The sequence below is a fragment of the Paenibacillus sp. SZ31 genome (assembly GCF_012912005.1).
GTDB lineage: Bacteria > Bacillota > Bacilli > Paenibacillales > Paenibacillaceae > Paenibacillus.
Map to the genome: position 1 here is coordinate 1 of NZ_JABBEA010000017.1, position 57144 is coordinate 57144.

Genomic DNA, 57144 nt, shown 5'->3' on the forward strand with positions numbered 1-57144 from the left:
GGAGTTACGGGAGCTACGGGGGTTAGCGTAACAGGTAGTACGGGAACAACAGGGATAACTGGTGAAACCGGAGCAACGGGCGTCACAGGATTGACTGGGGCGAGTGGGGCTACGGGAGCTACGGGGGTTAGCGTAACAGGTAGTACCGGAACAACAGGGATAACTGGTGAAACCGGAGCAACGGGCGTCACAGGAATAACTGGGGCTACTGGGGTTACGGGAGCTACGGGGGTCAACGTCACAGGTAGTACGGGATCGACAGGAGTAGCAGGTGCTACTGGGGTAACAGGATTGACCGGAGCAACAGGCATTACAGGAGCCACTGGAATCGGCGTCACCGGAAGTACAGGATCAACAGGTGAAACAGGAGTAACAGGAGTAACAGGCATTACAGGGTTAACAGGGGCGACAGGTATAACGGGAGCAACCGGAGTCGGCGTAACGGGAAGTACGGGAGTTACTGGCGCAACTGGAGGAACAGGGGCGACAGGTATAACGGGAGCAACCGGAGTCGGCGTAACGGGAAGTACCGGAGCAACTGGTACAACTGGAGGAACAGGGGCAACAGGTATAACGGGAGCGACCGGAGTCGGCGTAACGGGGAGTACCGGAGCAACTGGCGCAACTGGAGGAACAGGAGCCACAGGTATAACGGGAGCGACCGGAGTCGGCGTAACGGGAAGTACGGGAGTTACTGGCGCAACTGGAGGAACAGGAGCGACAGGTATAACTGGGGCAACCGGTGTTGGCGTAACGGGAAGTACCGGAGCAACCGGCGCAACGGGCGTGACAGGAACCTCGGTCACGGCAGCTTCTTCGTACGCAGAGAATACGAATGGTACCATCCTTGTTATTTTGGGCGGAACAGTCGTTGCTCTTCCTGCAAACCAGAACATTGGAACAGGTATTACGGTAAATGGAGGGAATGATACCTTCACGCTGGCTACAGCAGGCAGATACTATATCAGTTACAAAGTTAATCTGACAGCAGCAATCGCCGTACAATCACGGATTTTGCTTAATGGGGCTGTAGTACCGGCGAGTGTAATCTCACCAGTGCTCTCTCTAAGCCAATTGGCAACCGATTTTATTATCACTGCCACAGCGGGTTCGACCATTCAGCTTCAATTGTTCGGGCTGATAGCCACAGCTGTTCTAGCACCACCAGGTGCCACGCTTAACATTATCCGCTTGAGCTAACTACAAAAAAAGAGACGGACCCTTTGGGGTTCGTCTCTTTTGATTCCTACTGAATGATAAGTAACTATTCCAGCACGATTTCAACAGCTGTATTAATTTCTGGAAGGGCAGCAAGCTGAACAAGAACATCTTTTGGAACGGCTTTATCCACGGTCAGGATCATGATGGCAGCACCACCAATGATTTTCCGTCCCACTTGCATGGATGCGATGTTGACCTCATTTTGTCCAAGCAGAGTTCCTACACGTCCGATAATACCTGGTTTATCGTTATGGGAGATCAAGATTTGATGACTTTCCGGAGCGATATCTACTGGGAATTTGTCCAGGCGAACAATACGTTCTCCATAACCTGCAAGCAAAGTCCCTGCTACACGACGTTCCTCAGCATCCTGAGTCGTAACCAAGGTTACGGTAATCAGGTTAGTAAATCCTTTGGTTGCAGAGGTTTGGCTTACAACCACATTCAGATCACGGATTTTGGCCAAATGCATGGAGTTGACGATGTTGGCTTCCCCACCCAAATGTCTTGCCAGGATACCCTTCACGATGTAACGAGTGAGAGGAGATGTATCTACTTCAGAAAGCTCACCAGCGTAGTCGATCCGAATCTCCTGCACTGCATTTTGTGTAATCTGTGCTGCAAAGCTACCCAGTGTTTCACCCAGTTTGAAATAAGGCTGCAATTTGTTCATAACCGTTGGTGCAACAGCCGGCATGTTAACTGCGTTCTTGAACGGTTCATTGCGCAGAATGTGAAGAACTTGTTCAGAAACGTCAATCGCTACGTTTTCTTGTGCCTCAACAGTGGATGCACCAAGGTGAGGTGTGACAATAATGCTAGGATGATTCAGGAATGGGTGGTCCTGAGCAGGTGGTTCACTTTCAAATACGTCAAATGCTGCTCCGGCAACAATTCCTTCGTCAATAGCTTCCACAAGTGCCATCTCGTCAACTACACCACCACGGGCACAGTTAATGATACGCATTCCTTTTTTCATAACTTCGAATTGTGGACGGGAAATCATGTGCCGTGTTTCCGGTGTTAATGGCGTGTGAACGGTCATGAAGTCCGCATTGCGAATGATATCATCTACACTAGCAAGCTTCACTTGCAGCTTCTCGGCACGCTCCTCCGTGAGGAACGGGTCGTAAGCAAGAATGTCCATTCCGAATGCTTTGGCGCGCTTGGCAACCTCACTACCGATCCGTCCCATGCCCAGTACACCCAGCGTTTTATTTCTTAATTCCACACCCAGGAAGGTTTTACGATCCCACGTACCTTGAATGGTTTTGGCGTATGCCTGAGGAATGTGTCGTGCCAGTGCCATCATCATGGCAAACGTGTGCTCACAGGTTGTGATGGTATTGCCGTCAGGTGCGTTAATAACGATGATACCACGTTGTGTAGCAGCTTCCAGATCAATATTATCTACACCAACGCCTGCACGTCCGATCACCTTAAGGTTGGTACCAGCCGTCATAATACGATCTGTAACACGAGTCTGGCTGCGAACCAAGAGGGCATCATAGTCACCAATAATGGCAACAAGTTCATCTTCACTAAGACCGGTTTTCTTTTCAACAACAACATCATTTGCATCCACCAGTTGCTGGATCCCCAGATCACTGATTGGGTCCGACACTAACACTTTGTACATGGTTTCTTCCTCCTTAGGTATGTGTATCTATATCGTCAAGGTCTGACCTCAGCGAAGAGGTATTCCTTAAAACCAGGTTGATTCTTCCGCCCAACAACGCGGTGTCGCAACAGAGGGGGAAGGTGAAGCAAATAGAGTGATCCCACAGATATCCTTTAAAATAATCAAAAAACTCTCAATCCACATACTGCTTGCGCAATAAGGGACGAGAGTTGTCGTGGTACCACCCTAATTCACCGCCGTTTCGCAACGACAGTCTTAGCGGTCAATGAAGACCGAAGAGGATAACGGGTCTAAACCGATTGCACCTACTCCAATTTCAATGCAATAACTCAGGAGCGCTCAAGACCATTTGCCTGCCACCGATTCACACCTACCATCGGCTCTCTGGAAGACGAAGCAACGTCTTTTTTCCATCATCGTGTTTAACGTGACTAATTTTTTTCATAATGTATCATGGCTGACATGAGCATGTCAATAGGCTTAAATGTTTTAAATTGGATTGCAGATGTCTTTCGATTCAGACTTAAACCAAGTCACCATAAGCCATGAAACAGTTACTATACATACCCTAACGAGATGGAATATATGCTGTTTGACGAACCGGATTTTACTGCTTTAATGAAGTAATGACATTGACTCAAAACCGGGACTTCGGGCAGGCCTTGAACCTATTTGGTTTTTTGGCTATCATTTAGTATACTATCCGATTGGACAACGTAATTGTTATCCATCAAATTTAACTCAAGAGGACAGACGCATCCGATGAAAAAATTCAAGATTCCCAAGTTCAAGATTCAGAAGGCTGAGCCACAGCAGCTTACCGAGCGTTTGCTTTTAATCAATCTATACTTTACACAAGGTCTAACACTGATAATCGGGGTTGTATGGATTTTATTGCAGAAACGAAACTTGTTAGATGTACTCGCATGGCCCGACAATTACCAATTTATATGGTGGGGTCTTGGTCTTGCTGGCGTAATGCTTGTTATGGACTTGGTACTGTCGTATGTTATACCTCAGGAAAGCATGGATGACGGTGGAATTAACGAGATGTTGTTTCGTGGGCGTCCGATCTGGCACATTGTATGTATAGCAGCCATTGTTGCTGTGTGTGAGGAATTATTATTCCGTGGAGCCATTCAACATGCCATCGGTCCTTACTGGACAAGTATTTTATTTGCAGTTATCCACATTCGTTATTTGCGGCACTGGATTCCAACAGGATGGGTGTTTGTCTCAAGTTATGGATTGGGTTGGATTTACATGCAATCCGGCACATTATGGGCGCCTATATTATGTCACTTTATAATTGATTTGGTGTCCGGATTAGCGATACGTTTTCGGAGGGGATCATGAATCAGCCATTAAGCAGAATGAAGACATATGGCAGTCAGCGCCATCGTCAATCGGATAAAAAAGAGACATCCGAGCGTAAGGTGGCTTCTCAAGTAAGCCTGGTTGCTGAAACGTCAGCCGCTGCTGAAGTTGGAGTTATCACACCAATAACTTCCGTTTCCATACCTAGATCACAGCGCAAGCCCTATACAGAAAAGCTGGAAAGTCCAGTACTACCACAAAGAGCACCATCACGCTCCAAAAAAACGCCAACATCAACGGAAGAATCGATCCCCGAAGCGGGTTCGCTTCCTACGCGGACAGAATTACATCCTTCACGTCGACTAAAATTGAGCAAGAGGTTTGTCAATTCACTCATTTTTATTTTTGTCATGTTAACGATTAGTCTAGTTTGGTGGGGGGTAAAAGGGGCACCTGCTCTGAATACGTTCCTTCCCTTGCCGTGGTAATGCTATTCATCGCAGGTTTAATCATTTTGATGGGAGTTGTACTACTCTTTCATATGTGGCGTGAAGCCCATGTTCATCAAATGATTGAAGAAGAGGTTGAAGTTCCTCATCTGCCACCATCCTTTGACGGGGCTATGATTTTGTATGTATCCGACACGCACAAACGTAAGCTGAAGCAGAAGGATTTGGAAAACTTTAAAAACAAGGTGGACTGGCTTCTGATCGGTGGGGACGTTGCGGAAAAAGGAATCTCATGGTCCATAGTTAGACATAATATGAAACTCTTATCGAACATTGCTCCTTCGTTTACGGTGTATGGCAACCATGACAAGAGGGCGGGTACCGCTCAACTTGCTCGAATCCTTCGGGAATCTGGTGTTCAGCTCTTGCAGGATACCATCGTATATTTGCGGAGGGGCAAAGACAGAGTGAGCTTGATCGGTATAGACTATCGTTCCAAACAGGGAGATGTATTACTAGAGCAGGTCGGCGACCGTTTTTGCAAAATTGCCATCGTGCATGATCCTTTGCAGGCTCTTCGCTTGGAGCAAAATGCAGATCTAATCTTGAGCGGCCATACACATGGCGGACAATTGGTATTACCTTTTTTCGGACCTGTGTTCCTGAGCAAAGCGTATCGTCCCATATCGAATGGGTGGTATTCCCTTAAGCGCAGTCCGGATGACGTTCATCAAGAAGGCAAAATGCTTGTTAGCAGAGGATACGGTACCAATCATCTTCCTCTCCGACTAGGTTGTCCTGCGGAGATGCACATCATTACGTTAAGAGTGCCTGCGAAAAAAGCACTCATAGAAAAACAGCCTTGATCCATTGGATCAAGGCTGTTTCATTTTGATGCGCAAAATTAAGAATTAACGAGCTTCCAATTCAATTGCACGCGGATCGACAAAGGAATAGCCTTTCTTTTCGAGCTTGGTTAGCAACTCATCCAATGCTTCAACCGTCCATGGCAACTCGTGCATCAAAATATTGCTACCGGGATTTAACTGGTCCAGTACATTTTGAATAACTTTTTCTGGTTTGTTTTTGGTGCTTTTATCCCAATCAAGCGAACCATTAGACCACGTCATGTATAACATGTCATTTTTTTTCACAGTAGTCTTTAGTGCATCATTACCCGATCCAAAAGGGGGGCGGAAGAATTGCGGTTCCTCACCGATGGTGTCCTTCACTATTTTTTGGACATCTGTAACCTGTTTTGCCGCCTCAGCGATAGACATTTTTTTGAGATCCTCATGATCCCAGGCATGATTGCCTACAATCTGACCCCGTTCATGGATGAGTTTGAGCAATTCCGGATGGCTTTTCACCCGATATCCATTGACGAAAAATATCGCTTTAGCGTTATGTTTATCTAAAGTGTCGATTAGTGAAGTAATCATTTTTTCTTCTTTGGGTCCATCATCAAAAGTTAACAAGACCACTTTGCTTGGGCTCGTCTCATCATTCGGTTTAATATAATAATTTTCATTCATATGATACGTCTGTTCCACTTTCTCTTCTGCAGAACCCTGCTCTGCAGGTTCAGGTTCTTCTTCTGGCGCAGTTGATTCGCCCGTTGAAGGCTGAGTCACTTCAGTTCCGGGTTCTCCGGTTTCACTTGGGTTAGAATCACGTTGCTCTTCTTGAATTGTGGTAGTGGGTTCGCTCGCTGGTGCCGAATTTTCTGATGTTTTTTCTTCCGCTGCCCCACAGGCTGATAGCAGCAAACTTGCAGCTATAATCAATGCGGCGGTATGTCTGAACATGATTTCAACTCGCTTTCCTGTATTTATACGGAATGAGATCGCTCGCTCCCGCAAACACTACATGTGATTTTAACACTTAAAGGAGGTTGGTGTAATGAAGGCGTCATCCTTTTTTTGGGGCATTGTAATTGGCGTAGCAGCCAGCTCGTGGCTGTCTAAAGGCAAGTTGCCCATGCTGTCTTCGGGTTCATCACGAAACATGATGGATCAGGCAAAACATAAGATGATGGAGATGACTTTCCCGGGTATGGATGGGTTCACCAGCAAGCAAAATCAACATGGCGAATCACACAAAAGCCCAGCAGCAAAAAACGTAAGCACAATCACTCCGCAGGAAAAAGAAGCGAATATGAGCATGCTCAAAGATTTTATTCGCACCAATCCGGATGTGAAGCATGAAGTTGAGCAGATTTTAACTCAAACAAACACAACAGTACCGGGTTTATAAACCAAAACCTCCAATTAGAATCATCCACAGTATTGATTTGCTGTGGTATGATTCTTTTTTTGTCGATTTTACTTCGTGCATTTAGAGGTATAAAATGATAACATAACTACATAGATTTATTTTCAGCACATATTGTTTTGTGCTTCATAATCTGTTATAAGACTTGCTTATAAAGGGGAGATCCTGTATGAAAATAGAACGACTAAGTCACGATAAGATACGGATTTTCCTGACCTTTGACGATCTGAGCGAGCGCGGAATACAAAAAGAAGATATGTGGCAGGAAATACCTAAGGTTCATGAACTGTTCACTGAAATGATGGATCAGGCCTATTCCGAACTTGGATTTGATGCCACTGGTCCACTTGCTGTCGAAGTATTCGCACTTCCCGCTCAAGGGATGGTTGTCATTGTCACCCGTGGAAAATATGATCCGCAACAATATGGTTCAGGTCATGAAGATGATCTTCCTGAAGAAGTATATGAAATGGAAGTTACACTCGAGCAAAGCGATTCCATCGTTTATGCGTTCAAGGACTTTGAAGTGCTCATTGAAGCTGCACATATGTTGCGTCAGCATGTTACGGATGCTGGGAGACTTTATTCTTATAAAGACAAGTGGTTCCTGCATTTGGAACCAGATGAGGTGGATTCAACCAAACATGCGGCATTGATTGCCTTGCTTGCTGAATTTGGTGAAGGTTCTTCGGTTACTCCAGCAGTTATGGAAGAGTATGGTAAGGTTATTATTTCTGAGCAAGCGATTGATGTTATCTGCACCCACTTCAAACGCCAGGATTAATCTCTAGTTGTAATCGCGTCTTTAGTCAGAGGAGGGAATTTCGGTGCTTTTGTTTTCGGTCTTAGCGGCAGCAGTTGCCCCGGGTCTCGCCTTGTTAACATACTTTTACCTGAAAGACCGTTATGATTATGAGCCACTTCATATGGTATTACGAGTTTTCCTCATGGGAATTCTGATGGTACTGCCTGTGATGATTATTCAGCGTGGTATGATGATGTGGCTCGGGGATAATCCTTATCTTGAGGCCATTTTGATCTCAGGTGGTGTGGAAGAATTCGTCAAATGGTTCGTGCTTTATCATATCATCTACAATCACACCGAATTTGATGAGCCGTATGACGGGATCTTATATGCAGTTGCTGTTTCACTTGGATTTGCGACAGTTGAGAATGTGTTGTACGCCTTTGCGGGGAATGCATCCGTCTCAGCCATGTTCCTCCGGGCACTGCTCCCTGTTTCAGGGCATGCCATGTTTGCGGTAATCATGGGGTATTACATGGGCAAGGCCAAGTTTATCGGTGGCAAGAAAAAGCGGTGGTACCTGGTTCTTTCTCTCGTGTTACCTTTTTTCTGGCATGCACTGTACGATGTCATCATGAACACTATGGTTAATCATTGGTTGTGGTTTATAGCGCCACTAATGGCGGGCCTGTGGTATGGGGCAATGGGCAAAATCACACGCGCCAATAACCGTTCTCCTTTTCGTTTTGTGAAGCGGGAGGAAGAGGTTAAATTATAAAAATACGGACACACTGGTGGACATAAAGCGCATATTGCGCCTGCGGCCCTGGTGTGTTTTTATTTTTTTGCGATAAAACTCCCGGGAAATGACCAACAGAAACGGGGATCGTTGTGATGAGAATCAAAATTAAAATCAGATGCAAACAATGTGGTGAACGTTTTACATTACGAGGCAAGAAAGAACGTGGCCGGATTGAGACAGGATTCAAGCAGTGCCTCTGTGATAACAGGGACCAATTCGAAATCGAAGAGGAAGGCATGGCAACCGGGGTTCAGTTGAATTAAAAGGAGGACCCAAACGGGACTTTAGCAGCCTGCTTGTGTAAGGACTGGAAATCGCATGCATAAGAGATCTTTCTTCGATCCACAATAGAGGTAGTGGTTTAGAAGAAAGGAGACTCTACCGATGTATAAACGATTAAGTTCAGTTATGTTTCCGATATTTGCGGTCCTGCTGGTCGGTGCGCTCGTATGGGGCTATCAGGAGAATCAGGAGAAGAATGCAATACTGATCAAGGCAGAGAATCAATATCAGCGTGCCTTTCACGATTTATCTTTTCATATGGACAAATTACATTCGGAGATTGGTAACACCTTGGCAGTTCACTCCACATCACAGGGGATGCATCGCAAAGGTTTGATGAATGTATGGCGACTCACCAGTGAAGCGCAGAATGAGATCAACCAACTGCCACTCACCATGCTGCCCTTTAACGAGACAGAGGAGTTTCTCTCCCGTATTTCCAACTTTGCTTATCGGGCGTCGATGCGTGACTTGACGAACGAACCGCTAAGTGAGAAGGAAATGGGCAACCTGAAAAAGTTGTATCAGAATTCATCCGAGATTACCAAGAATCTGCAGGATGTACAGCAGAAAGTTCTCACGGACCGTTTACGCTGGATGGATGCGGAGACTGCGATGGCAACGCAAGAGCAAACGATGGACAACACGATCGTCGATGGTTTTCGTACCGTAAACAAAAAGGTACAGGAGTACCCGGAGCTTGATTGGGGCCCTTCCGTATCCAGTATTTATGCCAAACGCACGGTGAAGAAACTGGATGGTTTGCCGCTGACCAAAGAACAGATTCAGAGCAAGGCTGCGAAATTCTCTGAAGCGGATAGTAACAAAATTCAAGTGCAGGAGAACGGCAAAGGGACAGACTGGGAATCCTACACGGCGACGATTGATCACGCTAAGAATGGAAAACTGATGATGGATTTCACTCGCAATGGCGGAATGCTCATCTCTTATAGTGATACACGTCCAATTGGAACCAAAAAAGTATCTCGTCAGAATGCCATGGCTAAAGCAGATCAGTTCCTAATGAATAAAGGCTATAAGGATATGAAAGCTGTCAACTACGATGAATATGGTAATCTGGGTAACCTTACTTATGTGCACAAGCAAGGGGACACGTTGATTTATCCTGAAAAAATGTCAGTTCGTGTTGGGTTGGATACAGGCGAAGTAACCGGCTTCCAAGCGAGTGACTTTGTCTACGAACATAATGACAAGCGCAAAGTTCCGAAAGCAACTCTTACGGAGCAACAGGCGCGTCAGAAGCTTAATTCGGAATTCAAAGAAAATTATGTTCGCAAATCTCTGATTGAAAATGATTACAGCAAAGAGGTACTGTGTTATGAATTCGGAGGGAAAATAAACGGTTCTCGTTACCGGATATACATTAATGCGAATACAGGTATTGAAGAAGCGGTGGAGGAGATCAAACCGGTCAACGCAACCTCATAAACAGCTAGCGTTCTCTGAACTTCAATCGCACAAAAAATTACGGCAGACCACGATGTGGTCTGTTTTTTCTTGTTCAATGTGAGAAAGGTCATGGTATAATAGTCCTTGTACATACGAAGATAAATACATAAAGTGGCGGTGAACCAATTGTTTCCTAATATAAATGAAATTTTATACATCCAGATTGCTTCGGCAGATGAAAAAGAGGAAAACAAAGAGTACAAATCACGCATTGCAGACATGGATGACAGTAGTTTTCTGATTGAGGTCCCGATGCAACAGGGAAGCAGTCGTCTGAAAAGGCTCTTTTTTGGCGAGGAATTGTCCATTTCATATGTTACAGAGGATGGAGTTCGGCATTATTTTAATACCTATGTCACCGGATTTGAAGAGGATGTGGTCCGTCTTGTCCGTATCCGAAAGCCGCTTCCAAACGAGATATCCAAAATTCAACGCCGCAGCTTTCTTCGTGTTCATGCAAACCTTGAAATGGCCATTCAGAGTGAGGATCTGACCCGTGCCGTGGGATTGACAGAAGATATTGGTGGCGGTGGATTGTCCATCTATGGCGAAGCAGGATTTTCGATAGCTGAAGGTCAAAAGCTGAAATGCTGGTTACTTGTTCCATATCGCAATTCAACAATTGAGCATGTGAACTTTGAGGCTGAAGTCGTACGGATCAAAACACTGGAAACCGGTAGATTGCTGTGCATGCTGAAATTTGTGCAGATTTCAGATTCGGAACGCCAGAAGATCATCAAATTTTGTTTTGAACGACAATTGGACTACCGTACGAAATAGGAATGTTGTGGCATAAAAAGAGGAATCTGCGGGTACCGTAATGAAAAAAATGGAGGATCTGTCATGAATCATCGTCATGCAACCCGCAGATATGAACGGCTCTACTATGTTTTCTCCAGGCGAATGGAACGGAGGGTTATGATTCTGATTACAGCCCTTCTAATCCTGCTTGTGGTGTATCAATTGCTGTTGTTAGTACCTGGCTTCAAAAAGAATATGACCACTATTGATCGCCTGGAAGGAACGCCAATTCAAGTGCAAACGATGAATGATCCCGAACGTCGTTGATTTGTCTGTTTTTGCATCCATGTGTAGAGTGTGGTATAATTTTCACGATGCAGGCAATGCCTGTTTTTTTATTGAGGTTTATCGTTTGAGGAGGAATGCCCCGTTGGCAAGCCAGAACACATCAGAGAACGGGAAAATGAACGTTGCAATTGACGGACCTGCCGGTGCCGGGAAAAGCACGGTGGCCCGATTGGTTGCAGAGGCGCTCGCGTATGTCTACGTCGACACAGGCGCAATGTACCGTGCGGTAACCTTGCATATGCTTCGGAAAGGTATTACACCGGAAGATGTGACACAGGTACTTCAGGAAGCCCAAGAGCTGGTCATTGATTTACAACCGGATCCCGACGGACAGAAAGTGTTCTGTAATGGGGAAGAAGTAACCTCGGAAATCCGCTCCCGTGAAGTGACGGGAATCGTGTCCCGATATGCGCAAATCGAGGGGCTGCGTACGCAATTAGTGGATACTCAGCGGCAAATGGCTTTGCGCAAGGGCGTCGTCATGGATGGACGCGATATCGGAACGACAGTACTGCCCGATGCGGAAGTGAAAATCTTCATGACTGCCAGTGTGGAAGAGCGTGCGCTTCGCCGCTTCAAAGAACTGGACCCCTCTGAAGGACTGACGTTGCAACAACTGGAGCGAGACATTGCCACCCGTGACAAATTGGATGAGAATCGGGAAATTTCCCCGCTTCGTTGTGCTGAGGATGCTATCGTTCTTGATACAACTGAGATGAACATCCATGAAGTGGTTGACAAAATCGTATCTTATTGCACAATGGTCAGAGGAGAGATCGGTCTATGATTTACACATTTTGCAGCACATTACTGCGGATCATTTACACCATTCTTTTCCGCTTGGAGGCCGTTGGACGGGAGAATATTCCGAAAGAAGGCGGCGTACTTTTATGTTCCAATCATATAAGTAACTTCGATCCTCCAACTGTTGGTATCAAAATTCGCCGTCAGGTGCGCTTCATGGCCAAAAGCGAATTGTTTGAAATTCCGGTACTCGGCCGAATTATTAAAGCCGTGGGCGCTTTCCCCGTTAAACGTGGAGGTGTCAGCAAGGAATCCATCAAGACCTCACTCAATATTTTGCGTGATGGTGAAGTGCTCGGAATCTTCCCCTCGGGAAGCCGTCATAATGATGGAGGTATCGGCAAAAAAGGAGCAGCGAGTTTTGCTCTCCGCAGTGGCGCTACAGTTATTCCTACTGCTATTATCGGTAACTACAAGGTTTTTCGTAAGATGAAAGTTGTATACGGAGCACCGGTAAGTTTGGACGAGTTCAAGGAAGACCCATCCGGAGAAACTCTGGAGAAAGCGACTGAGAAGATTATGTCCAAGATTAACGAAATGGTGCAAACGGGCGTGCCAAGCAAGTAATGGCTTCGTCAGTAGCTGAGTGCATGTTTCCATATTTTTGAGGGAGACTAAGTTGTAGTACTCAGTGATGAAAGTGTTTTGAACTCTGCTACAGGCAGGTTTGAATATAATGGGGTTTTTGAATTGAGGAGGGTATTTGACATGTCGGAAGAAATGAAAAATCAAGAAGCAACCCAAGATGAGTTGGATCAATTCGTTTCCTTGAAAAAAGGAGATACCGTAAAAGGAACCATCGTCAAATTGGAAGATAACCAAGCCTATGTGAGCATTGGATATAAATATGACGGTGTCATTCCAATTCGTGAACTGTCTTCATTGCATGTTGACAGCGCGTCTGATGCAGTAGAAGTTGGACAAGAAGTTGAAGCTAAAGTTCTTAGCATCGACGACGAGAAAGAAAAACTCGTTCTGTCCAAACGTGCAATCGACAGCGAAAACGCATGGGATCAATTGCAAAAGCATTTTGAAGACCAAGACGTATTCGAAGTTGTTGTAGGTGACGTTGTTAAAGGCGGTCTGGTAGCAGACGTGGGCGTACGTGGATTTATCCCGGCTTCCATGGTTGAGCGCCATTTCGTTGAAGACTTCAGCGACTACAAAGGACGCACACTGCGTGTTAAAGTGAAAGAGATCGACCGTGAGAACAACAAAGTGATCCTTTCCCAAAAAGACGTACTGGAGCAAGAATTCGAAGCAAACAAAGCGACTGTTATGGCTGGTTTGCAAGAAGGTCAAGTCATCGAAGGTACAGTACAACGTTTGACTCAATTCGGCGCATTTGTTGATGTGGGCGGAGTTGACGGTTTGGTTCACGTATCCGAGCTGGCTTGGACTCACGTTGAAAAACCATCCGACGTTCTGTCTGAAGGTGATAAAGTTAGTGTGAAAGTGCTGAAAGTTGACCCTGAAAAAGGCAAAATCAGCCTGAGCATGAAAGCTGTTCAACCAGGTCCTTGGGAAACAGCTAGCGAAAAATTCAATTCCAGCGATATCGTAACAGGTGTTGTAAAACGTCTGGTAGACTTCGGTGCATTTGTTGAAATCGCTCCTGGTGTTGAGGGACTTGTGCATATCTCGCAAATCTCCCACAAACACATCGGCACTCCTCATGAAGTGCTGAAAGAAGGACAAGAAGTTCAAGTTAAAATCTTGGACATGAATCCTTCTGAGCAACGTGTAAGCTTGAGCATCAAAGAAACAGAAGAAGCTCCAGCTCAACCACAAAAATCAGAAAGACCTGCAAGAAACAACGCTCCACGTGAAGAAATCAACAATCCAAACGTTTCCTTGAACAATCAAGGTATGAGCACTACGCTCGGCGAACTGTTTGGTGACAAACTCAGCAAATTCAAATAAGTTAACAATGCATGGTTCTTAGTTATATACTGCATATTTTGCTGAATAATAAAAGCAAGATCGGCGAGCCCCAGGCGGGTTCGCCGATTGTTTTTATTGCGAGTATTTTGGCATGAAACGTTAGCCAAGACATATCTTTTTTGCTATGATGAGTATCGTAAGTATGGACAGGAGGAGTGGAATGTATGGCAAGACCCGTTGTGGCAATTGTCGGACGACCGAACGTGGGTAAATCCACCATTTTCAATCGGATCATCGGCGACAGACTGGCCATTGTGGAAGACAAGCCGGGCATTACCCGTGACCGAATCTACGGAATCGGCGAATGGAACGGTAAACCATTCAGTATTATTGATACAGGTGGTATCGAAATTGATGGTGAGGATGTCATCTTAAAATCCATCCGGATGCAAGCAGAGCTCGCTATTGAAGAAGCGGATGTTATTGTATTCATGTGTGATGCAAAAGCTGGAATCACGCAATCGGATGAAGAGGTCGCAGAGATGTTGTACCGCTCAGGCAAGCCTATTGTTGTAGCCGTTAACAAAGTGGATAATATCGGACGAAGTGAGCTCATTTATGAGTTTTATGGGTTCGGTTTCGGTGAGCCCATCGGCGTATCCGGAAGTCACGGTACAGGTGTAGGTGATTTGCTTGATGCGATTGTGGAGAAGTTGCCTGAACTTGAGGAAGAGGTTTACGATGAGGATGTCATTCGTGTAGCTCTGATCGGACGTCCTAATGTGGGTAAATCTTCACTGGTTAACGCGATTCTGGGTGAAGAGCGTGTCATTGTAAGTGACGTGGCTGGAACGACCCGGGATGCGATTGATACACCTTTTGAAAAAGACGGCCAACGTTACGTGCTGATTGATACAGCAGGTATGCGTAAGCGTGGTAAAGTATATGAAACAACCGAGAAATACAGTGTAATGCGTGCCATGCGTGCGATTGAGCGTGCAGATGTTGTTCTGATTGTCATTAATGGTGAAGAAGGCATTATTGAACAGGACAAGCATATTGCAGGTTATGCATTTGAAGCGGGTAAAGCGTCTTTGTTTGTCGTAAACAAATGGGACGTGGTAGAGAAGCATGACAAGACGATGAAAGAGTTTGAGAAGAAAATTCGGGATCACTTCCTGTTTATGACTTATGCTCCGGTCGTATTTTTGTCAGCCCTCACAAAACAACGCTTACAAAAACTGTTGCCAGTTGTAAAACGTGTAGCGGACCAACACTCGTTACGTGTACAAACGCATCTGCTTAACGATGTTGTATCGGATGCAGTAGCTATTAACCCTCCGCCAACGGATAAAGGACGGAGAATGAGAATTAACTATGTGACTCAGGTTGCCGTTAAGCCTCCGACCATGGTTGTTTTTGTGAACGATCCGGAATTGATGCACTTCTCATATGAGCGCTATCTGGAGAATAAAATCCGTGCAGCGTTTGATTTCGAAGGAACACCAATTCGCATATTTACTCGGAGGAAGTCCGACGAAAGTTAGGGGAGAAGTGTGTGATTTTACAAATCGCAGCGATTGTACTGAGTTATCTGCTCGGTTCAATCAGCTTTAGTGTCCTCCTTGCAAAAGCGATACGGGGGATCGATATTCGTCAGCACGGAAGCGGAAATGCAGGAGCTACCAATACGTTGCGTATTTTGGGTAAAGGACCAGCAATTGCTGTTCTGCTGCTTGATGTACTTAAGGGTGTTGCAGCTGTATGGATTGGAATCTGGCTGGGCGATGGTTCTGCCTGGATTCCTGCACTCAGTGGTATAGCAGCCATTGCAGGACATAACTGGCCGCTTTACTTCCATTTCCGTGGAGGAAAAGGGATCGCGACTGCCATTGGTGTTCTGGTAAGCCTTGCTTTCCTGCCTGCGTTATGTGCTGGGGTGATCGCCATTCTGTCTATTGTATTGACACGATATGTTTCATTGGGGTCTCTAATTTTTGTAGCATTTACACCCATCTTTATTTTGGTATTACCCGGATATTCAATGAATATCTTCTGGGGGAGTCTGATTATTTGTCTGTTTGCGTTCTGGAGACATCGTACCAATATTGCGAAGCTCGCCAAAGGACAGGAAAATAAATTGGGATCGAAAAACCCTGGAGGGGGTAAACGAGTTGTCTAAAAAAGTTGCTGTCCTGGTCGCTGGGAGCTGGGGAACGGCTCTGGCCAGTGTACTTGCCGCCAATCAGTTGGACGTGATGATGTGGACGCGTGGTGAAGACCAAGCTACAGAAATCAATAACAAGCACACCAATACTCGCTATCTTCCGGATGCAGAACTTTCACCACGGATTCAGGCAACCAATGATATGGAAGCTGCAGTGGAAGGCGCGATAGCTGTGTTAATTGTTGCGCCTTCTTCAGCCATGCGTGCAGTTACGAATCAGCTTAAGGCTTATTATAAGCCTGAGATGTTAATCATTCATGCCACCAAAGGTTTTGAGACAGAAAGCCTGAAACGGATGTCCACAGTCATTTCAGAAGAGCTGGAATGTGAAGAAGGACGTGTTGTTGTGCTTTCTGGCCCAAGCCATGCGGAAGAAGTGGTGAAGCGTTGCCCAACGACAGTTGTTGTGGCCTCATTGGATAAGGCATCTGCCGAGGCGGCCCAAGCTTTGTTTATGAATGCCTATTTCCGTGTTTATACGAATCGGGACATGCTTGGTGTTGAACTGGCAGGCGCATTCAAAAACATCATTGCTCTTGGTGCAGGCATGTCCGATGGTCTTCAATTCGGTGATAATGCCAAAGCAGCGTTGTTAACTCGCGGTCTGGCAGAGATTACACGTATTGGTGTAGAGATGGGCGCAAATCCGTTAACGTTTTCGGGACTTGCCGGAATCGGGGATCTGGTTGTAACAGCTACAAGTCAGCACAGCCGGAACTGGAGAGCGGGTTCCATGTTGGGCCAAGGACAGAAGCTGGATGATGTCCTGAAGTCCATGGGCATGGTGGTGGAGGGCATTCGAACCACACAAGCTGCCTATTTCATCTCGCAAAAATACGGTGTGCAAATGCCGATTGCAGATCAGTTGTATCACGTTTTATTCCAGGAGAGACAGCCGCGTGATGCGGTTGAAGCCTTGATGGGACGTGACCCGAAGACTGAAATGGAAGTCATGAAGCTTGAAACCTGGGAGCAATGGCATTCCTGATTGTAATTACCTAAACGTACCTTGTGAAATAAGAAGCTTATTCACCTTTTCTATGGCGGACTCATACTATACACATGAGTATTGCCGGAGGAGGGGAGACGAATGGGTAACAACATTTCGAAAGATGCGCTGAATGCAATCAACAAGAAAACGGGTAAAACGATAACAGAAGGTGCAGTCAAGAAATTGGCAAGCACGGTGAAACCAACGACGATTCAGAATGAAGCTCAGTTGCGCCAATTGATCAAACAAGTATCCGCCATGGCGAAAGTTCCGGTATCTGAGGATACGGTTAAGGATATTGTGAGTGCGGTCAAGAAAAGCGGATTGAATCCGAGCAGTATGGAATCGTTAATGAAAATGATGATGAAAAAATAATAGATCACGCCTGCTTGTGCAGGTGATCCAGTAAGACAAAAAGACGAGTCGGCTCCTGCCGGCTTGCTTTTTTGTCTTTTTTTTGGAAAGTTGAGCTGAATTTCGTGTTATAATGGTTGCAATTGTCACAGTGTCAGTGATGAATATCGGACTGAAGGGGAGACTGCTGGATTATGAGCGCAATGGACAAGATGTGGCTGTCATTGGTCGCCATCCTCATTATGGGACTATCTGTATTCCTGATTACGTTTGCTCGTGCCAAAACAAAAGGCATTGTACGGGGGATTCTTTCCTTAATTGCATTTTTGATTATGCTGATTGGCTTTTTCGGTGGAATCGCTTCTCTGACCTGATTTCCTATGCCTGAAGGATAACATCCGCATAAGCACATCATAAGAACTGACACAATGAACACGGATGAGGGGAGTGTGAGCCTATGGGGCCGCATGATACGGAGGGTCGGACAGAGTGTTATCCGGAATTACACGCGGCTTTGCTGGAAACGGCCAAAGCCTGGAACACACAGCCACAGACATGGTTGCTTGGAGGAAGCTGTGGGTTGCTGCTTCAGGGGGTGGAGTTGCAACAGGCTCCCAGAGATATTGATATCTATGCGGATGTCGCTGCTGCTAAGGAACTTCACCGAATCGCTCCGGGGGAAATGCTCGACGAGCCTACAGTGGATAAGACTGGACCTTATGCTTCGCTGCTAAGCCACTATCAGGTTGGTGCATGTGCGCTGGAACTGGTTGGTGGTTTCGAAATATGGGCTCGCAAAAGTTGGTACCGTATCGAGATTGAACATGTACTTGCTCCGCATGCACCAGTAGCACAAGTGGGTTCGCATACCCTGCGACTGATGCCTCTTGCGCATGAGCTGTTGTTTAATCTGCTGCGAGGTCGTGAAGATCGTTATGTACCCATTGCGACAAAGATGCGTCAGCAACCACTTGTACATCAACCTATAATGACAAGGTTAAGTCAACAGAATGTATGGACAAGCCGCTTCAGAGCAGAAGTGGAAGAACTTGTTGGCTTTGCATGGGTATAGTTGGTTGAGGGAGGAAAATGATGGACTATAAAGTTACTTTTTTACCCATGAACAAATCGATAGCGCTCAAACCAGGGGCAACACTTCTGCATGCAGCACGACGTGCAGGAGTCAAGATTACGACCAGATGTGATGGTAAAGCGGCTTGCCTGATGTGCAAAGTGAACGTGGACGGAGAACATCGGACGGAACTGTATCCACCAACAGACGCAGAAAAGCGTAAGCTGGGTTCACTGTTGGAATCAGGTACACGACTGTCCTGTCAGGCCAAGGTGTGTGGATCTCTATCGGTTCATGTTCCTGAGGACCCGCTGAAGGCAGCCATCCGGAAACAACTGGAACGTCAGCAACAGGAAGACGACTGGTTCTGAGCATTATGAAATTGATTCTCTAATGAGTTATTCAAGGAGGATGCGGATGATTAGGAACAAGCCAAACTGTGTTAAAGGGAGCGGACCGCGGCGTCCGATGCATCAGATGGGCGGTCTGCTGTTATTCCTGTTGTTTGCTTTTACAGCAAGTGGTTGTATGTATCCATCCCAGAGCAATTCGGACCCTAAGATAGCCTATCGGGAAAGTGTGAGTCGTATTCAGAGTGCGGTAGAGACATTCCAGCAGGATGAGGGGATTTTGCCAATCATCAATGCAGATATGGCTACACCAAAATATGAAAAGTTCAGAGTGGATCTGCCCAAGTTGAAACAACTGGGGTATCTGGATGAAATACCGGGAACTGCTTTTGAAAGTGGTGGTAGCGCTTACTTCCTTATTCAGGACGAAGAAGTGAATCCCAACGTGAAAGTGATGGATCTACTGACCGTACAGAAAGTAAACGATGTGCAACGAATGGTTAATCAATATAAGTCCGTACATAACAATAAGCTGCCAAGCGGGGAAGAACTGTATCCGGGGTTATACGCTGTGGATATGGAGCAGGCGGCTCAGGCAGGTACTCCTTCCATTACGCTGAATAGTGTATATTCAGGTCAGGCGTTACCTTTTATGATGGATGACGAAGGCAAGGTCTATGTGGATTATGCTTTTGACATTATGCAGGCGGTGGAAAAGTCTGATGTGTCTCCATTCGAGAGTGAAGATGTGCGGGATTTTCTATTGGAACACTCCTACTTCGTACCTGTAAAATCGGTTCCCTATGCTTGGCAAAATAATGCACCAGTTGCACAGCCAATAAAATAAGCATGATTGCAATTTAAATAATATAACTGTATGACCACCATGGCTCCAATGGTTCAAAAAGAGATATTCCAAATAAGGGATATCTCTTTTTTTGTTCTGAAATGATGAGCAGTAACCGTCATAAAAGCTTCATGGATCACATAAAGTAGATTGAAATAAAGACGCGCAGTCCGAGATCGGGGGATTCTCCTAATGTCATCACCATAAGATAAAAAAACAAAAATACGCGTCATATTGCCGCATACGGATACATAAGATGATACTAGTCCAATTGCATGTACGAGTTAACGCCGCTCTCGCCGGTTTCATCAGAATGCAACGTTCGGCGGCGGACGACTTCCGGGCACTCACAAAGGCGGCTCTACCGTTGCAGGGATTTCAGTCTTCTGATTGAAAAAACGAAGCGGATGCTCTTTAGCATTTTTCCTTCGGAGTAATTTAGGGAGGGGATTTCATTGGAGAAAGTGGATATTTTTAAGGACATAGCTGAGCGGACCGGAGGGGATATTTATCTCGGGGTTGTCGGCGCAGTCCGGACGGGAAAATCAACATTTATCAAACGATTCATGGAAACCATTGTATTGCCAAACATCACAAACGAGGCAGATCGTGGTCGGGCGGTGGATGAACTTCCACAGAGTGCAGCGGGTAAGACCATCATGACCACGGAACCGAAATTCGTACCGAATAACGCAGTCCAAATCAAGGTGGCCGAAGGACTCGATGTCAATGTGCGCCTTGTGGATTGTGTAGGTTACGCGGTGGAAGGAGCCAAGGGATACGAGGATGAGAATGGTCCGCGTATGATCTCCACGCCTTGGTTCGAGGAGCCAATTCCATTCCAGGAAGCCGCAGAGATTGGTACTCGCAAAGTCATTCAGGAGCATTCCACACTGGGTGTTGTGGTAACAACAGACGGCACGATCGCCGAAATTGCCCGCAGTTCCTATGTGGAATCCGAAGAACGGGTTATTGCGGAATTAAAAGAAGTGGGCAAACCGTTTGTACTGGTCATCAACTCCACTCGTCCTCGCAGTGAAGAAGCCCTGCAATTGCGCAGTGAGCTTGCTGCCAAATACGACATTCCAGTGATGACACTCAGTGCAGCGACCATGACGGAAGATGATGTGACGGGTGTACTTCGTGAAGTGCTCTATGAGTTCCCTGTGCATGAAGTGAATGTAAACTTGCCGAGCTGGGTTATGGTGCTGAACGAGACTCACTGGTTGCGCAGCAACTACGAAAATTCCGTACGGGATACCGTTAAGGATATTCGCAGACTTCGTGACGTGGATCGGGTTGTTGCTCAGTTCATGGAATATGAATTCATTGATCGCGCAGGCCTGAGTGGCATGAATATGGGTCAGGGTGTAGCCGAAATTGACCTGTATGCACCAGATGAACTGTATGATCAGATTCTCGTGGAAGTGGTCGGGATCGAAATTCGAGGCAAGGATCATCTGCTGCAATTGATGCAGGAATTCTCGCATGCGAAGAGAGAATATGACCGCTTCGCAGAAGCGCTGGAGATGGTCAAAACGACCGGATACGGCATCGCTGCTCCGTCTCTTGCCGAGATGGCTCTGGATGAACCTGAGCTCATTCGTCAGGGCACCAAATTTGGCGTACGTTTGAAAGCAACGGCACCGTCCATTCACATGATTCGGGTCGATGTGGAATCGGAGTTCGCTCCAATCATTGGCACGGAGAAACAGAGTGAGGAACTGGTGAGATACCTGATGCAGGACTTCGAGAACGATCCGATCAAGGTATGGGATTCAGACATGTTCGGTCGTTCGCTGCACTCCATCGTGCGAGAAGGTATTCAAGGCAAGATTGCCATGATGCCGGATAATGCAAGATACAAATTGCAAGAGACGCTGGGAAGAATCATTAACGAAGGTTCAGGTGGCTTGATCGCTATCATTCTGTAAGACATCAAAAGACCGCAAGGGGGCATCCCCTCGCGGTCTTTTTTAGTGTGATTTCTTGATTTTGGATGAAATGGATAGGAAGAATGATTCTTTCGAAAAAACTTAGCGATTTTTAGCTTTAAATTACTAAAACCCATTTACATACTAGGGATTAGCCGTTATATTAATATTCAACTATTGTGATCGAGATCACAGAGAGTGGAACAGGGGGAAACAGAGATGAAAAGAAAAGAGACAAAATGGGTATGGTTGAGTGTGTTATTAGTATTCACATTGGCGTTATCTGCTTGCGGAATCAAAAAAGAACCGGCATCTACTCTGGCTTCGGGTGCATCAGATGATACACCGAAAACGGAAGCAGTCACAGGCCCTCTAAGTGGCAAACGGATCGCACTTATTATGGAATTCAATACAGGTACTTTCTCGCAGCAATATGTACAAGGTGTCAAAGAAGAAATCGAAAAATTCGGTGGAGAACTGACTACATTTGTTGCCGATAATGATAAAGCGAAGATGGTATCCTTGCTAGATAGCGCAATTAATCAGAAATTCGATGCCATTCTCACGGATCACGGGGATTCCCTTTTAGAGCCAGGTGTGAAGAAGGCAGTAGAACAGAACATTCCAGTGGTTGTGTTCGATGCAGCTATTAGTGTTCCAGGAGCAACAGTCCTGTCGCAGGATGATCAGAAGATGGCTGAGCTGACGCTGGAGCAAATGAAAAAAGATATTAATGGACAAGGCAACATCGTAAAAGTATGGGTAGCTGGTTTCGCACCGATGGAACGCCGTCAGATCGCATACGGTGAATTCCTGAAAGCCAATCCGGACATCAAGGAAATAGCGACATTTGGTTCTGCACAGAACCCGGCGCTGGATACTCAAGCCAAAATGGAGGCTATTCTCAAACAATATCCAAAAGGTGAGATTACAGCAGTATGGGCTGCATGGGATGAGTTCGCCAAAGGTGCAGCGCGTGCCATTCAACAAGCTGGACGCGATGAGATCAAAGTGTATGGTATCGATATGAGTGACGAGGACCTGCAAATGATTCAGGACCCGAAAAACCCTTGGGTAGCTTCTGCTGCGGTTGATCCAACAGATATCGGTCGCGTACAAGTTCGTTATGCTTATCAGAAACTGAATGGGGACGAGACGGAAGATGCAGTTGTGCTTAACCCGGTCTATGTTCAACGTGAAGCTTTGCCAGATAAACAAATCTCCACTTCAGAGCTGTCAGAGTTCGTTGAAGGTTGGGGAGGCAGTACACAAGGGATCAAGGATTGGATGAGCGAATACGGAATTACTGCTAAATAAGCAGCGTAAGGGAAGCGCGCCGCTAGGCGCGCTTTTTCCACCATAATGAAGATACGCGAGATAAGGACGAGAAAAGGGAGACTCCCGGATGGGAACGATTGGAGGTTAACATCATGAGCACTGCACCGATTCTGCTTCAAATGGAACATATCCACAAACAGTTTTCAGGCATACCTGCACTGAAGGATGTAGATTTCTCTGTGAAAGGCGGGGAGATTCACGCGCTACTCGGTGCCAATGGTGCCGGTAAGAGCACGTTAATGAAAATTCTGTCTGGTGCCTATCAATTGGATCAGGGTACGATTCAGCTGAGTGGACAAGCACTTCACTTGAGTTCTCCGGGAGACGCGAAGGCAAGTGGGATTCACTGTGTCTATCAAGAAGTGGATGCAGCACTGGTGCCACAGCTGACGGCTGCGGAGAACATTATGATGGATCAGTTGGCTTCATCTGCTGGTGGTTGGTGGAAAAGTCCGCGGAAGCTGCAACATCGTGCGGTAGAAGCGTTGAAGCAATTAGGAGCAGACATTTCCGTTCACCAAAAAGTGGCTGATCTGACGCTTGCAGAGAAACAGATGATATTGCTGGCACGGATTTTGATTCAGGATGCCAAGGTCATCATTTTTGACGAACCGACTGCACCGCTGAGTCAGGAAGAAACGGATGCATTTTTCCGAATTGTTCATCTGCTGAAGGAGCGGGGTGTAGCCTGTATTTTCATTACCCATCGTCTTGCTGAAGTGACGGGTCATTGTGATCGCGTTACGGTCATGAGAGATGGGCAACATGTATTTACGGGTGAAGCGAAAGGGCTGACAATCAACGACCTGGTCACACAGATGTTGGGCAAACCGTTTGAAGAAGAGTTTCCGAAGACAGAAGCACCTGTGGGAGAGCTGTTACTAGAAGCACGTGGGCTACGTCGTGGAGTGAAGGTCAAAGGTGTTGATCTCTCAGTACGCCGAGGTGAAGTCCTCGCTGTCGTGGGTCTGGTAGGCGCTGGTAAAACGGAAAGCTCTCGTTTGCTGATTGGCGCAGATCGACTGGAGGGTGGTGAGATTCGGCTTAACAACCGTAGCCTCCGCCTGTCTCAGCCTGCAGATGCGGCGGCTCTGGGGATTGTTTCTGTACCGGAGGAGCGCCGCAAACAGGGAATTCTGATTCAGGAGAACGTCGAACGGAATTTAAGCCTGCCGTTGCTTAGTCGCCTTAGTACATTAGGTTTCGTAAGCCGCAAGCGGGAGCGTCAGAATGCGGAGTCATTGGTGAAACAGCTTGGAATCAAGACATCGTCCGTGAAACAGGAAGTAAAATATCTAAGTGGTGGTAACCAGCAGAAGGTAGCCATTGGTAAATGGCTTAATGCGGATGCGGATGTATTTATATTTGATGAACCAACCAAGGGTGTGGATATTGGGGCGAAAAGTGACATTTTCCGCATCATCAATGAACTGGCTTTGGCGGGCAAGGGCGTAATCTATTTCACCTGTGAACTGGATGAGGGAATGGGGATTGGTGACCGGATTGCTGTCATGTGCGAAGGTGTTATTGTTAAAGAGTTCAAACGGGGCGAGACTAACCAAGAACAGCTGCTATACTATGCAAGCGGTGGACAAGAGGTGCAATCATGAAGGATAAATCACTGGATTTTGCGTTCCGTTACGGGGCGATTATTGTCATCATAGGTGTTATCGCATTTTTCGGCATTAAATTGCCTTATTTCTTTACGTACAGTAACTTGACCGATATTTTGGGCTCGATCTCTATCGTTACCTTTGTCGCGATTGGTGTTACGTTATCTCTCATTGTTGATGGATTTGATCTCTCGGTGGGGGCGACCGTCTCATTGACCACTGTCGTTACTGCTTCGTTAATGATTTGGTATCAACAGCCACTAGCGATCGTCATTATCGTGCCGCTGATTATCGGGGCTGTTATTGGTTTGCTGAACGCTTTACTGATCGTAAAACTGCGTATTCCGGATCTGCTGGCAACTCTTGCCACGATGTACATCATCGGGGGCATTCATAAAACATATGCACAAGGATATACCATTTACAATCACATGCAGTTCCCTGATGGAAGCAAAGCTGCGGGAGAGATGGACCCGACATTCCTGCTTATAGGGCAGGGTAAATGGCTAGGTATGCCGATATCAGTCATCCTGCTGCTTATTGCGGTCATCGGTGTGCATATCTTTTTAACTTATACGAAATATGGGCGCCAGATGTATATCACAGGCGGTAATGAGGAAGCAGCGCGTCTATCCGGAATCAAGGTGAAAAAGGTGCGTACTCTCGCCTATGTAGCCGCTGGAGTATTTGCCGCAATCGGTGGGATCATCTATGCTTCAAAAGTAGGATCTGGACAGATTGATGCCGGGTCACCGTTGTTAATGGAATCCGTTGCTGCGGTATTTGTCGGTTTCTCTGTGTTTGGCGCGGGTAAACCGAATGTCATCGGAACCTTCATTGGTTCGGTTCTGATTGGTGTACTTGTCAACGGTTTGACGATGATGAACGTACAGTATTTCACACATGATATTGTAAAAGGTGGGGTTCTTGTGCTCGCCCTGGCGGTTACGTTTTACGTCTTAAACCGCAACCGGACTTGAAATTGTGGGCTGTCTGTATTAGTATGAAATTTGTTCGGCGTCTGAAATCCCCGTGTTTTCAGGCGACATTCTGCCGAAAATGACTGTTGACCGCAGGCGGAGATTTGTGTTCATCGCTCAAGATGTACGTAGATTTTTTGCGTATGAACGTATATTTCGCTATAAAACGGAAACACAGTATAACATTCAGGACATTGATACAGGAGGTGAAAAACAAATGAACAAATCAGACTTGATTACACACGTATCCGAAGCGACTGAATTGTCCAAGAAAGATGTAACGAAAGCGGTTGATGCCGTATTCGAAGCAATCTCTGAGGCTCTTCAAAGCGGAGATAAAGTACAATTGGTTGGTTTTGGGAACTTCGAAGTTCGCGAGCGCTCTGCACGTAAAGGACGCAACCCGCAAACAGGTGAAGAAATCGAAATTCCTGCGAGCAAAATTCCTGCATTCAAACCAGGTAAAGCGCTCAAAGACGGAATTAAATAAGATTTCTACATATTCCATATGTCGACAAAAAGACCGTGACTTGTTCACGGCCTTTTCTTTTGCCCTTTAACGATGATTCTTGCGGTTCATTCGTATAAGGCGCTGGTTGACAAATGAAACAATCTTAATCATCATTAACGCTATCGAACTAAAGAAGGGGACATGCGTGATGGATCATCCAACCGGCAATGATTATATTGTAATTAAGGCAGAGGAAAATGGTGTCCAGGTGATCGGATTAACCCGAGGTCAGGATACACGTTTTCACCACACCGAGAAATTGGACAAGGGTGAAGTGATGTTTGCCCAATTTACCACCCATACTTCAGCTATTAAAATCCGGGGCAAAGCCACGCTGATTACCAAGCATGGACAGATTGAATCGGAGTAATGCACAGGTTGAATACGCTCAAATGAAGATTGCAGGCATAGCCTGCTTTTTTTCATTGTACAATGAGGTATGAGCCTTTACCGGACAGACTACACTAACAGGTAAAGGCAGGGAGGCGTATATGAAACCGCGGATGATTGTTACTGCTTCAATGCTGGCAACGGTTGCGGCGGTCTTTCTGCTTGTTGCGATACAAACCTTACATATGCGTACATGGGGCGGGGAAAACGTACAACCTGTCTCTGCATCACATCATCCAGTCCAGCTAACGGATGACAATCTGGTTGATGTGCTAAGCTCCATGCAACTATCTACACCCATTGCAAGAGTGGAATGGAAACAGTCTATTTTGAGACTGGACCTCAAGGTTAAAGGCACGGCTACGAGTTACACTGAAATCTATGAGAACATGGCAGCTGTGGCGGATCTGGGCTTTCGGAGTCTGGACAACGTGGATCAGGTGTTGCTGCGTGTGATGGCAGAAGATGAATGGATGCATAAACGACATCTTTTGCTTGCTGCTGATATTCGGCGTGGAGAGTGGCCCCTGTATGCGATTGAAACATTACGGAACTGGAAAAGTGCAGCCTTTTCGGATGAATTGAAGGACTGGTTTCATTTGATGGAGACCGAACTCTGGAAGAAGCAATTCGAAATGACAAGTCAGGGGTAATAGAATAGCAGGATTCAGTGCGTGCCCGTTCAACATATGCTATAATATATAAGATTGTAGTGCAGAAATGGTTTAACAATGTTAAGGCTCGGAGGCTGAGAATGAATTCATATCGCGTACCCCAACTAGCAAAGAAATATACGGAATACGACATGATTCGACAACATACGGAAATCCCATCATTTCCGGATAGCCGGGCACGTCTGTTGCAGGTATTTGTGGGCCGCACAGACGAAAAGGTGCATCAAGAGCTATATGCTCTCGCAACTTCGCTCGTTCAGTTGGCCATGGATACGCATGATCGAATCGATACCATTTCCGGCGAGCGAAGAGAGCAGGAGATGCGTTCACGCCAGCTGAATGTGCTCGCCGGGGATTATTTAAGTAGCCGTTTCTATCAATTGCTTGCCCATGCGGGCAAAATTGAAATGATTGGCAAACTCAGTGCTGCTGTATCCGAAGTGAACGCACGCAAGATGACGCTGTATGAACGGATGATGAAGCTTCTCGTTTCGGCTGATGAATACTTGCGTGAAACGGTACAGCTGAGGATGCAGCTGTTTCTTTCATTTACAGGCATGATTCAAGATAAGGAAGAGTCCTTATGGAACAGCCTGTTGACCGAATTCAGCTCCTGCGAAACGATCGTGGAAGAACTGAAGCGGATGAATGACGAACAACAATTTCTTCACAGCTATGCATACTGGCACATATACGAGTATGGTAAGGACGATGAGCGCAGTGTGCTGCGTCAGTCTGAACCAGATGCACGTGAATGGAACGCTATGGTGCTGAAGCATAGGGTTGGCGAGGTTTTGTTGGACAAGCTTCGCGAGTGTACACACCGCATTCAACTGTTGTTGCAAGACGAGGAAGGGCTGATGGGCTTGCATGAGATACATGCAATTCTTGAGCCGTACTTAACATATTTGCAGCCTTCACATGCGGCAGTAAGGGAAGATTGAGGGGGAGACAGACGAATGGGGAGCGGAGAGACCAAACCGAAAGAAGAATATGTCCATTCGGTTTTTCAGAGTATAGCCGGAAAATATGATGTCATGAATGATATTCTAAGTTTCCGTAGGCATAAGGCTTGGCGCAAATTCACCATGAAAAAGATGAATATGTCCAAGGGCGACACCGGTCTTGATTTGTGCTGCGGCACATGTGACTGGACGCTTGCCATGGCAGAGGCAAGTGAAACGGGGCACATGCATGGGCTTGATTTCAGTAGCAACATGCTCGAAGTTGGCCAAACGAAGATCAATGCCGTGCAGCGTCAGAAGCAGATTACCCTTACACAGGGAAATGCCATGTCACTTCCTTTTGAAGACAATTCATTTGATTATGCGACGATTGGCTTCGGACTGCGCAATGTACCTGATCTCAGACAAGTGTTGTCTGAAATGAAACGTGTGGTAAAACCGGGCGGTATGGTTGTGTGTTTGGAATTGTCCAAACCAACATGGCAACCGTTCAAAGGTATTTATTATTTTTATTTTGAGAAGGTTTTACCGAATCTTGCCAAAGTGTTCGCTAAAAGTTTTGAGCAGTACAAATGGCTGCCGGACTCACTGGCCATTTTTCCGGGAAGAAAGGAACTGGCAGACATTTTTGCAGAAACTGGATTGCAACAAGTGCAGGCCTACCCTCTGACCGGAGGTATCGCGGCATTGCATATTGGAACCAAGGAGAATCAGCATGTTTAGGAAAATTCGCATCTTTTTAGAAATGATCAAGATTGAACACACGCTTTTTGCTTTACCTTTTGCATTTATGGGGGCCATTCTAGGCTCCATGGTAGTGAATGATACCTTCCCAAGCTGGATGCAGATTATGTGGGTATTGCTTGCGATGGTCGGCGCACGTAGTGCGGCTTTCGGTTTGAACCGAATTATTGACCAAGCGATTGATGGCAAAAATCCGCGTACCGCGATGAGAGCGATCCCGGCAGGACTGTTGAAAAATGGGGAAGTTGTTATATTCGTCATTATCTCTTTTATATTGTTATTTTGGGCCTCATCCAATCTTAATGTATTATCCATGCAGCTGTTGCCTATTGCTGTGTTTATGCTGGTACTGTATTCGTACACCAAACGTTTCACATGGTTATGCCACGTCGTTCTCGGAATGACGATTGGTTTGGCGCCACTTGGTGGCTGGGTAGCTGTAACAGGTACGATGGATTGGACAGCGATTGTGCTGTACGTTACGATTGTGTTCTGGACAGCTGGTTTTGATATTATCTATGCATGTCAGGATCTTGAATTTGACCAGGGAGAAGGCCTTCATTCCATACCTTCCCGTTTTGGCTTGGTTAAATCATTGCAGATCGCCAAGTTCTTCCATGTGATTACTGCAATTGGTTTTCTTGCGTTATTGTTGATGACAGATCTGAGCTGGTGGTATGGCGCAGGCATGTTGGTAACGTATGGTATTCTTTTCTATCAACACTATATTGTATCGCCTAATGATATGAGTCGTGTTCAAACGGCATTCTTTACCATGAACAGCTTGCTTAGTTTAATCGTATTTACGTTCACTTTGATTGATCTGGCGGTGAAATAAATGGTACAGCAGCCGGACAATAAACGACTGGTTGTCGGAATTACCGGAGCGAGTGGCAGCATATATGGCATTCGATTGATTGAAACGCTGCTTGATCTGGAATATAACGTTCATCTGGTCATATCCAATGCAGGGTGGCGTGTACTGAAAGAAGAAATGGACTGGGATGTGACGAATCGGGACGCGGTGCTTGAAGAAAAATTTGGCAACCGTGCCGGTTCTCTGATCTATCATCCTGTGAGTGATATAGGGGCCTCCATTGCAAGTGGTTCTTATCTGGCCGATGGCATGATTATCATGCCATGTTCTATGGGAACTCTTTCATCCATCGCGCAGGGATCGTCGGATAATCTGATGTCCCGCGCAGCCGATGTCATGATGAAAGAGGGAAGAACATTGATCCTCGTACCACGTGAGACGCCACTTCATGCAATCCATCTGGAGAACATGCTGAAGCTCTCCCGTCTTGGTGTACGAATGATACCGGCTATGCCTGCTTTTTATTACAAACCTCAGACTATGGATGAGTTGATTATGTTTTTGGTGGGGAAAGTGTTGGATAGCTTGCGCATCCCACATCAACTGTTTACAAGATGGGGAGAACCGGATGAACGGGGATAACAACTGAGTCCGATACAAGGCTGTTTTTTGCCAAAGTGTTGCTCGGTTTATTTGTCCCCCGAATCCCGGGGTATTGGTGAGTGCTGATGGTGAGTCTTCATGAACCACAGTCTTGACCCATGCTCCGGCAACTTCTGTATTTTGTTTCAGAACAAGTCGCAGAGTTTAATTCCCGGGTGTCGGCCATGACATTCGGAGAAGAAGAATACGTTAGATTACCTTATAGAAAACACAAGCAAGAACGGTAAGCCGGGTTTTTCGTATTGCCTGCAGGCCCGACTTGCTGGAGGGGAAGGTAAGCATGGATTTATGGACTGACAATACGCTGATACGGGTGAACGAATGAAACTATTGGATATTTTCGGGTTGTTAAAAAAGGACATGGATTACATTGAGAAAGAGTTGTATCGCAGTGTTCGAGGAGAACAGAAGCTGCTGAGTGAAACGTCGCTTCATTTGCTCAAAGCAGGAGGAAAACGGTTGCGGCCCGTTTTTGTATTACTTGGCGGGAAATTTGGTACATATGACATTGAACGTCTGAAGCTGGTTGCAGTTCCGCTGGAACTCATTCATTCCGCATCTCTCGTTCATGATGATGTTATTGATAATGCGGAGACACGCCGAGGCAAACCCACGGTGAAGTCAAAGTGGGATAATCGTATTGCCATGTACACTGGAGACTATATCTACGGTAAGGCACTTGAAATGACTGCCGGATTATCCGATCCAGCGATTCATCGTATACTTGCCAAAGCTATGGTACAGATGTCCATCGGTGAAATGGAGCAAATTCGAGACTTTTTCAATACGGGACAAAGTGTTCGTAATTATCTGCTGCGGATTCGTCGTAAAACAGCACTTCTGATTGCGGTTAGCTGTCAGTTGGGGGCTTTGGCCACACGTGCGCCTGAGCATGTATCTTCCCTGCTGTATACGTACGGATACAATGTGGGTATGGCTTTCCAGATTCAAGATGATGTACTTGATCTGGTAGGTACCGAGAAACAACTTGGCAAGCCACCTGGCAGTGATATGAAGCAGGGAAATATCACTCTTCCTGTGCTGTATGCGCTGCAAGAGTCCGATCTGCGTGAACCTCTGTTGAAGGAGATTTCCCGTGTCCAACATGAAGAAGGACGGGCAAGTGCATCGGATGCAATTGGAATGATTCGCCAAAGTCAAGGAATTGCTAAAGCAGAAGCCCTTGCTGACCGATATATGAAGAAAGCGCTCGATGCTCTCGATCAGCTACCTAACATCAAGACGACCAAAAACCTGCGTGATATCGCTCATTTTGTGGTTAAACGTACACATTAAACTTTGTATGACCTTCGACTCACATGTTGGACTGGACAACGCATAGTTGATTGGATCTGACACAGGTACTCACACCTGAAGATGGATAGACGTGTGAAATTCCTCATTGGGAGGATTTGGACATGTATGTTACAATCAGAGGGATTGCGTTTACATAGTGATTAACTTTGAACCGTGAGTGAGGAGTGAGCTGATGGATCGTACATTTTTGATGGTGAAGCCGGATGGTGTGCAGCGTGGATTGATCGGTCGGATTATTAGCCGTCTGGAAGACAAAGGATTTAAGTTGGTGGCAGGCAAATTGGTGCAGATGTCTGAGGATCAGGCAAAACGCCATTATGCTGAACATGAGGGCAAACCTTTTTTCGATGATTTGGTTCGTTTTATCACATCTGGGCCTGTATTTGCCATGGTGTGGGAAGGGGACGATATTGTGGCACTTGCGCGCATTGTCATCGGAAAAACCAATGTGAAGGAAGCCGCTCCGGGCACCATTCGTGGAGACTTCGCCAGCCACACACCACATAATCTGATTCATGGGGCAGATTCACCGGAAAGTGCTACCCGTGAAGCAGCAAATTTCTTTGCTTCAGATGAACTGGTGGTATACGACAAGAGCATCGCAGCCTGGTTGTAATTATTAGCCAAAAGGGTGATACACGATGCTGGAGCAAGAACAACTACTAGACCCGGATTACACCGGATTCATTCGTAAAATCAAAGAGAGCACAGGCATTGATCTTGCTCAATACAAGGAAGGCCAGATGAAAAGAAGGCTGACCACACTTCGCAACAAAAACGGGTTTCATACATTTTCTAACTTTTTTGATGCTATGCAGAAAGATAAATCATTGTTCTACGAGTTCCTTGATCGTATGACGATTAACGTTTCTGAATTCTGGCGTAATCCCAATCGTTGGGAAGTACTGCGGGACGAGATCTTGCCTGAGCTGCTGGGCTCCAAGCGACGTGTCAAAGTCTGGAGTGCAGCCTGTTCAACAGGTGAAGAACCTTATACACTCGCCATGATTCTGGATACGATGGGAATTTTGAAGGATAGCTCCATTACGGCAAGTGATCTGGATGAAGGTGCATTGGCTAAAGCTAAGGAAGGGCGTTATATGGAACGCTCACTTAAGGATGTGCCAAAGGAAACGGCGAACCGTTACTTCAAGCAGGATGGCTTGGTATACCGTATTGATGAGCAACTCAAAAATTCGATCAAGTTCATGAAACAAAATTTGCTCGTGGACCGTTTTGACGATGGGTACGACCTGATTGTGTGTCGGAATGTCATGATCTATTTTACCGAGGAAGCCAAAAACCTGTTGTATCACAAATTTGCAGCAAGTTTGCGTCCAGGCGGTATTTTGTTCGTGGGCAGCACGGAGCAGATCTTCTCCCCGGGACAATATGGTCTGGAGACAGCAGAGACATTCTTCTATCGGAAGAAATAATCATATTGGTTGTTGAGCCGTCTGAAGCACATGTTACATGTGTTCAGGCGGTTATTTGTATATCAAGTACAAGAAAGAGCCGACTTTCTTGTCAAAGCCGGTCAGCTATACTATAATAAGCAAAGAAATTATGGGATTTTAGCAATGTGAAGTTTAACAGTTTAAAGGGGGAACGTATTATGAGTTTACGCTATTTAACCGCAGGGGAGACGCACGGACCCCAATTGACCGCTATTATTGAAGGATTGCCAAGTAATTTGACGATTAACTTTGAAGAACTGAATTTCCAGCTTCACCGCCGCCAAAAGGGATATGGCCGTGGACGCCGGATGCAGATCGAGAAGGATCAGGCCAATTTCGTTGGTGGTATCCGTCACGGATATACAACAGGTGCTCCAGTAGCCCTGGTTGTTCAAAATAACGACTGGAAACATTGGCAGAACATTATGAATATTGAGCCAATTGAAGGCAGTGACGAAGAGAAACGTCGCGTTCATCGTCCGCGTCCCGGACACGCCGATCTGAACGGTGGACTCAAGTATAATCTCAAAGACTTGCGTAACGTACTGGAGCGCTCCAGTGCGCGTGAGACAACGGTACGCGTGGCATGTGGCGCCATTGCACGTCAGTTCCTAGCTGAATTCGGAATCAAGGTAGCTGGACGTGTACTTCGGATTGGAGAGATCGAAGCTCCTTATCAGGACCTTCCGATTGATGAACTGATTGCAGTGACAGAAGCTTCCTCAGTACGTGTCACGGATGCTGAGACAGAGAAGAAGATGGAAGCCTACATCGACCAGATCAAACAGGAAGGCGATTCCATCGGAGGAATAGTGGAATGTATCGTTGAAGGCGTGCCTGTTGGTTTGGGAAGTTATGTTCAATACGATCGCAAGCTGGACGCACGAATCGCTCAAGGCGTAATGTCTATTAATGCATTCAAAGGTGTAGAGATTGGTATCGGATTCGAAGCCGGAGTCATTCGTGGATCACAGGTACATGATGAAATCATGCATACGGATGAGCGCGGCTACCACCGGGCAACCAACCGTCTGGGTGGATTCGAAGGTGGTATGACGAACGGTATGCCAGTGGTTGTGCGTGGTGTGATGAAGCCGATCCCAACGTTGTATAAGCCACTGCAAAGTGTCGATATTGATACGAAAGAAGCATTCACGGCTCAGGTTGAGCGCTCAGACGCTTGTGCTGTACCCGCAGCGAGTGTGGTTATGGAGCATGTCGTAGCATGGGAAATTGCCAAAGCATTCCTGGAGAAATTCGGCGGGGATTCCATGGAAGAGATCCGTGCGAACGTTGCCAGCTATAACGCTCAACTGGAGAATTACTAATATGCGTCAGCTGACGGTACAGTTGGAGGAACGCTCATATCCGATTCTGATCGGTAGCGGCCTATTGGCGCAAGCCCCTCAATATTTTGAACAATATGGTTTGACGAAGAAAAGCCCATTACTTATCATTACAGACGAAAATGTGGCTCCCAAATACTTGTCAGGTTTGGAGCAAACGCTGCGTACGGCTGGTTATACAGTCGTATCGGCGGTTGTCCCCTCTGGTGAAACATCGAAATCCCTTTCGGTATATCAGGATATGATGACTGTTGCTATCGAAGGCAAACTGGATCGGAGTTCTGCGATTCTGGCACTAGGTGGGGGTGTCGTAGGTGATCTGGCTGGCTTTGTTGCCGCTACATATATGCGTGGAATCAAGTTTGTTCAAGTACCTACAACAATTTTGGCGCATGACAGCAGTGTGGGCGGTAAAGTAGCTGTCAATCATCCGCTGGCCAAAAATATGATCGGTGCGTTCCACCAGCCCGAACTTGTACTCTACGATGTGGATACACTTCAATCCTTGCCGCCACGAGATGTTTCGGCAGGTTTGTCGGAGATGCTGAAGCACGGACTGATCCGTGATGAGGCTTTTGCACATTGGTGTGAGGAGCATGCAGAGGAGTTGCTTGCGCTTAATCCGGAAGCACTGGGATACGGTTTGGAGCGTGGATGTGGTATTAAGGCAGAGATTGTATCCAGAGACGAACGTGAAAATGGAGAACGTGCGTTGTTGAACCTGGGACATACGATTGGTCATGCCATTGAAGCGATTGCCGGTTATGGAGAATTCCTGCACGGAGAAGCGATCTCGATCGGTATGGCTGGATCAGCATTGCTTGGTGAGAAGCTTGGTGCGCCAGCAGGGCTCTATGAAGATACAGTCCGTATGTTGCGCTCACTTCGCCTTCCGACAACGATGCCTGCGCATCTGGACACGGATGCACTAATGGAAGCGATGATGCACGACAAAAAGTTCCGTGAAGGTCATATGGTGTTCATCATTCCTGATCGGATTGGAGCTGCAAGAATTGTGAAGGACGTACCTGTGTCGGCAGTTCGGGACGTCATTGAAATGCTCAGGAAGGGAGAATAACAGCGATGGTCACACGGGGAATTCGCGGGGCTACAACAGTCACGCAGAACAACGAAGAACAGATTTTGAAAGAAACAGCTGTATTGTTGCAAGAGATCGTGGATCGCAATGAGATCCAACCGGAAGATATCTGTAGTGTATGGATTACGTTAACCGGGGATCTGGATGCTGCTTTCCCGGCAAAAGCTATTCGCCAACTGGACGGCTGGGAGCTTGTACCACTGATGTGTGCACTTGAAGTTCCAGTTAAAGGTGCCTTGGCACAGTGCATCCGTTTCATGGTACATGTGAATACGAACAAAAGTCAGAATGAAATCAACCATGTGTACCTGAATGGTGCACAGGCATTACGTCCGGATCTGGCAGCACCTTCTGGTTCTTAAGCAAGTGGGTTGTCAAACCGATCATAATGATGTATAGTGAGAACCAGTTGAGTAGAGTAGAGATTGAGCTGAGAGCAGCTGAGCTAGTGGAGTATATAGCAGAGTCCAGTGGGTGGTAACCGGGGCAACAGAAACCGGTCAACTGATTCACGGTACGTCGTGCTACGGAATAGGTAACAGGAACAGGGAAAACAAACGTGTCATAGGACATTTTTTGTTTTGATATATTTTGGTACAACACGATCAATGTACTCTCCCATATTTGATGAAAATTTGGAATGAGTAGTTGAAGTGTTAAACTGATTTATTTTCCCAATTGAATGATGTGAGATGCATCGTTTCAGCGACCTGTGAATAATCCGACAGCGAAGTATAGGGACTTGTTATTTATGAAGCATCACCCTGTTAAATACAGCTTATAACCAAACCTCTACCTGATGGTAGAGGTTTTTTTCGTATATATAACTTTTCTTCTACCTAAATCTGAAAGGACGTGATCTAATGATAACGCCAAACGTTAATCAAGTACTGAAAATGTCGAATGAGTATAATCTGATTCCGGTAGTCAAACGGATTCTGGCAGACATGGAGACCCCGATTCGAATATTCCGCCGTTATGCTGACAACGACCGTGCATTCCTGCTGGAAAGTGTAGAGGGTGGTATCCAATGGGCGAGATACTCGTTCATCGGTACAGATCCGTTCCTGATGATTTCGGCCAAGAAGGGCCGGATCGTTGTAGAAGAAGCAGGGAAAACCCGTGAATTGCCAGGCAAACCGATTGAAGAACTGAAAGCATTGCTGCGTAAGTACCGTAGTCCGAAAGATGATGAACTGCCGCCATTCACAGGTGGGGCAATTGGGTTCTTCGGATATGATCTGCTGTCCTATTATGAGAAGCTTCCAGCTCACGCGCTAGATGACCTGAATATGGATGACATTCGCTTTATGTTCTGTGACCAAATTATCGTGTTTGACCATGTGAAGCAGCAGATGCTGCTCGTCGGTAATGTACATGTCAAGGACGGTGCAACGGATGATGAGATACGGCAAGCGTATGCAGTGACTTCGGAGAAGCTGGAGCAGGCCGCAGAACGTTTGCAGCAGCAAGGACCAGGGGAAAACCTGAATCCGCGTTCCATTCCGGGAGACGTAGAGCTTGGGGATATCCGCTCCAATCTCACGAAGGAGCAGTTTATCGGCAATGTGGAGCAAGCCAAAGAATACATTCGCGCAGGTGATATTTTTCAAGTGGTACTATCCCAGCGTTTCCACATTGATACGGAGGTTTCTCCACTTCACGTGTATCGCGTGCTTCGAACGCTGAATCCATCCCCTTACATGTACTATCTTAAGATGGATGATGAGATTATCGTTGGCACCTCACCGGAGGCACTGGTCAAGGTGGACGGAAATCGTGTCGAGACACGACCGATTGCAGGCACACGCCCAAGGGGCGCAACAGAAGCGGAAGATCGTGCACTCGCTGCTGACTTGCTCCAGGATGAGAAGGAACGTGCGGAGCATCTGATGCTGGTTGATCTGGGTCGTAACGATCTGGGCCGGGTATCCAGCTTCGGCAGTGTGAAGTGTGACATGTTCATGGAGATTGAGCGTTATTCTCATGTTATGCACATGGTGTCCAACGTTACGGGAGAGCTCAGAGAAGACAAGGATTTCTTCGACGCATTCCTCTCATGCTTGCCAGCAGGAACCGTATCCGGGGCACCGAAACTGCGTGCAATGGAAATTATCGCGGAACTGGAGAAAGAGGCTCGTGGTGCCTATGCAGGAGCAATCGGATACCTCGGGTTCTCGGGTAACATGGACTCCTGTATTACGATCCGTACGATTATTTTCAAAAAAGGAAAAGCATATGTACAGGCCGGAGCGGGAATCGTATGGGATTCTGTGCCTGAGAATGAATATGAAGAAACGGTTAATAAAGCCAAAGCGTTGCTTAAGGCGATTCGAACAGCAGAAGCAATGTTTCCTGCCAAAGACAAAGACAACACGTTGAGACTGGCGAATGCAGACTACTTTGTCACACCAGCGGCCGCTAAGAACTGAGAGAGGAGAGACCGGAGATGAACATAAACCCTATAATGAATGAGAACACCGTAACCCCTATTGCTGAGATTACTCGTGAGGAAGGCATGAAGAATGGCCTGGCGAAGATTTTGGAGGGCAGTCATCTGGAGCAAGCCGAAGCACGAGATTTGATGTACTCGATCATGAGAGGTGAAGCAACGCCGGCTCAAATCGGAGGTTTCCTGATGGCGCTGAGGATGAAGGGGGAAACGGTGGATGAGATCACCGGTTTTGCCGAAGCCATGCGTGGTCAGGGCGGACGAATCCTCACCGATGGCAGTGGCTTGCTGGACACTTGTGGAACAGGCGGATCGGGTATTCACAAATTCAACATTTCCACAGCATCCGCCATCATTGCTTCGGCCGTGTCGGTTCGGGTCGCCAAACATGGCAACCGTTCAGCTTCAGGCAAAGCGGGAAGTGCCGATGTATTAGAGGCACTCGGTGTAAATATCCATCTGAACGGCGAGCAGGCCAGACAATGTCTGGATGACATTGGAATCTGCTTCTGTTTTGCCCAGGTATATCACCCTTCCATGCGACATGCGGCGGGACCAAGAAAAGAGCTGGGTGTGCGTACCATTTTCAACATGCTCGGACCTTTAACAAATCCTGCCGGAGCAGATCGCCAATTGCTTGGCCTGTATGATCGCTCCCGGACGCCAATGATTGCTGAAGTGCTGAATCGTCTTGGTCTCAAAAGAGCGTTGGTCGTGGCCAGCCATGATGGTCTGGATGAAATCAGTATCTCGGCACCGACTCAGGTATCTGAACTTCGCAATGGTGAAGTGCACACCTATGATATTGATCCACGTGATATGGGTTTGTCTCTGCATCCGCTTGAAGCGGTACTTGGAGGAGATGCGACACAGAATGCCGAAATTATTAAGAGGATCTTCCAGGGTGAGCAGAGTGCCTACCGTGATGTCGTTCTGTTGAACGCCGGAGCGTGCATCTATGTGTCCGGTCTTGCAGATAGCATTGCTGAAGGGGTGAAACTTGCCGCAGAAGCGGTAGATTCGGGTAAAGCTGCCGGGAAGCTTGAACAGTTAATTCATACAACGGAGGCGTACAGTCATGTATCTTGATCGAATCGTTGCAACCAAACATAAAGAAGTTGAACTTCTGGCACAAACATTTCGCATGGATGAGGCTATCCAAAAAATCGAACAATTACCCGCAACACGAGGGTTTGAACAAGCATTATCGAGCAGACGCAATCGCAAACTCGGTCTTATTGCTGAAGTGAAGAAGGCTTCGCCGTCCAAAGGATTGATCCGTCCGGATTTTCATCCGGTAGAGATTGCTGCTGCTTATGAACGAGCGGGTGCAGACTGCATCTCCGTATTAACGGATGTATCGTATTTTCAAGGGAGCAACGAGTACTTGCAGGCTATCCATCAAGCAGTGAACATTCCGCTATTGCGCAAGGATTTTATTATAGATGAACGACAGATTGCAGAGGCAAGATTACTGGGTGCGGATGCGATATTGCTGATTGCCAGCATTCTGACACCAGAACAGATTCGTCAATATCTTGAATTTGCCAAAAGTTTGGGGCTGGACGCCTTGATTGAAGTCCACGATCGGACAGAGCTTGAGCAGGTATTGGAAATTCCACAGGCAACCCTTGTGGGCATCAACAATCGTAATTTGAAAACATTCGAAACCAGTCTAAACACGACACTGGATTTGATGGAATTGATTCCAAGTGGCGTCACCTTGATCAGCGAAAGTGGTATTGACGGTCCAGAATCAACAGTACCTTTGATCCAAGCAGGTGTACACGGTATTCTCGTAGGTGAGCATCTCATGCGCAAGGATGATGTCGAAGCAGCTGTATATGATCTGATGGGACCCAAATGATGAATACTTCCATACACGATGGCACAGGCGACAGTACGTCAGAACTGAGAAACCCGCTGCCAGCGGCCGTAAAAATATGTGGACTTCAGGACGTTGAAGTGCTAAAATCTATGATAAACTTGCCTGTGGATTACATTGGTGTTGTTTTTGCCAAATCACGCCGTCGAATCGAACCCGAGCAGGCTGCTGCATTAAGAACAGTACTATTCGAATGGTCGGCCTATGATCGGCCGAAGCTTGCGGGTGTATTTGTTAATCCTTCGTTCGAAGAGCTGGAACACATTATGGAGGTTGCTCACCTGGATGTTATTCAACTGCATGGACAGGAGACTGCGGAATTTTGCCGGCAGGTGAAGCAGCGGTGGAATGCCGAAGTATTTAAGGCTTTTTCTTTTCCCAAAGATGAAACGGGTCCGGAAGCTGATGATGCAGCCATAAGGGCTCTTGATGCCTACGAAAAATTCGTGGATGCGATATTGCTTGATACCTATGATCCTCTATATGGAGGGGGCTCCGGGAAAACATTTGCCTGGGAGCGTATTCCTGCCTATGCTGAATGGGCGAACAGTCGCGGAATTTCTCTGTTCGTTGCAGGAGGTTTGCAGCCAGACAATGTACAACAACTGATACAGACATATACACCTTTCGGCGTCGATGTATCCAGCGGCGTGGAGACTGAAGGTGTGAAGGATATTGCCAAAATTACAGCATTCGTAGAAAGGGTGAAGCAGGCATGACACATCAATTGCCGGATCAACACGGGCGTTTCGGTCACTTCGGAGGCCGCTTTGTACCTGAGACACTAATGAACGCACTCATTGAACTGGAGGAGGCATATAGCCACTTCTCTGAAGACGAGGAATTTAACAAGGAACTGAACTATCTGCTGAGCGAGTATTCTGGACGTGAAACGCCACTGTATCATGCAGAGCAATTATCACGCCGATTGGGCGGACCGAAAATTTATTTGAAACGTGAGGATCTCAACCATACAGGTGCTCACAAAATTAATAACGCCATTGGACAAGGCTTGCTTGCCAAACGGATGGGTAAAAAGAAAGTCATTGCCGAAACGGGTGCAGGTCAACATGGTGTTGCAACGGCAACTGTGGCCGCATTGCTAGGACTGGAATGCAAAGTATTTATGGGCGAAGAAGATACAGAGCGTCAGCAGTTAAATGTATTCCGGATGAAGCTGCTCGGAGCAGAAGTGATTCCGGTGACGTCTGGAACACGGACACTGAAGGATGCTGGTAATGAAGCGCTTCGCTACTGGGTCAGCAATGTGGAGGATACGTTCTATGTGCTCGGATCAGTGGTTGGTCCTCATCCATACCCGATGATGGTGCGGAATTTCCAACGTGTGATCGGTGATGAGACCCGTCGTCAGATTCAGGAGATCGAAGGACGTTTGCCGGATGTGATTGTAGCAGCTGTCGGTGGCGGAAGTAATGCGATTGGTATGTTCTATCCATTTATTGGTGATCAAGATGTGAAGCTTGTTGGTGTTGAAGCCGCAGGCAAAGGGGTCGAAACCGAGTATCATGCGGCGACGATGACCAAAGGTACGCATGGTGTATTCCAGGGATCTATGAGTTACCTGTTACAGGATGAGTATGGACAGGTTCAGCCGGCGCATTCCATCTCGGCCGGACTTGATTACCCGGGTGTTGGTCCGGAGCATTCCTATCTCAAGGACATTGAACGGGCAAAATATGTACCAATCACGGATCAGGAAGCACTCGATGCCCTGCAATTGTTATGCCGGACAGAAGGAATCATTCCTGCTCTGGAGTCTGCACATGCGGTCGCCCAAGTTATCAAACTGGCGCCTGAACTCACAGCAGACGATATTGTGGTCATCTGTCTGTCGGGACGTGGGGACAAGGATGTTGAATCCATCATGAAATATACGGGAGGCGATTTGGGATGAATCTGATGGACCAGACCTTCCAGCAATTGAAGGAACAGAATCGCACAGCACTTATTCCATTCTTAACCGTTGGTGACCCGGATGTGGACACAACGATCGATATCATCAAGGAGCTTGAACAGGCCGGAGCGGATATTCTGGAACTGGGTGTTCCCTATTCCGATCCGCTTGCGGATGGACCAGTCATTCAACGTGCTTCCGAACGTGCGCTGAAAAGCCAGATTACGATTCGTACCGTTATGGAAACCGCTGCAAAAGCTCGTAAGGCAGGTGTGAAAATGCCGTTTGTGCTGTTCACCTATTATAATCCGGTGTTGCAGACAGGACTGGATGTGTTCTTTGAGGAATTGGTCAAACACGATATCAGTGGCATGATCATTCCGGACCTGCCGATTGAGGAAGCGGAAGAGATGCGACAACGTGCAAATCATGCCGGTGTGCATCTGGTGCCGCTTGTTGCACCTACGTCTAATGCACGGATTGAGCGGATTGTGACGGGAGCGAGCGGCTTTATCTATTGTGTATCTTCCCTTGGGGTAACCGGAGAGAGAGCTTCTTTCTTTGATGGGGTAGAAAGCTTCATTGAGACGGTGAAAAGTCTGACAGACCTCCCTGTAGCGGTAGGTTTCGGTATCTCCAGTCATGAGCAGGTTGCTCACTTCTCCCGCATCTGCGATGGCGTTGTTGTCGGTAGTGCTATCGTTCGTCAGGTGGAAGATGCGATTCCTCTGCTTGAAAATCCGGATACTCGTGCAGCGGGACTGTTGCAAATTCGCAACTTTGTGGCACAATTAAAAGGATAGGGATGTCCTGAAAGTACATCCTTTGGACACGTGAGGTACATGCTGATTCGTGTCCAACAATATTTCAATAACAGGAGGCGGTTGGGTTGAAACCGAAATCCCAGATTGTCAATCTGCCTGTGTACCAGCCGGGCAAACCGATTGAAGAAGTGAAACGTGAACTGGGGCTTGAACAAGTCATCAAGCTGGCCTCCAACGAAAACCCGTACGGCAGTTCTCCTGCCGCTCTGGAAGCCATTACGAGAGAAATGACGAATATAAGCATATACCCAGACGGTAGCTCAGCTGAGCTGACTGGAGTTCTTGCCAAGCATCTTGGCGTGGAACGGAACAATCTGATATTTGGTTGTGGTTCCGATGAGATTATTGCTTTGATTACGAGAGCTTTCTTCTTACCTGGGGACGAGACCATCATGGCTGATCAGACATTCTCTGTATACAAAAGCAATGCAGATATTGAGGGTGCCGTTACCATTGAAGTGCCACTGAAGGATGGAACGCATGATCTGAGCGCCATGCTCGCACAAATCAACGACAAAACCAAAGCGGTATGGGTGTGTAATCCAAACAATCCGACAGGTACGATTATCTCCGAGCGGGAACTTATAGCCTTTATGGATCGCGTGCCTGCGCATGTGATGGTCATACTGGACGAAGCGTATTATGAATTCGTAACCGATGAAGCATACCCGCAAAGTGTACCATTGATCGAACAGTATCCGAACCTGGTCATTCTGCGGACATTCTCCAAAATTTACGGTTTGGCTTCGCTCCGGATTGGATACGGCATTGCACGTCCCGAAATTATTGATTTGATTAACCGTGTACGTGAGCCATTTAACACTTCGCGTTTTGGACAGGTTGCAGCAACGGCTGCACTGCTGGATCAGGAGTTTGTTCAAGAGTGCTCGAAGCGGAATGCAACGGATCGGGATTTTCTGCAAAATGAATTTACACGGTTGGGATTGTCGTATTTCCCTTCGCAGGGTAACTTTATTATGGTTGATCTGAACATGCCTTCGGCAACGGCGTTCCAATCCTTGCTCAAACAAGGCATTATCGTTCGCCCAGGATTCCACGTATATCCAACATACATTCGTGTGTCCGTCGGAACATCAGAACAGAACCGTACATTTGTCACGGCACTGGAGAACACGCTGGCTGAGAAGGCGGTAGCACGCCCTTAATTCTGGCGATGAAAGAGTGAGGACCCATGAAACTAAAAATTGCAATGATCGGTGTAGGACTCATCGGCGGTTCACTTGCGCTCTGCTTCAAAGGCAAGCCAGGTGTAACCGTGATGGGCTACGCCCACTTGGATGAACTGAAGGACAAGTACATAGAGAGTGGTGTAGTGGATGATGCTACGCTCTCTCTGGAAGAAGCGGTAGAGGATGCCGACTTTATTTTTTTGTGCGTTCCCGTAGGTTTGCTTGAATCCTATTTCGAGCAGCTCTCCAAGCTGCCATTGAAAAAAGGATGTATTATCACGGACGTAGGAAGCACTAAGGCTTCCATTGCCGCTTGTGCCGAGCATGTGCGGTTGACCGACGCTTACTTCATCGGTGGTCATCCTATGGCAGGATCGGAGCGTGCAGGCGTAGACGCGGCCTCAGCCGTGTTGTTTGAGAATGCATACTACGTCTTAACCCCTTCAGAACATGTGCCTGAGGAAGCGTACAGCAGGTTGTCTGAGCTGCTTGCATATACGCGTGCACAGATCGTACGTGTGGAGCCTTTGCTGCACGATGACATTGTGGGGGCGATTAGTCATCTGCCACATGTTATTGCTGTTGCGTTGGTAAATCAGGTGCGTGAATATAATGAGTCGAATCCACTGTATAAAATGCTGGCTGCAGGTGGTTTCCGGGATATCACCCGGATTGCATCCAGTGACGCCATAGTCTGGAGAGATATCTTGCTTAGCAACCGTGATGTACTGCTGGGCTTGCTTAAGGACTGGAATAGCCAAATGACGGCCTTCACGGATATGCTGGAGCATAAGAATGGTGAAGGCATTGAGGAAGCATTCCGTCAGGCCCGCGAGTTCCGCAGTGTATTGCCAGAACGACGCAAAGGCATGATTTCGCCGTTATTTGATCTGTATACCGATGTCCAGGATGCGCCCGGTATGATTGGTAAGATCGCAACTGAGCTTGGGGCCAATGACATCAACTTGAGCAACTTGGAGATTATCGAGAACCGGGTGGATGTGCCAGGCATTATGCGTCTGTCCTTCCGTCAGGAAGAAGATATGGAACGAGCCAAGACGTTATTGGATTCCTTAGGTTATCAGGTGTGGATATAAGACGAGAAAGGGGGCGAAAGCCCTCTTTTTTGTGAGGTTATATTGGAGTTGTTCAGTTGATTTTCAGTCACAGAAAAAAAGGATGTATTATCCTGATTTACCGAAAGATATAATTAATCCAAACAATTTTACTGAAAGTGTTGACAAAATGAAAACGTATACATATAATAAGGGTACAGTATGGTTTCTCTCCACTCCTATCCAATAACTGTATTGCTCCACGTGAGCAATGGCCGCTTATGTAAGCGGTCTTTTTTTTGTCTTTAAAAAGTTATTGGTCCTTTACCGGTATGTTAAGATTCACAATTCTTATTACATCCTCTATTTACATTACCCTCCTTAATCTGTTAGGATACCTTAGATCCAATAAATATCACATTTTTGTAACCTTTTCAGAATTTCGTTCGTCTATATAAACAAGGCTTATCAAAAAGGCTCAAAATGAAGTCATGAACGTGAAAAACACTGCATATGAATGACAGGTCGGGTTTTTGTGGATAGCAATGGATTTGCCAGGATGATGCAGACCGTTGTACAATAAATACTGTTAATGTAGAAACGTTGGGGAAATTGCCATTACATAGGGGAATTTGGCGGGAAGGCCAGTTATGGCGCTGAACGCTTTTTATATGCGGTGAGAACCGCAACTTTTTTGTGCCTGTTCGGTAATACATGGATAGAGTCGAACGGGGAGAAGCACATGGATGGGCGAGGAGGGGTCGCACTCAAATGACGGATTCCCAGTTGATTCGAGAGATCAAGGAAGGTAACCTGGAGTTATATTCCGAGCTGATGAGTCGTTATCAGCGTAAAATACTGGCTTTCGTATATCATATGTTGAAAAGTTCCAATATGGAGCTGCTTGCGGAAGATCTCTGTTCTGAGACTTTCTATAAGGCGTTCCGCAGTCTGCACTCTTTCCGTGAGGTGGATGCCTCATTCTCAACCTGGTTATACACCATTGCGAGAAATACGGTACTGAGTGAGCTTCGCAAACAGCGCAGTGGAAATGTTCCACTTGAAGAGAGCGGGATCGTTCCCGTGGCTCCTTCGGAGAATGCACCGGAGTATGCTGTTCTACGCAGCGAGCGGGTGATGCTAGTTAGAGATGCGATTAACAATTTGCCGGAGAAGCAGCGTTCTGCGATTATACTCCGCGAGTATGATCAACTAGACTACCAAGAGATTGCGAATATTCTTGGGCAGAGCGTCAGTTCTGTGAAATCGTTATTATTCAGAGCAAGATCAAGCGTAAAAACTCAATTGGAACCTTATTTCTTCGAACCGGTGTACGAGCCATATGAAGGGATGAAGAACCGATGAATTGCAATGATGCCCAGGAACTGTTTGCACTGGTCTGGGACTTGCCGGAAGCTCATCCTCAGCGGATTGCATTTCATGCTCATCTCGCTGGTTGTGAAGAGTGCTCCGAGCAGTTTGAGGTTTGGGAAGAAGCCCAGATCTTGCTGCACAGCATCCCGGTTCCAGTGACAGAACAACAGGCAGAGAGAGTGAACCGTAACGTTATGGACCGGATCTATGCGGAGTCTCCATGGTTATTGCCGGAAGAGGCAAAGGTTAATCGTTTCTCTGCTGCGATCCGCAAACATATGTCTTTGTGGATTGCCGCGTTCCTGGCTATTTTTTTATGCAGCTTTCTGTACATGGCATTATTCAAGCCAAACGTATCAGAAGCTGAGCAAACCAAGGTTGTTGCTACGGGGATTCTGGAGACAGGGGTTGCCGGAAGCGGACCATCGTCTTCTGGATTGTATCAGTACAACATGACTGGAGCGGACAGAGGAAGCATCATTGAACCTTTTGTTGTGAGCATGGGACCTGCTTATCCTCAGTATTGGATGGCCCTGTCTTTACTAGCAATAGGGATGGCTTTATTTTCTCTTGGACGTATGCATCGAACAACGAATAAACGTAAACAACAAGGTGCGCGTGCATAGGTAATAACCTTTCGTTCGCCGTGTGGAGAAATGAGGGATGTAAGTGCGAATCGGGCTTATTCGTCACGGTCTTACAGACTGGAATGCGGCGGGCCGTATCCAGGGGCAGACTGATATACCTTTGAATAGAGAAGGTCGTGAACAGGCAGAACGCCTGGGAAGACGTCTGCTGACGGAAGAATACCAATGGGACTATATCATCACAAGTGGATTATCACGGGCACAGGAAACAGGGGAGATTATCTCTAAACTGTTGAATGTACCTTTGCTTGAACCGGACGCACGGTTGAAAGAAAGGGCTTTTGGTCAGATTGAAGGTCTGACTTCAGAGGAGCGGGTTGCCCGCTGGGGCCAAGCCTGGGAGACGCTCGATCTGGGACAGGAGCAAATAGCGGATATCCAGATTCGTGCACTGGCGTTTCTGGAAGATCTATGGTCTGCCTATCCGGACCAGAACGTACTCATTGTCACTCATGGAGCTTTTCTGGCCAACCTGTTAACAGCCTTGTTTAAAGATCGGTATACCGAACGGATTGGAAACCTGTCACTGACGATCCTGGAAAAGGAACGTGATGACTGGAGTCCGCTGTTATATAATTGCACACGACATCTGTCTTTGGACACAGCGAAACAACCTGAGTAATCCAACTTGGGTTGTTTTTTTGCGTTTTATGGAAAAAAAAGACTCTATATGATTTCAAAGCTCTCATTTTTCTTCTGATTGACCAACTTGAGGCATAGTATGATTAACGAATTAATTTCATAGTTCACTAAAGATATTATGAAATGGATTCAAACATAAAAGATTTCCAAAAAGAGGTTTAGATTGTGGGAATTCCGTCAACGATGTTTACAAAACCAAACTATTTCAGGCTCCGAATCAGCAGTCGAAGTAGTTAACGGGCGAGGCGATGGACCCATGAATCTAGCGGATATGCTTACTTTTGCCGATATTGGCCAGCTTAATCGAATAGCAGACTATTACCAATGTGAATGCAAGCCCAACTCCAAACATGAACTCATCCAGAGTATTCTCACTACATTGGGCAGCAGACCTTTTTTTGAGCAGCAGGTACGTCAACTGAATCAAGCAGATCAGCGCTTTTTGAACAACTTGTTGTTTGATCCTCGCCAGTACTATGGTATGGAAGAACTCGTCGCCATAGCCCGTCAATCGATGGACAAAAAGGAGAGTGAGGCTGGAGCCAGTCCACGTGACCTCATCGTTCGCTTCAATAAAAGCGGATGGTTGTTCAATGGGACGACGCAGCAGACCAGATATCTGTATCAGGTACCTCAGGATCTGAAATTAAGGTTCAGGGATGTGTTATCTACACATTTGCGAGCAGGGATTACAAAAACGACGGAACCGCCCATGTATCGGGATGAGTATCATCTCTTAGCGGATGATCTCAAGTTGTTCCTACAGTTCGTTCAGCAGCATGAAATTGCCCTTAACGCTGAAGGCATGATGTACCGTCGCTCCCAACAGCAGATTATGGAGCATCTGCACATCAGTGAGGAATTGGTGGGCAAAGCCGGTTGGAGATTCGGATATGGTCGTTCGTTTAAGGATTACCCGGATCGTTTCGCTCTTATCTACGACTATGCATTTCACCATCGGCTGGTTCGCGAGGAGCAAGGTACGCTGAGGTTATCACCAGCTGGAGAAGACAAGCTGGGGGCTGAGAAAACAGCCGAAATGATACAGCTATTTAGGTTTTGGTTAAGATTGTATAAAGGTGCTATTCCCAATCTGTCCTCTATTGTGTATTGGACAGGAGAATGTGCCTCGGAATGGTCAACTGCCGAGTCGCTGTTTCGTCAGATCGGTCCATTCATCCAGCCGTTCTATTATGATACGGCCGAGGCCATCTATGATAACAGAATTGTTAAAATGATGTTGCATCTTGGCATGGTCCGCATCGGGGAACATGAGGAAGGCAGGACTGTACAAATGACAGCCTGGGGCACACGTCTTGCTGCATCCTGTCGTTCCATCTCCGGAGACATTACCCCTATTATGTTTGACAAGTGAAGGACAAGTTGCTAAAATCACTCCCAAATTAAGGAGTGATATCAATGATAATTCCATACAAAGGTCTACAACCTCAGTTACACCCTTCAGTATATATGGCTGAAGGTGTAAAGCTGATCGGTGATTTGAGAATGGGAGAAGAATCTTCCGTCTGGTTCAATGCAGTCCTGCGGGCTGATTTGGCTCCCATAATCATTGGAAAGCGCTGTAATATTCAAGATAATGCTGTTGGGCATGTCAACACAGATCAACCTTTGATTTTGGGAGACGATGTTTCGGTAGGACATTCAGCGATCATTCATGGTTGTCGTATTGGAACAGGAACATTAATCGGCATGGGAGCCATTCTGTTGAATGGAGCCGATATTGGCGAATATACGCTGATTGGGGCCGGTTCAGTTGTTACTGAGAATAGTAAAATTCCGCCCTATACTCTGGCCTTGGGGACACCTGCCAAAGTGATACGTGAGCTGACTGACGCCGATCTGGAGCGAATGTCCAGAACTTCACTGGGTTATGTTACCAAAGGAAAAGAATATAGGAGCTCTTAAATCCGTTTTGGAGGTGCATCCTATTGGATAAAATGAAAGTTACGTATGAAGTCATGTTGGGGCTAGCAGCTGAGATGGTGTGGGACGAAGCGCTTCGCAAACAGCGCAGCGAGAAGCTCTATTTGGAAATCGATAAAGCGTTAGCTACCGGAGACGAAGTAGCTTTCCGGAGTCTGACGGATGAACTGAGGACCATAAACTGATGGGCACAATACATCTTTTCTGATATAAAAGGGAATGCGCAGATGCGTGTTTCCTTTTTTGATATGTGTAATTCCAAAATGAATGTCTGGATTTATAAGATATGCTCATATATAATATGGGAATAAAATGGATAGAAAGGGGATATAGGGAATTGAAATTCAGTGAGATGACTCAAGACAGCTGGGCTGAACTGCAACCCTATCTGGATACATGCCTTATTCCATACACGGCTCTTAGCGGTGAGCAGTCGCCAGTTGAAGCTACCGAGGCACTGGAACGGCTGAGAGATTTTCTGGATATGGTCGAAATTCCTTTCAAAGGGAGAATTATGACGTATCCAGCCTTTCATTATGCTAATTCGGAAATGTCAATGACATTAAATTCCTTGTCTGCACAGCTTAAATCTTCAGGATTCAAATATGTGGTTATTATGTCATCAGATGGTCAATTTGATGAGGTGGAAATTGCATCTGCTGATCTAGTTTTGAGTCGGTCAGCGTTGAGACGTGAGGTTGGAGAAGAGGGGATAGCGAGATTTGTCGGGGAAAAAATACGAGAGTTGTGGAAAAAATGAGTTTCATGCGGCAAATGTGACAATTTTACAACAATTTTTTAATAACGCTTACAATTGAACCTTAAAAATGTGTGACAAATTCTTGACGGTGTTCTAGGGCTACTATATGATTATGTATGTTCTAGTAAGTCGTGGAATTTCTGAAAATGAAAACGTTTGAGAGAGTTGGCTGAAAAAGGGGGTTGGAGACAGTATGAGCAGTGAGCATGACCAGCACGAAGCTTCATTGAAATTGCCAAGCCGCATGGAGATGTCACGCAGGCAGTTTTTGACGTACACGCTTGGTGGAGCTACAGCCTACATGGCCGCCGGTGCAATCCTTCCCATGGTCCGTTTTGCGGTGGACCCGATTTTGCAGCATAAGGGAGAAGGTACCTCTGTCAAAGTAGCTGAAATCAGCAAAATTACGAATGAGCCTCAAGAATTCACCTTTGAACTTCAACAACAAGATGGTTGGTATCTGAGTAATGCGTCGTTAGTGGCGTGGATTCGCAAAGACGAGCAGGGTAAAATTTATGCGCTCTCACCTATCTGTAAACATCTGGGATGTACAGTAGGCTGGAATAGTGACAAAAGTTATCCTGACGAGTATCATTGCCCCTGCCATGGCGCGCACTATGACAAGGAAGGGAAGAATCTTGCCGTAGCCCCCAAACCGCTGGATGAGTACGTAGTCAAGGAAGAGCAGGGTTGGGTATATCTGGGCGACATTGTTCCGAACACCCGAGTGAATTAGGAGGCGTGAACGCAGATGTTTAAAAATGTCTATGACTGGATTGACGAGCGTCTTGACATCACGCCAATTTGGCGGGACGTTGCGGATCATGAAGTTCCAGAGCATGTAAATCCGGCTCATCACTTTTCCGCATTCGTATACTGCTTTGGTGGATTGACGTTCTTTATTACTGTTATTCAGATTCTGTCAGGCATGTTCCTGACCATGTATTACGTACCTGATATTATCAATGCCTACGCAAGTGTGGAGTACCTGCAAACCAAAGTAGCCTTCGGCCAAATTGTTCGCGGCATGCACCACTGGGGAGCCAGTCTGGTTATCGTAATGATGTTCTTACATACGATGCGTGTGTTCTTTACAGGCTCTTACAAGGCACCGCGAGAAATGAACTGGGTTGTCGGCATGCTGATCTTTTTCGTCATGTTGGGCCTGGGGCTCACAGGGTACTTGCTACCATGGGATAACAAAGCCTATTTTGCAACAAAAGTAACACTGGAGATTGCCAATACGGTTCCTTGGCTGGGACCAATCATTAAAGAATTCTTGCAAGGCGGTACGATTGTCGGTGCACAGACATTAACCCGATTCTTTGCCCTGCACGTATTCTTCCTCCCCGCGGTGCTTCTGGTGCTTCTGGTCGGACACTTTATCATGATCCGCAGACAGGGCATTTCGGGACCACTATAAACTGAGAAGGGAGGAATCGCAATGGCTCACGGACATAAGAAGGATGATGAGGAAAAGGTCATTTTTGTCGGTGATTCACGTGTACGTAAAGGGGCTGGATTTATTACCCCGCCTGATTACACGGCGTATCCCGGCAAATCAGAAGCCTTTATTCCCAACTTCCTGCTGAAAGAATGGATGGTTGGTGTCGTTGTATTGGTAGGAATTTTGGTGCTCACGATCTCAGAACCTGCACCTTTGGGATATCCGGCCAATCCGAGCGCATCCGTTATTCCTATGCCGGACTGGTACTTCCTTTTTCTGTATCAGTATTTGAAGTATCCATACGCATCAGGCGATTACGTCCTGCTCGGGGTACTGGGAGTCAGTGGAGTCGCTTTCGGAGCTTTACTACTTGCACCGTTCCTGGACACAGGCAAGGAGCGACGTTTCTATAAACGTCCCATTGCTTCATCGTTGATGATTTTGTCGGTCATTGCTGTATTTTACCTGACGAATGTAGCGTGGACGCACTACGAGCATGAGTTGGAAGCAAGTGGACAGAAGCCTGAACACATTCAGCGTGAGGAAGAAGCGCTGGAGAGGCGTGAACAGGGGCTTCCGCCAATTTCCAATGCACCTGGACAGCAACAGGAAGTGGCCATCGTGGAGCAGGATGACCCTGCAATGGAAACGTACAAGAAGGCCGGCTGTATTGGCTGCCATGCGGCTGATATGAAGGGCGCAAGTGGACCTTCACTTAGAGGTGTAGGTGACAAACATAGCCAGGAAGAGATTCTGACTATTATCAAAGAAGGCTATAACGCAATGCAGCCTCAGTACAATAATGCCATTGCTCAAGGGGTCACGGATGAAGAAATTAATCATCTGGCTGAATGGCTTGCGAAACAGAAAGCAGAACAGTAAAATCGAAATAACCAATGAAACCTGATCGTTTATGCGGTCAGGTTTTTTGAAGTGTTTTTGGGGCAGCACGTTATCGTGCACAACATGTGATGAAGGAAGGGGCAGGGAACGTGGCTTTATCGTTTTTCTGGAGTAAGGAGTTTCTGACCAATCGTTATTTTCTGTGGCTTTTGTTTTGGTGTAATGCAGTAGGAACGGTATACGGATACATCTGGTACGGAGAGCAAATGAAAATGACGCTGGCTGAGCAGCCTGTGTGGCAGGTCGTATTTGTGCCGGATAGTCCAACAGCGAGTTTGTTTTTCACCTTAGCATTGCTATGGATCTTATACCCACCACGGTCTATCATCATTAAACGGATCGGACATGTAATTCAGGCGCTTGCCGTGGTCACATCTGTGAAATATGGCGTGTGGGCCGTATCGATTATTTTCGCAGGCTGGATGCAAGGTGGTACACAGCACTGGCAAGACTGGATGTTGATTGCTTCGCATAGTGCGATGGCCATTGAAGCTCTTATATATGTACGCTTTTTCGGCTTCCGCTGGGCTGCTCTTGTCGTTGCAGGTGTCTGGACGCTGTTGAACGATACGATGGATTATACATATGATATTTACCCTTGGTTACCCGCCTCCCTCTACGATCATGTCGATGGTGTGCGTAATTTCACATTCGGACTGACGCTGGTTAGTATTCTGTGTGCATGGCTTGCGCTCAGACAAGCGAAACGAGAACCTGATATCCGATCTTGAGCTTGTTCTAAGGAACTGAACCTCGCCATACATTGATGGTGGGAGGGATGTCCATGAAGAGAACGTTCAGGTTCAAAACTTGCTTATTGGTGGTATCGTTCATGGCTCTGCTGCTTTGGACGAACTTAGCATATCGTGTATCCGCGCAAAGTGAAGGATTGAATTCGAATTCAGATCAGCAAGTGTCCACAAGCAATTCAATTGCACAACTGAATGAAGAAGCAGCCGTATTGTATCGTCAGGCGCTCGAGAATAATATTGAAGAAGTACGAGGAAGCATTCTGCGCATCAGTAAAAGTCTGGAGCATATCTCCTTTGAGGGGCGTACGACAGTTGAGGGCATTCACGCCTTGTCCGAAACTATAGTTGAAGTGAAACAGGCTATCGTGAAGGTGAAAAATGATGATTCTTCTCTTCAGCAGTCCTCTGCCAAACTTAGACTTGCAGCAGACAGTCTCGCGAATCCAACCAAGCCTTTATGGCTGCAGTATTATAAAATCGTCAAAAACGATCTGGACGCTTTATCCGATGCTACAAATCAGGGTCAAACTGCGGCCATACTGGCAAACCGCTACGCCGTTCTGGAGGAGCATTATGAGACGATTCGTCCTGCCGCGATGATTCGCCGTGAACCGTATGAAATTGCTCAGATGGACGCCTGGTTATCTCATACCAAGGGGCTTACCACTGCAAAGCAGCCAGATCTGGCTCAGTTAAAAAGCATGGTGGGACATGGTGAGGAACTGGTGAACCAGTTATTTGGTCGGGAGAAGGATGAGAGTGCCTTCGTACCATTTGTACAGGGCCCTGATCGCAGGGCAGCTGGGTTGCTCATCAGTTCGGTCATTGTGGCAACGCTGAGTTATGCCGGATACCGTAAATATCGTGCGCAGCAGCAAGGTGTCTTTCCTTTTCGGCGCTAATCGCTTATGAACCTTATGATCGTATATTAAAAAAAGACCTCTTTTCCCATAAACAGCCACGCTATCGGCTCTTCATGTGAAAAGAGGTTTTCTTGTAGTTTCTGAATACCTAAATCAACTTTCTTTGAAACCTTCTCCATGTACATCGTGAACATCGCTGATGATGACAAAAGCTCTAGGGTCAATGGAACGTACAATCGTCTGCAATCGTCTGAACTCTTGCCTGGAAATAACACAGTAGGCCATGTGCTTGGCTTGTTTAGAGTACGCGCCAATAGCAGGAATAAGGGTAACACCACGATCCATATCCCGTGTGATCTGTTCCGCAATTTCGGGTGCATGGTCACTGATGATCATAAATGCCCGGGCAGAATATGCACCTTCCTGAATAAAGTCGATGACTTTGGAGGCGATAAATACCGCTACGAGCGTATACAGAATTTTTTCTTTGGGGATGTAGATGAGAGAGAGTCCGATAATGACGAAGTCAATGCCCAGCAATACTCGTCCCATGCTCCATCCATACTTGCGGTTAAGAATGCGAGCAATGATGTCTGACCCGCCGGTTGTTCCACCCCAACGGAATACGATGCCAAGGCCGGCCCCAAGGGTAACACCTGCATACAGGGCGGCTAGCAGGAGGTCATTCTCGGTATGTAATGGTTCAATCCAGCCCAGATGAATCAACTTTTCGAACAACCATAGAAAAACGGTCAATGCCCCAATGCCGATACCGGTATAGATCATCTGTCTGCCGCCCAAAATTTTGAGACCAATCAGAAAGAGAGGAACGTTAAGAATCAGGGTCGTAAGTGAAGGTGAGATGCCGAATGCGTAATTGATCAGCACCGTAACCCCGGTAAGGCCACCTTCCATAAGCTGATTGGGGATAATGAAATAGAGGAGCCCAAAGGCATATAAGGCTGTACCCAGAAGGATGGGCAGAACCAGTTTGACTTGAATCCAGGTTTTGGCAGTGCTCATAAGATCCCTCACTGTAGATAAATTAGAATGAAGAAGCAATCATTCCCATCCTAGTATACCTGTTTATTGATTCTTTAAAAATGATTTGTCGCTGATGATGGTGGAAGTGAATCTAAATAACTGATATTATTAGGAACAAATACGACATCATTTCAAAAGGAGAATCCGTTCTCATGGAGAAAAGCATCGCAGAAATGCAGCGTGAGGTTGATCAGTATATCTCCCAGTTCAAGGAGGGGTATTTCAGTCCTCTGGCCATGTTGGCCCGGATGTCTGAAGAGGTAGGGGAGCTCGCCAGGGAAGTGAATCACGAGTTCGGTGAGAAGCCCAAGAAGTCTTCCGAAGCCGCCAATTCCATTGAACTTGAGCTCGGAGATATTTTATTTATCACGATTTGTTTTGCGAACTCGCTGGGTATTGATCTGGCTGAGGCGCACGATAAAGTCATGCATAAATTTAACACCCGCGATGCCAATCGGTGGACTCCCAAAAACACCGATTAGGCGTAGATTACATATGCTGTACCATCACCCGATCGGGGAGGGTCAGCTTGATGATGAAACCGGAAGAATATATGCAGCAGGCTTATCGCTGTATATTGCAAAATGATTTTGAGCAGGCCATTCGTTGGTTTGAATCCGCCATTCATGCTCATCCGCAACATGCGGAGCTATATTATCGCTGTTCCATTACGCACGCCCGCAGCAAGCATCTCGTTCCGGCGCTTGAATTTGCGCGCAAGGCGGTTGAGTTGTCGGCAGGAACAGAGGAGTATATTTTGCACCTGCAAACTTTGGAAGCAAAACAATTGACCTCCAGAGCCAAGTTGTTATTGGAACAGGCGGGTATTGCAACACAGGAGCGTTATGTGGAAGCGTCTACGCTTTTGAAAGAAGCGGTCAGACTTGATCCTCTTTCCGTAGAAGCTCATGTCATGCTTGCACTAGCTTACAGTGACTTGAATGAATTTGATTCTGCAATTCAGGCGTTACGTGAGGCCATTTTGTTGGACCCACAGAACGGGCAACTGCATCAGATGTTACAGGAAATCAAGCAACGTATGAAATCCATACAGTAAGAATTCATTTCACAACGAGAGCCAAGTTAAGTTGAAATGGATTCAACGATACGATCCAACATAGCGAGGAGATGCAGTCAAGATGAGTGGAGTAATTAGAGTTGCCGTGATCGGAGCGGCTGGTCGAATGGGCCGTGAAGTCGTAAAATTGGTACTTCAGGACCCTGAACTGGAGCTTGCAGCTGCAGTTAACCGCTCCGGTGCGGGCACGGATGCCGGAACACTTGTTGGTTTGCCAGCGTGTGGAGTACTGGTAACTGATGATATTGAAATGGCTTTTGCCGAAACGAAACCGCAGGTTATGGTTGATTTTACAGTGCCACAATTTGCGTTTGCACATACTGAGATCGCGATCCGTCATGGAGTCAGACCTGTCATGGGTGTTACTGGCTTCACGCCGGAGCAGATCGAACAGTTGGACAAGCAGTGCCAGGATAAAGGAATTGGAGGGCTTATTGCCCCTAACTTCTCGATCGGTGCTATTTTGATGATGCGATTCGCAGCACAGGCTGCCAAACATATGCCGAATGTGGAGATCATCGAATATCACGGAGATCAGAAGCTGGACGCTCCTTCAGGAACAGCGATCAAAACAGCCGAACTGATTGCTGCCAATCGGGAGGAACTTCGTCAGGGTAATCCAAATGAGGAAGAAACGATTGAAGGATCACGCGGCGGTTATTACAACGGCTTCCGAATTCACAGTGTACGGTTGCCTGGTG

Annotated in this window: 65 protein-coding genes and 1 other annotated feature (1 of these 66 only partly in view); of the genes, 62 read left to right on the plus strand and 3 right to left on the minus strand. The window is 46.6% G+C overall.

Annotated elements, in window-relative coordinates:
- Positions 1 to 1200: BclA C-terminal domain-containing protein (locus HF638_RS28835; protein WP_481856170.1), on the plus strand; the 1200-nt coding region annotated here is incomplete at its 5' end.
- Between the two features lie 64 nt (positions 1201 to 1264).
- Here HF638_RS28835 and serA read toward each other — a convergent pair.
- The gene (gene serA / locus HF638_RS23755; RefSeq protein ID WP_169482427.1) at positions 1265 to 2860 is read right to left on the minus strand and encodes a phosphoglycerate dehydrogenase; all 1596 of its coding nucleotides are present in this window, start codon (positions 2858 to 2860) and stop codon (positions 1265 to 1267) included.
- A 198-nt stretch (positions 2861 to 3058) separates the two neighbouring features.
- Positions 3059 to 3289 (minus strand) — a binding site (T-box leader).
- A gap of 336 nt (positions 3290 to 3625) precedes the next feature.
- Between serA and HF638_RS23760 the strand changes: the two genes are divergently transcribed.
- Genes HF638_RS23760 through HF638_RS23770 form a run of 3 tightly spaced genes read left to right on the plus strand, consistent with a single transcriptional unit; the run spans position 3626 to position 5495 of the window.
- Positions 3626 to 4219: a CPBP family intramembrane glutamic endopeptidase gene (locus tag HF638_RS23760; RefSeq protein WP_169482429.1), complete on the plus strand. Its 594-nt coding sequence runs from the start codon at positions 3626 to 3628 to the stop codon at positions 4217 to 4219.
- On the plus strand, positions 4216 to 4668 hold the full coding sequence (locus HF638_RS23765; protein WP_169482430.1) for a hypothetical protein: 453 nt from the start codon (positions 4216 to 4218) through the stop codon (positions 4666 to 4668). The genes HF638_RS23760 and HF638_RS23765 overlap by 4 nt, the downstream gene beginning before the upstream one ends.
- 29 nt (positions 4669 to 4697) lie before the next feature.
- On the plus strand, positions 4698 to 5495 hold the full coding sequence (locus tag HF638_RS23770) for a metallophosphoesterase (RefSeq protein WP_248278255.1): 798 nt from the start codon (positions 4698 to 4700) through the stop codon (positions 5493 to 5495).
- A 45-nt stretch (positions 5496 to 5540) separates the two neighbouring features.
- Here HF638_RS23770 and HF638_RS23775 read toward each other — a convergent pair whose 3' ends face one another.
- Complete coding sequence (locus HF638_RS23775; RefSeq protein WP_169482433.1) at positions 5541 to 6437, minus strand: polysaccharide deacetylase family protein; 897 nt, start codon at positions 6435 to 6437, stop codon at positions 5541 to 5543.
- Between the two features lie 94 nt (positions 6438 to 6531).
- Between HF638_RS23775 and HF638_RS23780 the strand changes: the two genes are divergently transcribed.
- The 55 genes from HF638_RS23780 to HF638_RS24050 all read left to right on the plus strand — a co-directional run bounded on the left by HF638_RS23780 (position 6532) and on the right by HF638_RS24050 (position 54360).
- Positions 6532 to 6885, plus strand: a complete 354-nt coding sequence (locus HF638_RS23780; RefSeq protein ID WP_169482434.1) for a hypothetical protein — start codon at positions 6532 to 6534, stop codon at positions 6883 to 6885.
- A 187-nt stretch (positions 6886 to 7072) separates the two neighbouring features.
- Positions 7073 to 7687, plus strand: a complete 615-nt coding sequence (locus HF638_RS23785; RefSeq protein WP_062835212.1) for a genetic competence negative regulator — start codon at positions 7073 to 7075, stop codon at positions 7685 to 7687.
- A 43-nt stretch (positions 7688 to 7730) separates the two neighbouring features.
- Complete coding sequence (gene prsW / locus HF638_RS23790) at positions 7731 to 8426, plus strand: glutamic-type intramembrane protease PrsW (RefSeq protein WP_062835211.1); 696 nt, start codon at positions 7731 to 7733, stop codon at positions 8424 to 8426.
- Positions 8427 to 8542: 116 nt separating this feature from the next.
- A complete protein-coding gene (locus HF638_RS23795) occupies positions 8543 to 8713 on the plus strand; it encodes a hypothetical protein (protein ID WP_167350887.1) in 171 nt (56 codons plus the stop codon).
- A gap of 121 nt (positions 8714 to 8834) precedes the next feature.
- On the plus strand, positions 8835 to 10181 hold the full coding sequence (gene ypeB / locus HF638_RS23800) for a germination protein YpeB (protein WP_169482436.1): 1347 nt from the start codon (positions 8835 to 8837) through the stop codon (positions 10179 to 10181).
- Positions 10182 to 10328: 147 nt separating this feature from the next.
- Positions 10329 to 10982: a flagellar brake protein gene (locus HF638_RS23805; RefSeq protein ID WP_169482437.1), complete on the plus strand. Its 654-nt coding sequence runs from the start codon at positions 10329 to 10331 to the stop codon at positions 10980 to 10982.
- A gap of 63 nt (positions 10983 to 11045) precedes the next feature.
- Entirely contained in the window at positions 11046 to 11270 is a 225-nt protein-coding gene (locus HF638_RS23810) for a hypothetical protein (RefSeq protein ID WP_169482438.1), read from the plus strand.
- A gap of 103 nt (positions 11271 to 11373) precedes the next feature.
- Positions 11374 to 12078, plus strand: coding sequence for a (d)CMP kinase (cmk, locus tag HF638_RS23815; RefSeq protein WP_169482439.1), 705 nt, complete (start codon positions 11374 to 11376; stop codon positions 12076 to 12078).
- Complete coding sequence (locus HF638_RS23820) at positions 12075 to 12662, plus strand: lysophospholipid acyltransferase family protein (protein WP_169482441.1); 588 nt, start codon at positions 12075 to 12077, stop codon at positions 12660 to 12662. The genes cmk and HF638_RS23820 overlap by 4 nt, the downstream gene beginning before the upstream one ends.
- Positions 12663 to 12803: 141 nt before the next feature.
- Positions 12804 to 14018 carry a 30S ribosomal protein S1 gene (rpsA, locus tag HF638_RS23825; protein WP_062835205.1) on the plus strand — a complete coding sequence of 405 codons (1215 nt, stop codon included), beginning with the start codon at positions 12804 to 12806 and terminating at the stop codon, positions 14016 to 14018.
- Positions 14019 to 14203: 185 nt separating this feature from the next.
- Positions 14204 to 15526: a ribosome biogenesis GTPase Der gene (der, locus tag HF638_RS23830; protein WP_169482442.1), complete on the plus strand. Its 1323-nt coding sequence runs from the start codon at positions 14204 to 14206 to the stop codon at positions 15524 to 15526.
- 11 nt (positions 15527 to 15537) lie between these two features.
- Entirely contained in the window at positions 15538 to 16161 is a 624-nt protein-coding gene (gene plsY / locus HF638_RS23835; protein WP_062835203.1) for a glycerol-3-phosphate 1-O-acyltransferase PlsY, read from the plus strand.
- Positions 16154 to 17194 (plus strand): NAD(P)H-dependent glycerol-3-phosphate dehydrogenase, encoded by a 1041-nt coding sequence (locus tag HF638_RS23840; protein WP_169482444.1) that lies wholly within the window; start codon positions 16154 to 16156, stop codon positions 17192 to 17194. Before plsY ends, HF638_RS23840 begins: the two co-directional genes overlap by 8 nt.
- 102 nt (positions 17195 to 17296) lie before the next feature.
- Complete coding sequence (locus HF638_RS23845; RefSeq protein ID WP_017687687.1) at positions 17297 to 17572, plus strand: stage VI sporulation protein F; 276 nt, start codon at positions 17297 to 17299, stop codon at positions 17570 to 17572.
- A gap of 173 nt (positions 17573 to 17745) precedes the next feature.
- Positions 17746 to 17925, plus strand: coding sequence for a DUF2768 family protein (locus tag HF638_RS23850; protein WP_017687688.1), 180 nt, complete (start codon positions 17746 to 17748; stop codon positions 17923 to 17925).
- A gap of 83 nt (positions 17926 to 18008) precedes the next feature.
- Positions 18009 to 18623 carry a hypothetical protein gene (locus HF638_RS23855; RefSeq protein ID WP_169482445.1) on the plus strand — a complete coding sequence of 205 codons (615 nt, stop codon included), beginning with the start codon at positions 18009 to 18011 and terminating at the stop codon, positions 18621 to 18623.
- A gap of 20 nt (positions 18624 to 18643) precedes the next feature.
- Positions 18644 to 18994: a 2Fe-2S iron-sulfur cluster-binding protein gene (locus tag HF638_RS23860; RefSeq protein ID WP_169482447.1), complete on the plus strand. Its 351-nt coding sequence runs from the start codon at positions 18644 to 18646 to the stop codon at positions 18992 to 18994.
- 46 nt (positions 18995 to 19040) lie between these two features.
- Positions 19041 to 19820, plus strand: coding sequence for a hypothetical protein (locus HF638_RS23865; RefSeq protein WP_169482448.1), 780 nt, complete (start codon positions 19041 to 19043; stop codon positions 19818 to 19820).
- Positions 19821 to 20275: 455 nt separating this feature from the next.
- Positions 20276 to 21754 (plus strand): stage IV sporulation protein A, encoded by a 1479-nt coding sequence (spoIVA, locus tag HF638_RS23870; protein ID WP_036607700.1) that lies wholly within the window; start codon positions 20276 to 20278, stop codon positions 21752 to 21754.
- 219 nt (positions 21755 to 21973) lie between these two features.
- Positions 21974 to 23071, plus strand: a complete 1098-nt coding sequence (locus HF638_RS23875; RefSeq protein ID WP_169482449.1) for a sugar ABC transporter substrate-binding protein — start codon at positions 21974 to 21976, stop codon at positions 23069 to 23071.
- 113 nt (positions 23072 to 23184) lie between these two features.
- Positions 23185 to 24702, plus strand: a complete 1518-nt coding sequence (locus HF638_RS23880) for a sugar ABC transporter ATP-binding protein (protein ID WP_169482450.1) — start codon at positions 23185 to 23187, stop codon at positions 24700 to 24702.
- On the plus strand, positions 24699 to 25685 hold the full coding sequence (locus tag HF638_RS23885) for an ABC transporter permease (RefSeq protein ID WP_062835197.1): 987 nt from the start codon (positions 24699 to 24701) through the stop codon (positions 25683 to 25685). Before HF638_RS23880 ends, HF638_RS23885 begins: the two co-directional genes overlap by 4 nt.
- A 217-nt stretch (positions 25686 to 25902) precedes the next feature.
- A complete protein-coding gene (locus tag HF638_RS23890; protein WP_024630670.1) occupies positions 25903 to 26175 on the plus strand; it encodes an HU family DNA-binding protein in 273 nt (90 codons plus the stop codon).
- A gap of 169 nt (positions 26176 to 26344) precedes the next feature.
- Positions 26345 to 26566 carry a trp RNA-binding attenuation protein MtrB gene (mtrB, locus tag HF638_RS23895; protein WP_017687697.1) on the plus strand — a complete coding sequence of 74 codons (222 nt, stop codon included), beginning with the start codon at positions 26345 to 26347 and terminating at the stop codon, positions 26564 to 26566.
- A gap of 121 nt (positions 26567 to 26687) precedes the next feature.
- Complete coding sequence (locus HF638_RS23900) at positions 26688 to 27239, plus strand: hypothetical protein (protein ID WP_169482451.1); 552 nt, start codon at positions 26688 to 26690, stop codon at positions 27237 to 27239.
- A 101-nt stretch (positions 27240 to 27340) separates the two neighbouring features.
- Entirely contained in the window at positions 27341 to 28204 is an 864-nt protein-coding gene (locus tag HF638_RS23905) for a heptaprenyl diphosphate synthase component 1 (protein WP_169482452.1), read from the plus strand.
- 15 nt (positions 28205 to 28219) lie between these two features.
- Positions 28220 to 28948, plus strand: a complete 729-nt coding sequence (locus HF638_RS23910) for a demethylmenaquinone methyltransferase (protein WP_169482453.1) — start codon at positions 28220 to 28222, stop codon at positions 28946 to 28948.
- Entirely contained in the window at positions 28941 to 29807 is an 867-nt protein-coding gene (locus HF638_RS23915) for a UbiA-like polyprenyltransferase (protein WP_062835193.1), read from the plus strand. The genes HF638_RS23910 and HF638_RS23915 overlap by 8 nt, the downstream gene beginning before the upstream one ends.
- On the plus strand, positions 29808 to 30428 hold the full coding sequence (locus HF638_RS23920; protein ID WP_169482454.1) for a UbiX family flavin prenyltransferase: 621 nt from the start codon (positions 29808 to 29810) through the stop codon (positions 30426 to 30428).
- A 342-nt stretch (positions 30429 to 30770) separates the two neighbouring features.
- A complete protein-coding gene (locus tag HF638_RS23925) occupies positions 30771 to 31745 on the plus strand; it encodes a polyprenyl synthetase family protein (RefSeq protein ID WP_062835191.1) in 975 nt (324 codons plus the stop codon).
- 193 nt (positions 31746 to 31938) lie between these two features.
- Complete coding sequence (gene ndk, locus HF638_RS23930) at positions 31939 to 32382, plus strand: nucleoside-diphosphate kinase (protein WP_169482455.1); 444 nt, start codon at positions 31939 to 31941, stop codon at positions 32380 to 32382.
- 25 nt (positions 32383 to 32407) lie between these two features.
- Positions 32408 to 33202 (plus strand): CheR family methyltransferase, encoded by a 795-nt coding sequence (locus HF638_RS23935; protein WP_062835189.1) that lies wholly within the window; start codon positions 32408 to 32410, stop codon positions 33200 to 33202.
- Between the two features lie 179 nt (positions 33203 to 33381).
- Positions 33382 to 34551 carry a chorismate synthase gene (gene aroC / locus HF638_RS23940; protein ID WP_169482457.1) on the plus strand — a complete coding sequence of 390 codons (1170 nt, stop codon included), beginning with the start codon at positions 33382 to 33384 and terminating at the stop codon, positions 34549 to 34551.
- Position 34552: 1 nt separating this feature from the next.
- Complete coding sequence (gene aroB / locus HF638_RS23945) at positions 34553 to 35647, plus strand: 3-dehydroquinate synthase (protein ID WP_036607679.1); 1095 nt, start codon at positions 34553 to 34555, stop codon at positions 35645 to 35647.
- Between the two features lie 5 nt (positions 35648 to 35652).
- The gene (aroH, locus tag HF638_RS23950; protein ID WP_169482458.1) at positions 35653 to 36030 is read left to right on the plus strand and encodes a chorismate mutase; all 378 of its coding nucleotides are present in this window, start codon (positions 35653 to 35655) and stop codon (positions 36028 to 36030) included.
- 501 nt (positions 36031 to 36531) lie between these two features.
- Complete coding sequence (gene trpE / locus HF638_RS23955) at positions 36532 to 38100, plus strand: anthranilate synthase component I (protein ID WP_076331393.1); 1569 nt, start codon at positions 36532 to 36534, stop codon at positions 38098 to 38100.
- Between the two features lie 68 nt (positions 38101 to 38168).
- Positions 38169 to 39209 (plus strand): anthranilate phosphoribosyltransferase, encoded by a 1041-nt coding sequence (gene trpD, locus HF638_RS23960; RefSeq protein ID WP_169482562.1) that lies wholly within the window; start codon positions 38169 to 38171, stop codon positions 39207 to 39209.
- Complete coding sequence (gene trpC, locus HF638_RS23965) at positions 39199 to 39987, plus strand: indole-3-glycerol phosphate synthase TrpC (RefSeq protein WP_169482459.1); 789 nt, start codon at positions 39199 to 39201, stop codon at positions 39985 to 39987. Before trpD ends, trpC begins: the two co-directional genes overlap by 11 nt.
- The gene (locus HF638_RS23970) at positions 39987 to 40724 is read left to right on the plus strand and encodes a phosphoribosylanthranilate isomerase (protein ID WP_169482461.1); all 738 of its coding nucleotides are present in this window, start codon (positions 39987 to 39989) and stop codon (positions 40722 to 40724) included. The genes trpC and HF638_RS23970 overlap by 1 nt, the downstream gene beginning before the upstream one ends.
- A complete protein-coding gene (gene trpB / locus HF638_RS23975; RefSeq protein ID WP_169482462.1) occupies positions 40721 to 41920 on the plus strand; it encodes a tryptophan synthase subunit beta in 1200 nt (399 codons plus the stop codon). Before HF638_RS23970 ends, trpB begins: the two co-directional genes overlap by 4 nt.
- A complete protein-coding gene (gene trpA / locus HF638_RS23980) occupies positions 41917 to 42723 on the plus strand; it encodes a tryptophan synthase subunit alpha (protein WP_169482463.1) in 807 nt (268 codons plus the stop codon). Before trpB ends, trpA begins: the two co-directional genes overlap by 4 nt.
- A gap of 86 nt (positions 42724 to 42809) precedes the next feature.
- Positions 42810 to 43910, plus strand: coding sequence for a histidinol-phosphate transaminase (gene hisC / locus HF638_RS23985; RefSeq protein WP_169482464.1), 1101 nt, complete (start codon positions 42810 to 42812; stop codon positions 43908 to 43910).
- A 26-nt stretch (positions 43911 to 43936) separates the two neighbouring features.
- Complete coding sequence (locus tag HF638_RS23990) at positions 43937 to 45031, plus strand: prephenate dehydrogenase (RefSeq protein ID WP_169482465.1); 1095 nt, start codon at positions 43937 to 43939, stop codon at positions 45029 to 45031.
- A 729-nt stretch (positions 45032 to 45760) separates the two neighbouring features.
- The gene (locus HF638_RS23995; protein WP_062835180.1) at positions 45761 to 46354 is read left to right on the plus strand and encodes an RNA polymerase sigma factor; all 594 of its coding nucleotides are present in this window, start codon (positions 45761 to 45763) and stop codon (positions 46352 to 46354) included.
- Positions 46351 to 46989, plus strand: coding sequence for an anti-sigma factor family protein (locus HF638_RS24000; protein ID WP_169482466.1), 639 nt, complete (start codon positions 46351 to 46353; stop codon positions 46987 to 46989). Before HF638_RS23995 ends, HF638_RS24000 begins: the two co-directional genes overlap by 4 nt.
- A 43-nt stretch (positions 46990 to 47032) precedes the next feature.
- On the plus strand, positions 47033 to 47632 hold the full coding sequence (locus tag HF638_RS24005; protein ID WP_169482467.1) for a histidine phosphatase family protein: 600 nt from the start codon (positions 47033 to 47035) through the stop codon (positions 47630 to 47632).
- 276 nt (positions 47633 to 47908) lie between these two features.
- The gene (locus HF638_RS24010; RefSeq protein WP_169482469.1) at positions 47909 to 49027 is read left to right on the plus strand and encodes a hypothetical protein; all 1119 of its coding nucleotides are present in this window, start codon (positions 47909 to 47911) and stop codon (positions 49025 to 49027) included.
- Between the two features lie 44 nt (positions 49028 to 49071).
- A complete protein-coding gene (locus HF638_RS24015) occupies positions 49072 to 49578 on the plus strand; it encodes a gamma carbonic anhydrase family protein (protein ID WP_169482471.1) in 507 nt (168 codons plus the stop codon).
- Positions 49579 to 49601: 23 nt separating this feature from the next.
- Positions 49602 to 49781 carry an IDEAL domain-containing protein gene (locus HF638_RS24020; protein WP_017687723.1) on the plus strand — a complete coding sequence of 60 codons (180 nt, stop codon included), beginning with the start codon at positions 49602 to 49604 and terminating at the stop codon, positions 49779 to 49781.
- A 152-nt stretch (positions 49782 to 49933) separates the two neighbouring features.
- Positions 49934 to 50356 (plus strand): DUF2487 family protein, encoded by a 423-nt coding sequence (locus HF638_RS24025; protein ID WP_169482472.1) that lies wholly within the window; start codon positions 49934 to 49936, stop codon positions 50354 to 50356.
- A gap of 193 nt (positions 50357 to 50549) precedes the next feature.
- On the plus strand, positions 50550 to 51092 hold the full coding sequence (locus tag HF638_RS24030) for a QcrA and Rieske domain-containing protein (RefSeq protein ID WP_062835174.1): 543 nt from the start codon (positions 50550 to 50552) through the stop codon (positions 51090 to 51092).
- A gap of 15 nt (positions 51093 to 51107) precedes the next feature.
- Complete coding sequence (gene qcrB, locus HF638_RS24035; RefSeq protein ID WP_017687726.1) at positions 51108 to 51779, plus strand: menaquinol-cytochrome c reductase cytochrome b subunit; 672 nt, start codon at positions 51108 to 51110, stop codon at positions 51777 to 51779.
- A 21-nt stretch (positions 51780 to 51800) separates the two neighbouring features.
- Complete coding sequence (locus HF638_RS24040; protein WP_169482474.1) at positions 51801 to 52685, plus strand: menaquinol-cytochrome c reductase cytochrome b/c subunit; 885 nt, start codon at positions 51801 to 51803, stop codon at positions 52683 to 52685.
- Positions 52686 to 52795: 110 nt separating this feature from the next.
- Complete coding sequence (locus tag HF638_RS24045) at positions 52796 to 53437, plus strand: DUF1405 domain-containing protein (RefSeq protein WP_169482475.1); 642 nt, start codon at positions 52796 to 52798, stop codon at positions 53435 to 53437.
- 101 nt (positions 53438 to 53538) lie between these two features.
- Positions 53539 to 54360 carry a sporulation protein YpjB gene (locus HF638_RS24050; RefSeq protein WP_169482476.1) on the plus strand — a complete coding sequence of 274 codons (822 nt, stop codon included), beginning with the start codon at positions 53539 to 53541 and terminating at the stop codon, positions 54358 to 54360.
- A 114-nt stretch (positions 54361 to 54474) separates the two neighbouring features.
- Here HF638_RS24050 and HF638_RS24055 read toward each other — a convergent pair whose 3' ends face one another.
- Complete coding sequence (locus HF638_RS24055) at positions 54475 to 55344, minus strand: YitT family protein (protein ID WP_169482478.1); 870 nt, start codon at positions 55342 to 55344, stop codon at positions 54475 to 54477.
- A 173-nt stretch (positions 55345 to 55517) separates the two neighbouring features.
- Between HF638_RS24055 and HF638_RS24060 the strand changes: the two genes are divergently transcribed.
- The 3 genes from HF638_RS24060 to dapB form a co-directional block, all read left to right on the plus strand.
- A complete protein-coding gene (locus HF638_RS24060; RefSeq protein WP_017687732.1) occupies positions 55518 to 55847 on the plus strand; it encodes a nucleotide pyrophosphohydrolase in 330 nt (109 codons plus the stop codon).
- A 50-nt stretch (positions 55848 to 55897) separates the two neighbouring features.
- Positions 55898 to 56422 (plus strand): tetratricopeptide repeat protein, encoded by a 525-nt coding sequence (locus tag HF638_RS24065; protein WP_248278252.1) that lies wholly within the window; start codon positions 55898 to 55900, stop codon positions 56420 to 56422.
- 82 nt (positions 56423 to 56504) lie between these two features.
- Positions 56505 to 57144, plus strand: partial view of a 4-hydroxy-tetrahydrodipicolinate reductase gene (dapB, locus tag HF638_RS24070; RefSeq protein WP_169482479.1) — the 5' portion only. The gene runs 164 nt beyond the window's last position; only the first 640 of its 804 coding nucleotides appear in the window; the start codon lies at positions 56505 to 56507; its stop codon lies beyond the right edge, outside the window.

Excerpts from the sequence above, each read along its gene's own strand:
- serA (WP_169482427.1), bottom strand. The coding sequence starts at position 2,860 with ATGTACAAAGTGTTAGTGTCGGACCCAATCAGTGATCTGGGGATCCAG.
- HF638_RS23760 (WP_169482429.1), top strand. The coding sequence starts at position 3,626 with ATGAAAAAATTCAAGATTCCCAAGTTCAAGATTCAGAAGGCTGAGCCA.
- HF638_RS23765 (WP_169482430.1), top strand. The coding sequence starts at position 4,216 with ATGAATCAGCCATTAAGCAGAATGAAGACATATGGCAGTCAGCGCCAT.
- HF638_RS23770 (WP_248278255.1), top strand. The coding sequence starts at position 4,698 with ATGGGAGTTGTACTACTCTTTCATATGTGGCGTGAAGCCCATGTTCAT.
- HF638_RS23775 (WP_169482433.1), bottom strand. The coding sequence starts at position 6,437 with ATGTTCAGACATACCGCCGCATTGATTATAGCTGCAAGTTTGCTGCTA.
- HF638_RS23780 (WP_169482434.1), top strand. The coding sequence starts at position 6,532 with ATGAAGGCGTCATCCTTTTTTTGGGGCATTGTAATTGGCGTAGCAGCC.
- HF638_RS23785 (WP_062835212.1), top strand. The coding sequence starts at position 7,073 with ATGAAAATAGAACGACTAAGTCACGATAAGATACGGATTTTCCTGACC.
- HF638_RS23795 (WP_167350887.1), top strand. The coding sequence starts at position 8,543 with ATGAGAATCAAAATTAAAATCAGATGCAAACAATGTGGTGAACGTTTT.
- ypeB (WP_169482436.1), top strand. The coding sequence starts at position 8,835 with ATGTATAAACGATTAAGTTCAGTTATGTTTCCGATATTTGCGGTCCTG.
- HF638_RS23810 (WP_169482438.1), top strand. The coding sequence starts at position 11,046 with ATGAATCATCGTCATGCAACCCGCAGATATGAACGGCTCTACTATGTT.
- HF638_RS23820 (WP_169482441.1), top strand. The coding sequence starts at position 12,075 with ATGATTTACACATTTTGCAGCACATTACTGCGGATCATTTACACCATT.
- rpsA (WP_062835205.1), top strand. The coding sequence starts at position 12,804 with ATGTCGGAAGAAATGAAAAATCAAGAAGCAACCCAAGATGAGTTGGAT.
- der (WP_169482442.1), top strand. The coding sequence starts at position 14,204 with ATGGCAAGACCCGTTGTGGCAATTGTCGGACGACCGAACGTGGGTAAA.
- HF638_RS23845 (WP_017687687.1), top strand. The coding sequence starts at position 17,297 with ATGGGTAACAACATTTCGAAAGATGCGCTGAATGCAATCAACAAGAAA.
- HF638_RS23850 (WP_017687688.1), top strand. The coding sequence starts at position 17,746 with ATGAGCGCAATGGACAAGATGTGGCTGTCATTGGTCGCCATCCTCATT.
- HF638_RS23855 (WP_169482445.1), top strand. The coding sequence starts at position 18,009 with ATGGGGCCGCATGATACGGAGGGTCGGACAGAGTGTTATCCGGAATTA.
- HF638_RS23860 (WP_169482447.1), top strand. The coding sequence starts at position 18,644 with ATGGACTATAAAGTTACTTTTTTACCCATGAACAAATCGATAGCGCTC.
- HF638_RS23865 (WP_169482448.1), top strand. The coding sequence starts at position 19,041 with ATGATTAGGAACAAGCCAAACTGTGTTAAAGGGAGCGGACCGCGGCGT.
- HF638_RS23875 (WP_169482449.1), top strand. The coding sequence starts at position 21,974 with ATGAAAAGAAAAGAGACAAAATGGGTATGGTTGAGTGTGTTATTAGTA.
- HF638_RS23880 (WP_169482450.1), top strand. The coding sequence starts at position 23,185 with ATGAGCACTGCACCGATTCTGCTTCAAATGGAACATATCCACAAACAG.
- HF638_RS23885 (WP_062835197.1), top strand. The coding sequence starts at position 24,699 with ATGAAGGATAAATCACTGGATTTTGCGTTCCGTTACGGGGCGATTATT.
- HF638_RS23890 (WP_024630670.1), top strand. The coding sequence starts at position 25,903 with ATGAACAAATCAGACTTGATTACACACGTATCCGAAGCGACTGAATTG.
- mtrB (WP_017687697.1), top strand. The coding sequence starts at position 26,345 with ATGGATCATCCAACCGGCAATGATTATATTGTAATTAAGGCAGAGGAA.
- HF638_RS23900 (WP_169482451.1), top strand. The coding sequence starts at position 26,688 with ATGAAACCGCGGATGATTGTTACTGCTTCAATGCTGGCAACGGTTGCG.
- HF638_RS23905 (WP_169482452.1), top strand. The coding sequence starts at position 27,341 with ATGAATTCATATCGCGTACCCCAACTAGCAAAGAAATATACGGAATAC.
- HF638_RS23910 (WP_169482453.1), top strand. The coding sequence starts at position 28,220 with ATGGGGAGCGGAGAGACCAAACCGAAAGAAGAATATGTCCATTCGGTT.
- HF638_RS23915 (WP_062835193.1), top strand. The coding sequence starts at position 28,941 with ATGTTTAGGAAAATTCGCATCTTTTTAGAAATGATCAAGATTGAACAC.
- HF638_RS23920 (WP_169482454.1), top strand. The coding sequence starts at position 29,808 with ATGGTACAGCAGCCGGACAATAAACGACTGGTTGTCGGAATTACCGGA.
- HF638_RS23925 (WP_062835191.1), top strand. The coding sequence starts at position 30,771 with ATGAAACTATTGGATATTTTCGGGTTGTTAAAAAAGGACATGGATTAC.
- ndk (WP_169482455.1), top strand. The coding sequence starts at position 31,939 with ATGGATCGTACATTTTTGATGGTGAAGCCGGATGGTGTGCAGCGTGGA.
- HF638_RS23935 (WP_062835189.1), top strand. The coding sequence starts at position 32,408 with ATGCTGGAGCAAGAACAACTACTAGACCCGGATTACACCGGATTCATT.
- aroC (WP_169482457.1), top strand. The coding sequence starts at position 33,382 with ATGAGTTTACGCTATTTAACCGCAGGGGAGACGCACGGACCCCAATTG.
- aroB (WP_036607679.1), top strand. The coding sequence starts at position 34,553 with ATGCGTCAGCTGACGGTACAGTTGGAGGAACGCTCATATCCGATTCTG.
- aroH (WP_169482458.1), top strand. The coding sequence starts at position 35,653 with ATGGTCACACGGGGAATTCGCGGGGCTACAACAGTCACGCAGAACAAC.
- trpE (WP_076331393.1), top strand. The coding sequence starts at position 36,532 with ATGATAACGCCAAACGTTAATCAAGTACTGAAAATGTCGAATGAGTAT.
- trpC (WP_169482459.1), top strand. The coding sequence starts at position 39,199 with ATGTATCTTGATCGAATCGTTGCAACCAAACATAAAGAAGTTGAACTT.
- HF638_RS23970 (WP_169482461.1), top strand. The coding sequence starts at position 39,987 with ATGAATACTTCCATACACGATGGCACAGGCGACAGTACGTCAGAACTG.
- trpB (WP_169482462.1), top strand. The coding sequence starts at position 40,721 with ATGACACATCAATTGCCGGATCAACACGGGCGTTTCGGTCACTTCGGA.
- trpA (WP_169482463.1), top strand. The coding sequence starts at position 41,917 with ATGAATCTGATGGACCAGACCTTCCAGCAATTGAAGGAACAGAATCGC.
- HF638_RS23990 (WP_169482465.1), top strand. The coding sequence starts at position 43,937 with ATGAAACTAAAAATTGCAATGATCGGTGTAGGACTCATCGGCGGTTCA.
- HF638_RS23995 (WP_062835180.1), top strand. The coding sequence starts at position 45,761 with ATGACGGATTCCCAGTTGATTCGAGAGATCAAGGAAGGTAACCTGGAG.
- HF638_RS24000 (WP_169482466.1), top strand. The coding sequence starts at position 46,351 with ATGAATTGCAATGATGCCCAGGAACTGTTTGCACTGGTCTGGGACTTG.
- HF638_RS24010 (WP_169482469.1), top strand. The coding sequence starts at position 47,909 with ATGAATCTAGCGGATATGCTTACTTTTGCCGATATTGGCCAGCTTAAT.
- HF638_RS24015 (WP_169482471.1), top strand. The coding sequence starts at position 49,072 with ATGATAATTCCATACAAAGGTCTACAACCTCAGTTACACCCTTCAGTA.
- HF638_RS24030 (WP_062835174.1), top strand. The coding sequence starts at position 50,550 with ATGAGCAGTGAGCATGACCAGCACGAAGCTTCATTGAAATTGCCAAGC.
- qcrB (WP_017687726.1), top strand. The coding sequence starts at position 51,108 with ATGTTTAAAAATGTCTATGACTGGATTGACGAGCGTCTTGACATCACG.
- HF638_RS24040 (WP_169482474.1), top strand. The coding sequence starts at position 51,801 with ATGGCTCACGGACATAAGAAGGATGATGAGGAAAAGGTCATTTTTGTC.
- HF638_RS24050 (WP_169482476.1), top strand. The coding sequence starts at position 53,539 with ATGGCTCTGCTGCTTTGGACGAACTTAGCATATCGTGTATCCGCGCAA.
- HF638_RS24055 (WP_169482478.1), bottom strand. The coding sequence starts at position 55,344 with ATGAGCACTGCCAAAACCTGGATTCAAGTCAAACTGGTTCTGCCCATC.
- HF638_RS24060 (WP_017687732.1), top strand. The coding sequence starts at position 55,518 with ATGGAGAAAAGCATCGCAGAAATGCAGCGTGAGGTTGATCAGTATATC.
- HF638_RS24065 (WP_248278252.1), top strand. The coding sequence starts at position 55,898 with ATGATGAAACCGGAAGAATATATGCAGCAGGCTTATCGCTGTATATTG.